Origin of the sequence: Ornithinimicrobium cryptoxanthini, assembly GCF_023923205.1 — a bacterium.
Classification (GTDB): domain Bacteria; phylum Actinomycetota; class Actinomycetes; order Actinomycetales; family Dermatophilaceae; genus Ornithinicoccus; species Ornithinicoccus cryptoxanthini.
In genome coordinates, this window is sequence record NZ_CP099490.1 from 1,314,630 (window position 1) to 1,371,803 (window position 57,174).

The 57,174-nt window shown below is 68.0% G+C and carries 46 protein-coding genes, 3 rRNA genes and 1 pseudogene (2 of these 50 running past the window's edge); 19 read left to right on the forward strand and 31 right to left on the reverse strand.

The genetic code is table 11. The features are described 5' to 3' along the window. The 4 genes from NF557_RS06140 to dnaE all read left to right on the forward strand — a co-directional run. Positions 1-989: ribosomal RNA gene (locus tag NF557_RS06140) — 16S ribosomal RNA — on the forward strand (it extends 530 nt beyond the left edge of the window). 419 nt (positions 990-1,408) lie between these two features. After that, positions 1,409-4,538, forward strand: a 23S ribosomal RNA gene (locus tag NF557_RS06145). A gap of 119 nt (positions 4,539-4,657) precedes the next feature. After that, positions 4,658-4,774 (forward strand): 5S ribosomal RNA (rrf, locus tag NF557_RS06150). The 16S, 23S and 5S rRNA genes sit together here, the layout of an rRNA operon. 196 nt (positions 4,775-4,970) lie before the next feature. Next, complete coding sequence (gene dnaE / locus NF557_RS06155) at positions 4,971-9,890, forward strand: DNA polymerase III subunit alpha (protein WP_252622667.1); 4,920 nt, start codon at positions 4,971-4,973, stop codon at positions 9,888-9,890. An 83-nt stretch (positions 9,891-9,973) separates the two neighbouring features. Here the strand turns inward: dnaE and NF557_RS06160 are convergent, their stop codons facing one another. Then, a complete protein-coding gene (locus tag NF557_RS06160) occupies positions 9,974-10,693 on the reverse strand; it encodes an alpha/beta fold hydrolase (RefSeq protein ID WP_252622669.1) in 720 nt (239 codons plus the stop codon). Between the two features lie 121 nt (positions 10,694-10,814). Between NF557_RS06160 and NF557_RS06165 the strand changes: the two genes are divergently transcribed. Together NF557_RS06165 and NF557_RS06170 are read left to right on the forward strand one after the other, a co-directional pair. Continuing rightward, the gene (locus NF557_RS06165; RefSeq protein WP_252622671.1) at positions 10,815-11,762 is read left to right on the forward strand and encodes a DUF808 domain-containing protein; all 948 of its coding nucleotides are present in this window, start codon (positions 10,815-10,817) and stop codon (positions 11,760-11,762) included. Between the two features lie 49 nt (positions 11,763-11,811). After that, the gene (locus NF557_RS06170; RefSeq protein WP_252622672.1) at positions 11,812-13,941 is read left to right on the forward strand and encodes a S9 family peptidase; all 2,130 of its coding nucleotides are present in this window, start codon (positions 11,812-11,814) and stop codon (positions 13,939-13,941) included. 241 nt (positions 13,942-14,182) lie between these two features. Here NF557_RS06170 and NF557_RS06175 read toward each other — a convergent pair whose 3' ends face one another. From NF557_RS06175 to NF557_RS06185, 3 genes are all read right to left on the reverse strand, one after another. Next, entirely contained in the window at positions 14,183-15,277 is a 1,095-nt protein-coding gene (locus tag NF557_RS06175; protein WP_252622674.1) for a bifunctional glycosyltransferase family 2/GtrA family protein, read from the reverse strand. Next, on the reverse strand, positions 15,274-17,040 hold the full coding sequence (locus NF557_RS06180; RefSeq protein WP_252622676.1) for a hypothetical protein: 1,767 nt from the start codon (positions 17,038-17,040) through the stop codon (positions 15,274-15,276). The genes NF557_RS06175 and NF557_RS06180 overlap by 4 nt, the downstream gene beginning before the upstream one ends. 137 nt (positions 17,041-17,177) lie before the next feature. After that, positions 17,178-17,510: a cupin domain-containing protein gene (locus NF557_RS06185; RefSeq protein ID WP_252622678.1), complete on the reverse strand. Its 333-nt coding sequence runs from the start codon at positions 17,508-17,510 to the stop codon at positions 17,178-17,180. Positions 17,511-17,683: 173 nt separating this feature from the next. Between NF557_RS06185 and NF557_RS06190 the strand changes: the two genes are divergently transcribed. The 3 genes from NF557_RS06190 to NF557_RS06200 all read left to right on the forward strand — a co-directional run bounded on the left by NF557_RS06190 (position 17,684) and on the right by NF557_RS06200 (position 19,828). Then, complete coding sequence (locus tag NF557_RS06190) at positions 17,684-18,823, forward strand: baeRF3 domain-containing protein (RefSeq protein ID WP_252622680.1); 1,140 nt, start codon at positions 17,684-17,686, stop codon at positions 18,821-18,823. Positions 18,824-18,828: 5 nt separating this feature from the next. After that, entirely contained in the window at positions 18,829-19,239 is a 411-nt protein-coding gene (locus NF557_RS06195; RefSeq protein ID WP_252623961.1) for an HIT family protein, read from the forward strand. Positions 19,240-19,306: 67 nt separating this feature from the next. Beyond that, positions 19,307-19,828: a YbhB/YbcL family Raf kinase inhibitor-like protein gene (locus NF557_RS06200; protein ID WP_252622682.1), complete on the forward strand. Its 522-nt coding sequence runs from the start codon at positions 19,307-19,309 to the stop codon at positions 19,826-19,828. Between the two features lie 52 nt (positions 19,829-19,880). Here NF557_RS06200 and NF557_RS06205 read toward each other — a convergent pair whose 3' ends face one another. Both NF557_RS06205 and NF557_RS06210 read right to left on the reverse strand, forming a co-directional pair. After that, positions 19,881-20,594, reverse strand: a complete 714-nt coding sequence (locus NF557_RS06205; RefSeq protein ID WP_252622683.1) for a GNAT family N-acetyltransferase — start codon at positions 20,592-20,594, stop codon at positions 19,881-19,883. A 10-nt stretch (positions 20,595-20,604) separates the two neighbouring features. Then, positions 20,605-22,041 carry a DUF1731 domain-containing protein gene (locus NF557_RS06210; RefSeq protein ID WP_252622685.1) on the reverse strand — a complete coding sequence of 479 codons (1,437 nt, stop codon included), beginning with the start codon at positions 22,039-22,041 and terminating at the stop codon, positions 20,605-20,607. 86 nt (positions 22,042-22,127) lie between these two features. Between NF557_RS06210 and NF557_RS06215 the strand changes: the two genes are divergently transcribed. Then, the gene (locus tag NF557_RS06215; protein WP_252622687.1) at positions 22,128-22,406 is read left to right on the forward strand and encodes a hypothetical protein; all 279 of its coding nucleotides are present in this window, start codon (positions 22,128-22,130) and stop codon (positions 22,404-22,406) included. Between the two features lie 47 nt (positions 22,407-22,453). Here NF557_RS06215 and NF557_RS06220 read toward each other — a convergent pair whose 3' ends face one another. The 6 genes and pseudogenes from NF557_RS06220 to glnA all read right to left on the reverse strand — a co-directional run bounded on the left by NF557_RS06220 (position 22,454) and on the right by glnA (position 27,898). Continuing rightward, positions 22,454-23,398, reverse strand: coding sequence for a methylenetetrahydrofolate reductase (locus NF557_RS06220; protein WP_252622689.1), 945 nt, complete (start codon positions 23,396-23,398; stop codon positions 22,454-22,456). Positions 23,399-23,422: 24 nt separating this feature from the next. Beyond that, a complete protein-coding gene (locus NF557_RS06225) occupies positions 23,423-24,301 on the reverse strand; it encodes a DinB family protein (protein WP_252622691.1) in 879 nt (292 codons plus the stop codon). Between the two features lie 23 nt (positions 24,302-24,324). After that, positions 24,325-24,903 carry a hypothetical protein gene (locus NF557_RS06230; RefSeq protein ID WP_252622693.1) on the reverse strand — a complete coding sequence of 193 codons (579 nt, stop codon included), beginning with the start codon at positions 24,901-24,903 and terminating at the stop codon, positions 24,325-24,327. A gap of 31 nt (positions 24,904-24,934) precedes the next feature. Then, a pseudogene (locus NF557_RS06235) lies at positions 24,935-25,158 on the reverse strand (ubiquinone-dependent pyruvate dehydrogenase); the annotation flags it as partial. A 100-nt stretch (positions 25,159-25,258) separates the two neighbouring features. Further along, the gene (locus NF557_RS06240) at positions 25,259-26,215 is read right to left on the reverse strand and encodes a phosphotransferase enzyme family protein (RefSeq protein WP_252622695.1); all 957 of its coding nucleotides are present in this window, start codon (positions 26,213-26,215) and stop codon (positions 25,259-25,261) included. Positions 26,216-26,473: 258 nt separating this feature from the next. Beyond that, positions 26,474-27,898: a type I glutamate--ammonia ligase gene (gene glnA / locus NF557_RS06245; protein ID WP_252622697.1), complete on the reverse strand. Its 1,425-nt coding sequence runs from the start codon at positions 27,896-27,898 to the stop codon at positions 26,474-26,476. 119 nt (positions 27,899-28,017) lie between these two features. Between glnA and NF557_RS06250 the strand changes: the two genes are divergently transcribed. Then, on the forward strand, positions 28,018-28,455 hold the full coding sequence (locus NF557_RS06250) for an RDD family protein (RefSeq protein ID WP_252622698.1): 438 nt from the start codon (positions 28,018-28,020) through the stop codon (positions 28,453-28,455). Positions 28,456-28,551: 96 nt separating this feature from the next. On the opposite strand, the gene NF557_RS06255 is transcribed toward NF557_RS06250, so the two are convergent. From NF557_RS06255 to lipA, 4 genes are all read right to left on the reverse strand, one after another. Then, positions 28,552-29,196, reverse strand: a complete 645-nt coding sequence (locus tag NF557_RS06255) for a hypothetical protein (protein ID WP_252622700.1) — start codon at positions 29,194-29,196, stop codon at positions 28,552-28,554. Positions 29,197-29,333: 137 nt separating this feature from the next. Further along, on the reverse strand, positions 29,334-31,550 hold the full coding sequence (locus NF557_RS06260) for a glycosyltransferase family protein (protein ID WP_252622702.1): 2,217 nt from the start codon (positions 31,548-31,550) through the stop codon (positions 29,334-29,336). Between the two features lie 52 nt (positions 31,551-31,602). Further along, positions 31,603-32,388 (reverse strand): DUF4191 domain-containing protein, encoded by a 786-nt coding sequence (locus NF557_RS06265; RefSeq protein WP_252622704.1) that lies wholly within the window; start codon positions 32,386-32,388, stop codon positions 31,603-31,605. Between the two features lie 5 nt (positions 32,389-32,393). Beyond that, positions 32,394-33,419: a lipoyl synthase gene (lipA, locus tag NF557_RS06270; protein ID WP_252622706.1), complete on the reverse strand. Its 1,026-nt coding sequence runs from the start codon at positions 33,417-33,419 to the stop codon at positions 32,394-32,396. A 228-nt stretch (positions 33,420-33,647) separates the two neighbouring features. Here lipA and NF557_RS06275 point away from each other — a divergent pair, with 228 nt between their 5' ends. From NF557_RS06275 to NF557_RS06285, 3 genes are all read left to right on the forward strand, one after another. Further along, entirely contained in the window at positions 33,648-34,046 is a 399-nt protein-coding gene (locus tag NF557_RS06275; RefSeq protein WP_252622708.1) for a GntR family transcriptional regulator, read from the forward strand. Further along, positions 34,043-35,032, forward strand: a complete 990-nt coding sequence (locus NF557_RS06280) for a DUF1648 domain-containing protein (protein WP_252622710.1) — start codon at positions 34,043-34,045, stop codon at positions 35,030-35,032. The genes NF557_RS06275 and NF557_RS06280 overlap by 4 nt, the downstream gene beginning before the upstream one ends. A gap of 101 nt (positions 35,033-35,133) precedes the next feature. Beyond that, positions 35,134-35,790, forward strand: a complete 657-nt coding sequence (locus NF557_RS06285; RefSeq protein ID WP_252622712.1) for an SDR family oxidoreductase — start codon at positions 35,134-35,136, stop codon at positions 35,788-35,790. A 100-nt stretch (positions 35,791-35,890) separates the two neighbouring features. Here the strand turns inward: NF557_RS06285 and NF557_RS06290 are convergent, their stop codons facing one another. Genes NF557_RS06290 through lipB form a run of 3 tightly spaced genes read right to left on the reverse strand, consistent with a single transcriptional unit; the run spans position 35,891 to position 38,608 of the window. After that, entirely contained in the window at positions 35,891-36,895 is a 1,005-nt protein-coding gene (locus tag NF557_RS06290; protein ID WP_252622714.1) for a type II secretion system protein M, read from the reverse strand. Beyond that, a complete protein-coding gene (locus NF557_RS06295) occupies positions 36,892-37,914 on the reverse strand; it encodes an ABC transporter ATP-binding protein (protein WP_252622716.1) in 1,023 nt (340 codons plus the stop codon). The genes NF557_RS06290 and NF557_RS06295 overlap by 4 nt, the downstream gene beginning before the upstream one ends. Positions 37,915-37,954: 40 nt before the next feature. Continuing rightward, positions 37,955-38,608 carry a lipoyl(octanoyl) transferase LipB gene (lipB, locus tag NF557_RS06300; RefSeq protein ID WP_252622718.1) on the reverse strand — a complete coding sequence of 218 codons (654 nt, stop codon included), beginning with the start codon at positions 38,606-38,608 and terminating at the stop codon, positions 37,955-37,957. Between the two features lie 100 nt (positions 38,609-38,708). Between lipB and NF557_RS06305 the strand changes: the two genes are divergently transcribed. After that, entirely contained in the window at positions 38,709-40,373 is a 1,665-nt protein-coding gene (locus NF557_RS06305) for a serine/threonine-protein kinase (RefSeq protein ID WP_252622720.1), read from the forward strand. Between the two features lie 44 nt (positions 40,374-40,417). Here the strand turns inward: NF557_RS06305 and NF557_RS06310 are convergent, their stop codons facing one another. The 4 genes from NF557_RS06310 to lpdA all read right to left on the reverse strand — a co-directional run bounded on the left by NF557_RS06310 (position 40,418) and on the right by lpdA (position 46,218). After that, the gene (locus tag NF557_RS06310; protein ID WP_252622722.1) at positions 40,418-41,434 is read right to left on the reverse strand and encodes a hypothetical protein; all 1,017 of its coding nucleotides are present in this window, start codon (positions 41,432-41,434) and stop codon (positions 40,418-40,420) included. 291 nt (positions 41,435-41,725) lie between these two features. Beyond that, positions 41,726-42,658 (reverse strand): TIGR01777 family oxidoreductase, encoded by a 933-nt coding sequence (locus tag NF557_RS06315; protein ID WP_252622724.1) that lies wholly within the window; start codon positions 42,656-42,658, stop codon positions 41,726-41,728. Positions 42,659-42,769: 111 nt separating this feature from the next. Continuing rightward, on the reverse strand, positions 42,770-44,761 hold the full coding sequence (gene sucB, locus NF557_RS06320; RefSeq protein WP_252622726.1) for a 2-oxoglutarate dehydrogenase, E2 component, dihydrolipoamide succinyltransferase: 1,992 nt from the start codon (positions 44,759-44,761) through the stop codon (positions 42,770-42,772). A 71-nt stretch (positions 44,762-44,832) separates the two neighbouring features. Then, positions 44,833-46,218, reverse strand: coding sequence for a dihydrolipoyl dehydrogenase (lpdA, locus tag NF557_RS06325; RefSeq protein ID WP_252622728.1), 1,386 nt, complete (start codon positions 46,216-46,218; stop codon positions 44,833-44,835). Between the two features lie 56 nt (positions 46,219-46,274). Here lpdA and NF557_RS06330 point away from each other — a divergent pair, with 56 nt between their 5' ends. Continuing rightward, the gene (locus tag NF557_RS06330; protein WP_252622730.1) at positions 46,275-46,625 is read left to right on the forward strand and encodes a hypothetical protein; all 351 of its coding nucleotides are present in this window, start codon (positions 46,275-46,277) and stop codon (positions 46,623-46,625) included. 87 nt (positions 46,626-46,712) lie between these two features. Then, positions 46,713-46,925: a DUF5302 domain-containing protein gene (locus tag NF557_RS06335; RefSeq protein WP_252622732.1), complete on the forward strand. Its 213-nt coding sequence runs from the start codon at positions 46,713-46,715 to the stop codon at positions 46,923-46,925. A gap of 108 nt (positions 46,926-47,033) precedes the next feature. Here the strand turns inward: NF557_RS06335 and NF557_RS06340 are convergent, their stop codons facing one another. Beyond that, on the reverse strand, positions 47,034-48,536 hold the full coding sequence (locus tag NF557_RS06340) for a leucyl aminopeptidase (RefSeq protein WP_252622735.1): 1,503 nt from the start codon (positions 48,534-48,536) through the stop codon (positions 47,034-47,036). 77 nt (positions 48,537-48,613) lie between these two features. On the opposite strand from NF557_RS06340, the gene gcvT reads away from it, so the two are divergent. Both gcvT and NF557_RS06350 read left to right on the forward strand, forming a co-directional pair. Beyond that, positions 48,614-49,717, forward strand: a complete 1,104-nt coding sequence (gene gcvT / locus NF557_RS06345) for a glycine cleavage system aminomethyltransferase GcvT (RefSeq protein WP_252622736.1) — start codon at positions 48,614-48,616, stop codon at positions 49,715-49,717. A 65-nt stretch (positions 49,718-49,782) separates the two neighbouring features. Further along, positions 49,783-51,102, forward strand: a complete 1,320-nt coding sequence (locus NF557_RS06350) for a VOC family protein (protein WP_252622738.1) — start codon at positions 49,783-49,785, stop codon at positions 51,100-51,102. A gap of 39 nt (positions 51,103-51,141) precedes the next feature. Here the strand turns inward: NF557_RS06350 and NF557_RS06355 are convergent, their stop codons facing one another. The 7 genes from NF557_RS06355 to NF557_RS06385 all read right to left on the reverse strand — a co-directional run. After that, positions 51,142-52,317, reverse strand: a complete 1,176-nt coding sequence (locus NF557_RS06355) for a glycerate kinase (RefSeq protein ID WP_252622740.1) — start codon at positions 52,315-52,317, stop codon at positions 51,142-51,144. Next, positions 52,317-53,483, reverse strand: a complete 1,167-nt coding sequence (locus tag NF557_RS06360) for a mandelate racemase/muconate lactonizing enzyme family protein (RefSeq protein WP_280923984.1) — start codon at positions 53,481-53,483, stop codon at positions 52,317-52,319. The genes NF557_RS06355 and NF557_RS06360 overlap by 1 nt, the downstream gene beginning before the upstream one ends. 2 nt (positions 53,484-53,485) lie before the next feature. Beyond that, entirely contained in the window at positions 53,486-54,373 is an 888-nt protein-coding gene (locus NF557_RS06365; RefSeq protein WP_252622742.1) for an RNA polymerase sigma-70 factor, read from the reverse strand. After that, positions 54,370-54,936, reverse strand: coding sequence for a carboxymuconolactone decarboxylase family protein (locus NF557_RS06370; protein ID WP_252622744.1), 567 nt, complete (start codon positions 54,934-54,936; stop codon positions 54,370-54,372). The genes NF557_RS06365 and NF557_RS06370 overlap by 4 nt, the downstream gene beginning before the upstream one ends. Before the next feature lie 107 nt (positions 54,937-55,043). Next, positions 55,044-55,613 carry a bifunctional adenosylcobinamide kinase/adenosylcobinamide-phosphate guanylyltransferase gene (locus NF557_RS06375; protein WP_252622746.1) on the reverse strand — a complete coding sequence of 190 codons (570 nt, stop codon included), beginning with the start codon at positions 55,611-55,613 and terminating at the stop codon, positions 55,044-55,046. Between the two features lie 83 nt (positions 55,614-55,696). Next, a complete protein-coding gene (locus NF557_RS06380; protein ID WP_252622748.1) occupies positions 55,697-56,659 on the reverse strand; it encodes an SCO2322 family protein in 963 nt (320 codons plus the stop codon). 12 nt (positions 56,660-56,671) lie between these two features. Next, positions 56,672-57,174, reverse strand: partial view of a DUF937 domain-containing protein gene (locus NF557_RS06385; RefSeq protein WP_252622750.1) — the 3' portion only. Its footprint extends 103 nt past the window's final position; 503 of the gene's 606 nt are visible here — the last part of the coding sequence; its start codon lies beyond the right edge, outside the window; the stop codon is at positions 56,672-56,674.

Genomic DNA, 57,174 nt, shown 5'->3' on the forward strand with positions numbered 1-57,174 from the left:
CCGGAATTATTGGGCGTAAAGAGCTTGTAGGCGGTTTGTCGCGTCTGCTGTGAAAACTCGGGGCTTAACTCCGAGCCTGCAGTGGGTACGGGCAGACTAGAGTATGGTAGGGGAGACTGGAATTCCTGGTGTAGCGGTGGAATGCGCAGATATCAGGAGGAACACCGATGGCGAAGGCAGGTCTCTGGGCCATAACTGACGCTGAGAAGCGAAAGCATGGGTAGCGAACAGGATTAGATACCCTGGTAGTCCATGCCGTAAACGTTGGGCGCTAGGTGTGGGACTCATTCCACGAGTTCCGTGCCGCAGCTAACGCATTAAGCGCCCCGCCTGGGGAGTACGGCCGCAAGGCTAAAACTCAAAGGAATTGACGGGGGCCCGCACAAGCGGCGGAGCATGCGGATTAATTCGATGCAACGCGAAGAACCTTACCAAGGCTTGACATATACCGGAAACATCCAGAGATGGGTGCCCCGCAAGGTCGGTATACAGGTGGTGCATGGTTGTCGTCAGCTCGTGTCGTGAGATGTTGGGTTAAGTCCCGCAACGAGCGCAACCCTCGTTCTATGTTGCCAGCACGTGATGGTGGGGACTCATAGGAGACTGCCGGGGTCAACTCGGAGGAAGGTGGGGATGACGTCAAATCATCATGCCCCTTACGTCTTGGGCTTCACGCATGCTACAATGGCCAGTACAAAGGGCTGCGATACCGTAAGGTGGAGCGAATCCCAAAAAACTGGTCTCAGTTCGGATTGGGGTCTGCAACTCGACCCCATGAAGTCGGAGTCGCTAGTAATCGCAGATCAGCAACGCTGCGGTGAATACGTTCCCGGGCCTTGTACACACCGCCCGTCAAGTCACGAAAGTCGGTAACACCCGAAGCCGGTGGCCCAACCCTTGGGAGGGAGCCGTCGAAGGTGGGACTGGTGATTGGGACTAAGTCGTAACAAGGTAGCCGTACCGGAAGGTGCGGCTGGATCACCTCCTTTCTAAGGAGCACAACCTGCCCGGCCTCGCTGGGTGGGTTTGTAGCGGTCCTTGCACGGACGAGTGTTCCGTGGGGGCTAGCTCTGGGTGGAACATCGGTTATAGGCCTGCAGTCTGGGGTCCTTGACAGTCCTAGTACGACCATGACCCTTGAGGTGGTGGTGTGGAACGGGTGGTTGAGGGGTTCTGGGTGTGGGTGTGACACGTTGTTGGGTCCTGAGAGATCGGGCCAACAACCCCTGCTTTTTGGGTGGGGGTTGGTGGTTGGGTGTCTTGGTTGTGACGGGGCCCTGGTGGTTCCCATACCGCCCACGTACGCGAACCGGCAAGAGTGGTTTGTGGTGGTGGGTTGGTGGGGACGGTGCTGGGGTGTTTCGTTTCGTATGTTGAGAACTACACAGTGGACGCGAGCATCTTTGTGGCTTAAGTTTTTAAGTGCACATGGTGGATGCCTTGGCACCAGGAACCGAAGAAGGACGTAGGAATCTGCGATAAGCCTCGGGGAGTCGATAACCAGACATTGATCCGAGGATTTCCGAATGGGGAAACCCGGCTGGCTTCATCGCCAGTCACTCCCGCCTGAATATATAGGGTGGGTAGAGGGAACGTGGGGAAGTGAAACATCTCAGTACCCACAGGAAGAGAAAACAACATGTGATTCCGTGAGTAGTGGCGAGCGAAAGCGGATGAGGCTAAACCGGGCGTGTGTGATTAGCCGGTAGGCGTTGCACGTTCGGGGTCGTGGGACCCTTGCCCCAGCTCTACCGGGTTGGGCAGGAGTAAGAAATTCTTGTTGTAGGCGAAGGGCTTGGAAGGGCCTAGCATAGAGGGTGAGACTCCCGTAGCCGAAACAGTGAGGACTCCTGATGGGTGTTTCCCAAGTAGTACGGGGCCCGAGAAATCCCGTACGAATCTGGCAGGACCACCTGCTAAGCCTAAATATTCCCTGGTGACCGATAGCGGACAAGTACCGTGAGGGAAAGGTGAAAAGTACCCCGGGAGGGGAGTGAAATAGATCCTGAAACCGTGTGCATACAATCCGTCGGAGCCCTCTTGTGGGGTGACGGCGTGCCTTTTGAAGAATGAGCCTGCGAGTTAGTGCTCAGTGGCGAGGTTAACCCGTGTGGGGAAGCCGTAGCGAAAGCGAGTCCGAATAGGGCGATTGAGTCGCTGGGTCTAGACCCGAAGCGGAGTGATCTACCCATGGCCAGGTTGAAGCGCCGGTAAGACGGCGTGGAGGACCGAACCCACTTAGGTTGAAAACTGAGGGGATGAGCTGTGGGTAGGGGTGAAAGGCCAATCAAACTCCGTGATAGCTGGTTCTCCCCGAAATGCATTTAGGTGCAGCGTCACGTGTTTCTTACCGGAGGTAGAGCTACTGGATGGCTGATGGGCCTCACCAGGTTACTGACGTCAGCCAAACTCCGAATGCCGGTAAGTGAGAGCGTGGCAGTGAGACTGCGGGGGATAAGCTTCGTAGTCGAGAGGGAAACAGCCCAGATCACCAGCTAAGGTCCCTAAGCGTGTGCTAAGTGGGAAAGGATGTGGAGTTGCTGTGACAACCAGGAGGTTGGCTTAGAAGCAGCCACCCTTTAAAGAGTGCGTAATAGCTCACTGGTCAAGTGATTCCGCGCCGACAATGTAGCGGGGCTCAAGCACACCACCGAAGCTGTGGCATTAACATTTTGCTCGGCACCATCCTTTCGGGGTTGGTGTCCAGGCGTGTTGATGGGTAGGGGAGCGTCGTGTGGCGAGTGAAGCGGCGGAGTGATCCAGTCGTGGATGCCACACGAGTGAGAATGCAGGCATGAGTAGCGAAAGAGGAGTGAGAAACTCCTCCGCCGAATAACCAAGGGTTCCAGGGTCAAGCTAATCTGCCCTGGGTAAGTCGGGACCTAAGGCGAGGCCGACAGGCGTAGTCGATGGACATCCGGTTAATATTCCGGAACCGGCGAAGAACCGACCCATACCGAATCAGTTGATGCTAACCGCCTGAAACACGTCCGTTGCGTTTCCCTTCGGGGGGACGTGGGGTGTGTGGAACGCGGGACCCGAGACTGTAGTAGGTAAGCGATGGAAGGACGCAGGAAGGTAGCCTCCGCGTGGCGATGGTTGTCCACGTCTAAGAGTGTAAGGCGGGGTGTAGGTAAGTCCGCACCCCTTGTGCCCCAGGCTTGATAGTGACCGCGTATGCGGGAAGAGGGTGATCCTATGCTGCCTAGAAAAGTTCCTAGCGAGGTTCGAGCCGCCCGTACCCCAAACCGACTCAGGTGGTTAGGTAGAGAATACTAAGGCGATCGAGTGAATCGTGGTTAAGGAACTCGGCAAAATGCCCCCGTAACTTCGGGAGAAGGGGGGCCCGACCGGTCAGACACACTAGCGGTGTCGAAGCCGGGACGGCCGCAGAGACCAGCGAGAAGCGACTGTTTACTAAAAACACAGGTCCGTGCGAAGTCGCAAGACGATGTATACGGACTGACGCCTGCCCGGTGCTGGAAGGTTAAGGGGACGGGTTAGCCGTAAGGCGAAGCTCTGAACTTAAGCCCCAGTAAACGGCGGTGGTAACTATAACCATCCTAAGGTAGCGAAATTCCTTGTCGGGTAAGTTCCGACCTGCACGAATGGCGTAACGACTTCTCGACTGTCTCAACCGCGAACTCGGCGAAATTGCATTACGAGTAAAGATGCTCGTTACGCGCAGCAGGACGGAAAGACCCCGGGACCTTTACTATAGCTTGGTATTGGTGTTCGGTACGGCTTGTGTAGGATAGGTGGGAGACTATGAAGCGGGCACGCCAGTGTTCGTGGAGTCAACGTTGAAATACCACTCTGGTCGTTCTGGATATCTAACCTCGGTCCGTGATCCGGATCAGGGACATTGCCTGGTGGGTAGTTTAACTGGGGCGGTTGCCTCCTAAAGAGTAACGGAGGCGCCCAAAGGTTCCCTCAGCCTGGTTGGCAATCAGGTTTCGAGTGTAAGTGCACAAGGGAGCTTGACTGTGAGACAGACATGTCGAGCAGAGACGAAAGTCGGGACTAGTGACCCGACGGTGGCTTGTGGAAGCGCCGTCGCTCAACGGATAAAAGGTACCCCGGGGATAACAGGCTGATCCTGCCCAAGAGCTCATATCGACGGCATGGTTTGGCACCTCGATGTCGGCTCGTCGCATCCTGGGGCTGGAGTCGGTCCCAAGGGTTGGGCTGTTCGCCCATTAAAGCGGTACGCGAGCTGGGTTTAGAACGTCGTGAGACAGTTCGGTCCCTATCCGCTGCGCGCGTTGGAAACTTGAGGAGAGCTGTCCCTAGTACGAGAGGACCGGGATGGACGAACCACTGGTGTGTCAGTTGTCCTGCCAAGGGCACCGCTGATTAGCTACGTTCGGACGTGATAACCGCTGAAAGCATCTAAGCGGGAAGCACACTCCAAGATGAGGTTTCCACAGAGGTAACTCTGGAAGGCTCCCAGCTAGACTACTGGGTTGATAGGCCGGACGTGGAAGCACAGCAATGTGCGGAGCTGACCGGTACTAATAAGCCGATAACTTAACAACAAATGATGACACGCGTCCACTGTGTGGTTCCCGAGATACGAACCACAAACCCCACCCCCGCACCACACACAAGTGGTGCCCGGGTGGGCCCAATGAATGGTTTGACATCTCCATAGAGTTACGGCGGCCATAGCGAGAGGGAAACGCCCGGACACATACCGAACCCGGAAGCTAAGCCTCTCAGCGCCGATGGTACTGCACTGGTGACGGTGTGGGAGAGTAGGACACCGCCGGACAAACACTCCAGTAGCCCCACCCCAGACCACACGGTCCACGGGGTGGGGCTACTGCCATGTCCGGACCTTGCTGAGGCTGGCCGCACACCGTAACGTCGCCCTAGCCGGACGGCGTCGAGGCGATCCGCAAGACCCGCGTGTCCAGCTGAGCTGGCCGGCTTCGGCACTGTCGGTGGGGCGACCTATGATCATCGAGATGTCGATCGCACCCAGCTCCGCAGGCAACTTCGTCCACCTCCACAACCACACCGAGTACTCCATGCTCGATGGTGCCGCGAGGATCACGGACATGTTCGAGCGCGCCGCCGAGCTGGGGATGCCCGCGATCGCGACCACCGACCACGGCTACATCTTCGGGGCGCACGAGTTCTGGAGCGCGGGCAACAAGACCGGCGTCAAGCCGATCATCGGTCTAGAGGCCTACGTCACGCCCGGGACGCACCGGAGCGACCGCACGCGGGTGAAGTATGGCGACGGTGGCCGCGACGACGTCTCCGGCTCGGGTGCCTACACCCACATGACGATGTGGGCGCGCAACAACAATGGCCTGCACAACCTCTTCCGGATGGCCTCGCTGGCCTCCCTGGAGGGCTACTACTTCAAACCGCGCATGGACCGCGAGCTGCTCGAGACCTACGGCAAGGGCATCATCGCGACCACGGGGTGCCCGTCCGGTGAGGTCCAGACCCGGCTCCGTTTTGGTCAGTATGCCGAGGCGCGCCAGGCCGCCGCCGAGATGCAGGACATCTTCGGCAAGGAGAACTACTTCCTCGAGCTGATGGACCACGGCATCGACATCGAGCGCCGCACCAGGGCGGACCTGCTCAAGCTGGCCAAGGACCTCGATCTGCCGCTGGTGGCGACCAACGACCTCCACTACACCCGCAAGGAGGACGCCCAGAGCCACAGCGCGCTCCTGTGCATCCAGACCGCGGCCACGCTGCAGGACCCGACCCGCTTCAAGTTCGACGGTGACGGCTACTACCTGAAGTCCGCGCAGGAGATGCGTGAGATCTGGCGCGAGCTGCCCGAGGCCTGCGACAACACGCTGCTGATCGCTGAGCGCTGCGAGGTCTCATTCACCGAGGGCGAGGGGCGCTTCATGCCGCGCTTCCCGGTGCCCGAGGGCGAGGACGAGACCTCGTGGTTCGTCAAGGAGGTCGAGACCGGCCTGCACCGCCGCTACCCCGAGGGCGTGCCCGACTACGCGCGTAAGCAGGCCGAGTACGAAACCGGGGTCATCCTCGGAAAGGGATACCCGGGCTACTTCCTTGTCGTCGCCGACTTCATCAACTGGGCCAAGAACCAGGGGATCCGCGTCGGGCCGGGGCGTGGCTCAGGCGCCGGCTCGATGTGCGCCTACGCCATGGGCATCACCGACCTCGACCCGATCCCGCACGGCCTGATCTTCGAGCGCTTCCTCAACCCGGAGCGCATGTCGATGCCCGACTTCGACGTCGACTTCGATGACCGGCGCCGCTCGGAGGTCATCCACTACGTCACCGAGAAGTATGGCGACGACCGGGTCGCCATGATCGCCACCTACGGCACCCTGAAGGCCAAGGCGGCGCTCAAGGACGCGGCCCGGGTGATGGGCTTCCCGTTCGCGATGGGGGAGAGGCTCACCAAGGCGATGCCTCCCTCGGTGATGGGCAAGGACATCCCGCTCTCCGGCATACATGACACCGAGCACCCTCGCTATGGCGAGGCAGGAGAGTTCCGCGAGCTCCTGGCAAACGACCCCGAGGCGGCCCAGGTCTTCGAGACCGCCACCGGCCTGGAGGGGTTGAAGCGGCAGTGGGGCGTGCACGCCGCCGGCGTCATCATGTCCAGCGAGCCGCTGATCGACGTGATCCCCATCATGCGCCGCGAGCAGGACGGCCAGATCATCACCCAGTTCGACTACCCGACGTGTGAGCGTCTGGGTCTGGTCAAGATGGACTTCCTGGGTCTGCGCAACCTGACGATCCTCGACGACGCGATCGCCAACGTGAAGCTCAACCGCGGTGAGGACCTCGACCTGGACGCACTGTCCAAGGACATGACCGACCCCAAGGCCTACGAGCTGCTCGGCCGCGGCGACACCCTCGGGGTCTTCCAGCTGGACGGCTCCGGCATGCGCCAGCTGCTGCGGCTGATGCAGCCCGACAACTTCGAGGATATCTCCGCGGCCCTCGCGCTCTATCGTCCCGGCCCGATGGGCGTCAACGCACACACCAACTTCGCCCTGCGCAAGAACAACAAGCAGGAGGTGGTCCCGCTCGACCCCCAGCTCAAGGGCAAGCTCCAGCCCGAGATGGTCGAGGCCCTCGAGCCTATCCTCGGCACCACCTATGGCCTGTGTGTTGCGGGAGACACCCTGATCGTCGATGCGGACAGCGGTGAACGGGTCCGGATTGACGGGTTGTCGGAGCGAGTCACCTCCGGGTTCTTCACGTTTGGCGTTGACCAGGAAGGCCGCGTTGTCCGCCGGCGCGTCACGCACTGGTGGGAGATGCCCGCCAAGCCGGTCCTGACCGTGCAGACGGCCTCCGGGCAGCAGCTGCGTCTGTCGACGGACCACAAGGTGCTGACTCCTCGAGGCTGGGTGCCCGCCGGAGAACTGATCGCGGGCAAGGATCGCCTGGCGCGGCCCAGAGATGCCTCTGAGTTTTCGACACCATCCCAAATGTCCGGGGATGAGGCGGCGCTGCTCGGTTATCTGCTGTCTGACGGCTACATCACGTTGTACGACAACACGTTCATTAGCGCGAGCAAGACGCTGCGCGACCACGTGGGCCAACTGGCAGAAGATCTCTTCGACGACACGTTTGCCGTCGAAGAGACTCCCGATCGACGAGCTCCACGCATCAGGTTCGCGGCGTCTCCAGCGGGAACGGGTAGGGGACGGAGCGAAGGCTACGGGACTTACGCGACCATCGGCATCAATCGGTGGCTGCGCAGGCTTGGATTCACAGGCAAGACGACTTCCGCACACAAATTTGTCCCCGAACTCGCTAAGCAGGCCAGCCTTGAGGTGCGCGTCCGGCTTCTCGCAGCGCTCTGGGACGGCGACGGTCACGTGGGGTCCAAACTCGCCTACTACAAGACGGTCAGCCGCCAACTGGCGGACGACGTGGCTGAGGTGCTCTCCGGGGCGGGCATTCCGTGCACGGTGCGGTGGGCGGGATCTTACGAGTCCGTGCGTTTCGGCCCGCAGACAGCGTGGACTGTGCACGTCTACGACGATCGCTTCTGGGAACTTGTCGTGCCAGCGATGAAGCAACGGGCCAAGGTTTTAGAGCGTGCGCGGCGGACCAGCACAGCCAAGAGCCGCGGGCTCAACAGGGAACTTATGTTGGTCCACGCCGGTGACGCCCTGCGTCGTGACTCAGGCCTGTCCACCCGAACGCGAAACATCATCGGCAATGGCCCAGCAACAGTCGCGGGCCTACACAGACATCTGCACCGTGCTGGGCTGGTTCGTGCACCCAAGATGAGCTTTCCCCGTGACGGAGGAGACGGGTGGTTCCCGCTCAACGAGACAGCTCGAGGGTACCTAGAAGCGATCGGCACAACAGAAGACCGCTTCTACGCCTCGATGGACTGGAGCCTCGTCACGGAGATCACCGTCGGTGACTCCGAGCCCGTCTATGACATCACCGTCGAGGACGTCCACAACTTCATCTCCAGCGGCCTGGTGCTCTCGAACTGCATCTACCAGGAGCAGGTGATGGAGATCGCGCAGAAGCTGGCGGGCTACACGCTCGGCAACGCCGACCTCCTGCGGCGGGCGATGGGCAAGAAGAAGAAGGAGGTGCTCGACGCCGAATACGTGCCGTTCTCCGACGGCATGAAGGCCAATGGCTACAACGAGGCCTCCGTGGCGGCGCTGTGGGGCGTGCTGGTCCCGTTCTCTGACTATGCGTTCAACAAGGCGCACACGGCGGCCTACGGCGTCATCTCCTACTGGACCGCCTTCCTGAAGGCGAACTACCCGGCCGAATACATGGCCGCGCTGCTCACCAGCGTGCGTGACGACAAGGACAAGACCGCGCTCTATCTCAACGAGTGCCGGCGCATGGGCATTGCGGTCCTGCCGCCGGACGTCAACGAGTCGATCGCCAACTTCGCCGCCGTCGGCAAGGACATCCGCTTCGGGCTGGCCGCGATCCGCAACGTCGGCACCAACGTCGTCGACGCGGTCGTGGCGACACGCGCCGACAAGGGCAACTTCACCTCGTTCGAAGACTTCCTGCGCAAGTGTCCGGCCGTGGTCTGCCAGAAGCGGACCATCGAGTCACTGATCAAGGGCGGTGCGTTCGACGACCTGGGTCACCCCCGCCAGGGCCTCGTCACCGTCCACGAGCGGTATGTCGATGCTCTCGCCGAGGAGAAGAAGCAGGAGGCCATCGGTCAGGACAGCCTCTTTGGCGGCTTCGGTGGCGAGGAGTCGGACGTGCAGATCGTCACCCTGCCGCCGGTGCCGGACATCGAGTGGGAGAAGCAGATCAAGCTTGCCTTCGAGCGGGAGTATCTCGGGCTCTATGTCTCCGACCACCCGCTCAACGGCATCGAGCACATCCTCACAGCCAACGCGACGGCCACGATCGGCGCGGTCGTCAGTGAGGACGGGCCGCAGGACGGGGAGTTCGTCACTGTTGCCGGGCTGATGACCTCGGTGCAGCTCAAGCGCACCAAGAACGGCGATCCCTATGCCCGGGTGATGCTCGAGGACCTGGTCGGCTCGATCGAGTGCGTCTTCTTCCCGAAGTCCTATATGACCGTCTCGACGATGCTGGCTCCGGACACGGTCGCCGTGATCCGCGGCCGATTCAAGCGCAGCGAGGACACCACCGAGATTCTGGCCCAGGACCTGACGATCCCGGAGATCAAGGAGGGGCCGCGCGGCCCGGTGCTCGTCACGCTCCCGCTGACCCGCGCGACCGACGGGTTGGCCCACAACCTGCGCAAGGTGCTGGCCGACCACCCCGGCTCCACCGAGGTGCACGTCAAGCTCACGCAGCCGGGTCGACAGGTGCTGCTGCGGCTCGACCCGACGCTGCGCGTGACGGCCTCACCGGCGTTCTTCGGTGACATCAAGGCACTGCTCGGGCCGGCGGCTGTCGGCAGCTGAGCCAGTCACCGGCTCTCGGCCGCTGAGCCAGTCACCCGCTCTCGGCAGCTGAGCGGGGCAGGCGGCAGTCGGCAGTGAGTCGCTCAGGCTCGGCTGACGCTGGCCGCCAGCGCCTCGCGCAGCACGTCGGCGACCTGATCGGCATGGGTGATCGGCAGGAAGTGGGTGGCGCGGGGGACGGTGACGACGTGCGGGTCGTGAGCGGCGTCGGCGAAGCGCCGCACGTGCAGGCGCATCTGGTCAAACTGGCCGTTGACCAGGAAGACCGGGCAGGCGACGTCGGTGAGCAGGTCGGCGCGACACTCGTCGAAGACCACCTGCCAGGCGGCGGGCAGGGCGGCATAGCCCTCCGGGCCCGGCAACATCTCCTCCGGAGTGCCGAAGCGGCGCATCACCGCGTTCGAGACGCGGGCCATCCGCTCTGCCCCGACCCGGGGGAGCAGGGCAGCAAAGCGTCGATAGACCCCCGAGAGGGGACCGTCCGGTTCGGCACTGGACCCGATGAGGACCAGGGCGTCGAGGTCGGCCGGGTGGCGCGCGGCATACAGCATGGCCAGATAGCCACCTAGGCTGTGCCCGGCCAGGACCACCGCCTGCCCGGGTGCGCGGGTCTCCACCGCCGCCGCGATCGAGGCGACCGCAGCGTCGGCGGTGAACTCCTCACCGAGTCGTGAGCCGTGGCCGGGGAAGTCGATCGCGACGACCTCTGCCTCGGGCAACAGGGGCGGATAGGCCGCCCACTCGCGAGCATCCATTCGGGTGCCGTGCACGAGGACGAGTCGCGGTGCGTGGAGGACCTTCACACCTTCAGCCTAGGCAGACGGGCCGCGTCTGCACCGCTCAGCGTCTAGTCTTGCTCTCTGTGACGACCTATGCAGAACGCGCGCAGACGGTGACCGCCCGAGCCCAGGGCGGGGTGCGCTGATGGCCGGAGGCCTGGTCGCCCTGCTCGACGACATCGCTGCGATCGCCCGCATCGCCGCAGCCTCGGTCGACGATGTGGCGGCTGCAGCCGGTCGCGCTGGGAGCAAGTCGCTTGGTGTCGTGATCGACGACGCCGCGGTCACGCCGCGCTATGTCACCGGAGCCCAGGCGGCCCGCGAGCTGCCGATCATCAAGAAGATCGCGATCGGCTCGATCCGCAACAAGCTCCTCTTCATCCTGCCGGCCATCATGCTGCTGAGTCAGTTCGTGCCGTGGACCCTGACACCGATCCTCATGCTGGGTGGCAGCTATCTCTGCTATGAGGGCGCCGAGAAGGTCTATGAGCTGATCAGCGGTCACACCAAGGGTGATCCAGACACCCCTGCCGTCGAACAGGGGCCGGAGGCGGAGGACAAGATGGTGCGCGGCGCCATCACCACAGACTTCATCCTGTCGGCGGAGATCATGGTCATCGCGCTCAACGAGGTCGCGGAGGAACCGTTCGTCAGCCGGGCCATCATCCTGGTCGTGGTGGCGATCGGGATCACGGCGCTGGTCTATGGCGCGGTCGCCCTGATCATCAAGATGGACGACATCGGCCTGCGGCTGGCCGAGAACGAGAGTGAGTTCTCCACCAAGCTTGGCCTCGGACTGGTCAAGGCGATGCCGATCGTGCTCAGCGTGCTGTCGTCGGTCGGGATCATCGCCATGCTCTGGGTCGGTGGCCACATCATCCTGGTCGGCATGGACGAGCTCGGCTTTCACCTCATCTATGGCTGGGTGCACAGCGCCGAGGAGGTCGTCGCCGGCCTGATCCCGGCCATCGGCGGCGTGCTGTCCTGGCTCACGAACACCCTGGCCTCGGCCGTGCTCGGACTGATCTGGGGCGGCATCCTCGTGGCTGTTCTGCACCTGCTGCCGATCGGTCGCAAAGACCCTGTCCACTGACGGTCGGCACTCGTTGGGATCCGTCACCCCCGGCAGGTAGCCTCGGCCCGTGACTGAAACCCCCACCCCTCCCGTCGCAGCCAAGATCGAGCACGTCCGCGAGCACCACGGCGAGTCCGTCAGTGACCCCTACGAGTGGCTGCGCGACAAGACCAACCCCGAGGTCATCGCGCATCTGGAGGCCGAGAACGCCTATACCGAGGCGGTCACCGCCCACCTGGGCGACCTTGAGGAGTCAGTCTTCCAGGAGATCAAGACCCGCACCCAGGAGACCGACCTGTCGGTGCCGGTGCGGCACGACGGCTGGTGGTACTACTCACGCACCGTCGCCGGGCAGCAGTATCCGATCCACGCCCGCATCGCGCTGGCCGACAGCCCGCAGCGTCCCGAGCTGTCGACAGAGGGGGCTCCGGAGCACGAGCAGATCATGCTCGACGGCAACGCCGAGGCCGAGGGGGAGTCCTTCCTGGCCTTCGGTGCGTTCGAGGTGAGCTATGACGGCAACCTGCTGGCCTACTCCGTCGACACCAGTGGCGAGGAGCGGTTCACGGTCCGGGTCAAGGACCTGACGACCGGAGAGGTCACCGAGCCGGGCATCGAGGGTGCCGGCTATGGCCTGGCCTGGTCGGCCGGCAGCAGCCACCTGTTCTACACCCGCGTCGACGACGCCTGGCGCCCGTTCCAGGTGTGGCGCCACGAGGTCAGCGCTGACGGCGCCACCGAGCAAGCCGCCGCCGACGTGCTCGTCTTCCAGGAGGACGACGAACGGTTCTGGATGGGACTGGAGACCTCCCGCGACGAGACGCACATCCTGATCGGGCTGGGCACCAAGAACACCACCGAATACCGGATCCTCCCGGTGACCGACCCGCTCGGCGACTTCCGGGTGGTCGCCCCGCGTGAGGAGGGCGTGGAGTATGCCGTGGAGGTCGCCGGCGAGGACCTCTGGATCGTGCACAACAAGAACCACCGTGACTCCGAGCTCGCCCGCGCCCCGCTCACCTCGACCTCGTCCGCGGACTGGAGCACCGTCATACCTGGTCGTGACGGGCACCGGATCTCCGGGATCGACGCCTTCGCCTCACACCTGGCCGTCTCGCTGCGCAGCGAGGGGCTGACCCAGGTGCTCGTGCTCCCGCTCGACCCGGCCAGTGAGACCGGGGTCGGTGAGGGCTACCAGGTGCCGGTGGACGAGGTCGTCTTCAGCATCGACGTCGGCGCCAACCCGCAGTTCGCCACGCCGACGCTGCGGGTCGTCATCGAGTCGCTCGTCACGCCGCGCTCGGTCTATGACCTGGAGCTGGCCACCGGTGAGCTGACTCTGCTCAAGCGCCAGCCGGTGCTCGGCGGCTACGACCCCGAGGAGTATGTGCAGCACCGGCTGTGGGCGACCGCGGCCGACGGCACGCAGGTGCCGATCTCGCTGGTGGCGCGCAAGGACGTGAGCCCGGACGGCACCGCGCCGGGGGTGCTCTATGGCTACGGCTCCTATGAGATCTCGATCGACCCCTACTTCTCCGTGGCGCGGCTGTCCTACCTCGACCGCGGCGTCGTCTATGCCATCGCGCACATCCGCGGCGGCGGCGAGATGGGGCGGGGGTGGTATGAGCAGGGCCGCATGGAGCACAAGAAGACCACCTTCACCGACTTCGTCTCCTGCGCCGACGAGCTGGTGTCATCGGGCTGGGTCGCGGCTGACCGGCTGGGTGCCGCAGGTGGCTCGGCCGGTGGCCTGCTGATGGGCGCGGTGCTCAACCTGGCCCCCGAGAAGTTCCGGGCCGTGCACGCCGCCGTGCCGTTCGTCGATGCGCTCACCACGATCCTGGACCCGTCGCTGCCGCTGACGGTCGGCGAGTGGGAGGAGTGGGGCAACCCGCTGGAGCATGTCGAGGTCTACGACTACATGCGCGGCTACACGCCCTACGAGAACATCCGCGAGGTCGACTATCCGGCGATCCTGGCCACCACCGGGCTCAACGACACCCGCGTCTTCTTCGTCGAGCCGGCCAAGTGGGTGGCGCGCCTGCGCGAGACGGTCACCTCCGACCAGGCGCAGCGGCCCATCCTGCTGAAGACCGAGATGGTCGCGGGCCACGGCGGGAAGACCGGGCGGTATGACGCGTGGCGCGAGACCGCCTTCGAGCTCGCCTTCATGCTGGACCAGCTCGGCGTCGGCTGACGCTTGACGGGTGCTGCGGTTTTGACCACCCGTTTGTCTGCCATGGCCAGCATTCGGGAGGTCAAACCCGCGGTGGCCAACACTTGGGAGGTCACACCTGTGGGGGCCGGCATTCGCGAGTTTTGACCTCCCCTTTGTCTGCCATGGCCAACATTCGGGAGGTCAAACCTGCGGCGCCCGGAGTTTGACCGTCCGTTTGTCTGCCATGGCCAGCATTCGGGAGGTCACCACCCGCGGTGGCTCAGTGCTCGACGGTGCGGCTGCGGGGGTGGGCGAAGACCCAGCGTCGTTGGAGCAGATAGCTGACGGCGAAGAGGCAGCTGTCGACCAGGATCTTGGCCCAGACGACGTGGCCCTGCAGCAGCCAGGCGACCACGGTGGTCAGTCCCGCTGAGGCTGCCAGGATGCCCACGGCCAGCGTGAAGTAGCGCACCAGCGCTTTGGAGGCCTTCTCGCGCGACTGGAAGACCAGCTTGCGGTTGAGCGCGAAGTTGACCAGGGCGGAGACGATGCGAGCGGCCACGGTGGCGGTGGCCACCGCGCCCAGGTGGGAGGCGCCGTTGAACGCCGAGTCGATGATGACGGCAAAGAGCAGCACGTCGACGACAAAGCCGAGCAGCGAGGTCAGCACAAAGCCGGCCGCCTGCGCAAACAGGTGTCCATAGATGCGCACCGAGTCCTGGACGGGCCGGAAGTGGGTCTGGCTGTTGTCCTGGTCGTGATAGATCGTCTCGATCGGGACCTCGTCGACCCGCACCTGGTGACCGAGCATCCACATCAGCGAGTTCATCTCGTATTCAAACCGCGTGCCGCGCACCTCGAGCAGCTCCGGCAGCAGCTGGCGCGAGAAGCCGCGCAGCCCGGTCTGGGTGTCGGGGATGTTGCGCCCCAGCAGCAGCTTGACCACGCCGGTCGTCAGGTGGTTGCCCAGCCGGCTCTTGGCGGGCAGGTCCGGCAGGTCGAAGTCGCGCACGCCGAGGACGCAGACCCGTTCGTCCTGTTGCATGGCCTCGTCCAGCTCCTGGGAGACGCGCAGGATGTCGGCGGTGCCGTGCTGACCGTCCGAGTCGGCCGTGACGATGCCGGTCACGTCGGGCCGGGTCAGGACATGGCGCATCGCGGTCTTGAGCGCAGCGCCCTTGCCGAGATTCTCCTCGTGGGTCAGGACGGTGCACCCCTCGCGGGCGGCGATCGCGGCAAAGACCGGGGCGTATGCCGCACCGGAACCGTCGTCGATGACCAGCACGTCGGTCAGGCCCGAGGCCTGCAGCTGCGCCACCAGCTCGGGGAACTCCGGTGACGGGTGCAGGCTGGGGATGACCAGGACGGTGCTCATCTGGAGCTGCTCACGAGATAGGGGGTCGGTCCGGGCGCGGTGATGTCCTGCTCGGCCAACCAGGCGTCGATCGCCGGGAACTCGTCGAGCACCAGGAAGTGGGCACACTCCTGCGGCGGCTCGGGCTGCTGTTCCGGGCTGATGACGACTTCCTTGACATTGGGACTCAACAGGGCATAGCGCACGATATAGCGTCGGAAGCCGGAATCCCGCTCACCGAGCACGACGCAGACCGTGTCACCCGGTGGGACCGGGTCGGCAGCGGCCAGCGCGGCGTCCACCTTGACCCGCGCTGAGCCGGAGACGTCCGGGCGTGGGAGCAGGTCGCCCGAGCCCAACGAACTCATCACGAGCAGCGTGCCAGCACCGGTCACCGCGGCCAGGGCCTGCTGGGCAGCCTTGCCCGCCTGGTCGACCACGACCAGCAGCAGCCAGAGGGTGACGATCAGCCAGGCCAGGTGGGCGGTGCTGAGATAGCGGTGGAATCCGGCCAGGCGCAGTGCCTCACTCAGTGGCATCGACAGCAGGAACATGCCGAGGATGCCCACGACATAGAGCCCGTAGGTGAGCACGCCTCCGCCGAGGAGCCACACCGCCTCCGCCCTGCGGACCAGCCCGCTCCAACGCAGCAGCACGACCGCGACCACTAGGGCGACCAGCAGCACCACGCTGGCCCGGTCCCCGAGCAGCTCGGTGGCAAACGACCTGGTGATCACCTTGACGTCGGCGACCGACTTCTCGCCGAGCACGTCGCCGAGCCGGCCGGCCGACATGGAGTGCTTTGAGTCCAGTCCCTCGGGGAAGGTGGTGGCCACGTGCCGGTTCCACCAGAGCAGGACGGCCCACGGCGCGAGGAGCGCGGGCAGCATCCACCAGGTGAACCCCCGACCGGACCGATGACTGCCCGGCGCGTCCGGGCGGGACGTGCGCGCCGGCATACTCAATCGGATCAGGACCGGGACGGCGACGGTGGCCACGACGACGGTGAACAGACCCGAGTTCTTGGTCACGGCCAGGAAGGCCAGCACGGTCGCGATCGGCAGGAGCAGACTCGGCAGCCGGTCTCGGTTGCCCCACAGCAGGATCATCAGATAGCCGCTCATCAACCCGAGCAGGGTGTCCACCAGGAGGCTGTTGACGAAGATCTCATAGGTGGTAGTCACCAGGAAGGAGACGATGATCGCCACCACGCCCACGAGACGACGCCGGGGGGTGGCGGCCAGCAGGGCCAGGACATAACTGAAGCCGAGCAGCTGCTGGGCCAGCATCAGGACCGGCTCCGCGGGGGAGATGACGCGCCCGAACAGATAGACGAAGCTCGCGCTGCCCAGCGGATAGGCCTGGAAGACGATGACCGGATCGTCGGCTGTCGGGAAGCGTCCCTCGGTGAGCATGACCTGCACCACGACGGCCCAGTGGCTGAAGTTGTCATAGCTGGTGAAGAGCAGGCCATGCAGATACCACGCCCCGACCGCGGCGGCACCGGCCAGGAGCAGGATGGCCGGTTCGGTCAACAGGCCCAGCACCAGGTCGGGAGCGCGCCACGCCTCGTGCACCAGCAGCACCAGGCCCAGGATGACTACGCCCCACGCGGCCTGCGGGAGCAGGCCCAGCAGACCGCCGGCGAAGACCACCAGACCTTGTCCGGAGAAGACCAGCGCTGGCACGAACGCGACGTCCAGGCCGGTCAACCGCCGGGTCCACGCGATCAGCCCCAGCTGGGCCAGCACGAAGGCGAGGACCTGCAACGACAGGGTGAGCATGGGGCAATCTCCTACAGGGGCCGGTCGGGGCGGCCCCCCGGTCGCGGCAACACCCCGACGCCTGCGGGAAGCGCTGAGGGGAGTTTAGTCTGTCGAGCGGCCCGGACCGTCCGCCACGCGAGCGCCCCGTCGTTCAGCTAGGCGCGGGTCGCGACGGTCAGCAAAACAGCGGCGTCGCTGAGGGCGGTGAGGTCGTGGCGTGCCGGCGGGATCACCAGGTAGTCGCCCTCGCCGCCCTCCCACGACTCGTCGCCTGCCCTGAGCCGGACCTGGCCGTGCAACACCTGGAGGGTCGCCTCATCGGGCGACTCGTGCTCGTTGAGCGAGTTGCCCTCGACCAGCGCGATGAGCGTCTGGCGCAGGTCGTGCTGGTGCCCGCCGTGCAGCGTCGAGGCGGCGCGTCCGCTGCTGCTCGCGCGTGCCTTGGCGAGGTGCTCCTCGACGGCGACGGTGAGAGAGGTTGACTCCATGGGCGCACCCTACCAACCGGTCACTTGCGGGCCTGGTGCGTTCCGTGGACGGCCCGGTGCGTTCCGTGGGCGGCCCGACGGCGTGGATGCAGGATGTGACGCGGAGCCAGCGGATGCGCGGAAGGGGCTCGACGGCGTAGCCTCAGAAGGACGCCGAGCCTCTGGAGGATTCGATGGATCTGATGACCCGTGCCGAGTTTGAGGAACTGGTGGGGGACGGTGGGGGGCCCCGGGTGTCGGCCTTTGTGCCCACGCACCGCAACAGCAACGCCCGAGACGCTGATGGTGACCGTCTCCGCTGGAAGAACCTGCTCAACGGCATCGAGAGCTCTCTCGCCGAGGACGGGCACAGCCGGAGCGAGATCGCGGAGCTGATGGCTCCGGCGTGGGACCTGCACAGTGACGGTATGGCGTGGAGCTATCTGGCCGACGGCCTGGCCATGTTCCTGCGGCCGGGTTGGCACGCGACCTATCGGGTGCCGCTCGACCTGCCTGAGCTGGGCACGATCGGGGACGGGTTCGTGCTGACCCCCGTGCTGCCCCTGCTCACGGACCGCAACTATGTCGTGCTCACCCTCAGCCAGCGCAACGTGCGCGTGCTGCGCGGCAGCCGCGACCAGATCAGCGAGCTCGACGTGCCCTCGGTCCCCAAAGCCTTCGAGGACGTCATGACCCGCGAGGACCCGCAGCAGTCCGAGACGGTGGGACGCCCCGCTGGCATCGGTCGCGGCGGGGGCGGCGAGGCGGTCTACTACGGCAACAGCTCGGTCGACAACGTGCACAAGGAGGACGTCGTCGAATACCTCCGGGAGGTGGCTCGTGGCGTCGCGGACCACCTTGCCGGACGGACGATCCCGCTGATCCTGGCCGGTCTGCCCGAGTGGGTCGCGGTCTATCGCGAGATCAACACCTACCCGCACCTGCTGGACCAGGCGATCGAGCGGAACCCGGATGACCTGGCGGCCGACGACATCCGCCTGGCTGTCTGGCCGGTGGTGGAGGAGCGGCTCAACCAGGAGAACTCAGCGCTCGTGGACCGGCTCCACGAGCAGTTCGCCCGTGGCAGCGGCGTGTTCGGCGTCGAGGAGACCCGCCGCGCTGCCCAGGACGGACGTGTCGACACCCTGCTGCTGCCGCTCGAGACCGCGTTGGCCGCACCCGACGGTGGGCAGCCGGTCGTGCGCGTGGACGAGGGCGACAGCTATGGCCTGGTCGCGTCCGCCGCGCGAGCCACGTTCCGCGCCGGCGGTGCGATCAGGGTGCTCGACCAGCTGCCGGGCGAGGTGCCGGCAGCGGCCGTGGTGCGCTACTAGAGGTGATGGTCGACGGCTGCGACTTCTGTGCGGTGGTGCGCGGGGAGGAGCCCGCGCAGATCGTGCTGAGCACCGACGACGTCGTCGCGTTCCTGGACCGGCGGCCCGTCTTCAAGGGGCACGTGTTGGTGGTGCCTCGCGAGCACGTCGAGACCCTCACCGACCTGCCTGATGACCTGCTCAAACCGGTCTTTGCCGCGGCCCGGCTGCTGGCCGGCGCCGTCCGGGACGCACTGGACGCGACCGGTTCGTTCGTGGCGATGAACAACACCGTCAGCCAGTCGGTGCCGCACCTGCACGTGCACGTCGTGCCCCGCACCAAGGGCGACGGGTTGCGCGGGTTCTTCTGGCCGCGCACGAAGTATGCCGAGGGCGAGATGCGCGACTACGCCGACCGTCTGCGGGCGGCCCTCTGACCCATTCTTGGGGCCTGCCGATGACCCCGGGCTGCGGGCATCGGTGGAGTTTGATAGACCTCGTGTCATGAGCCTGGACCGACCTGTCACGCCCAATCCCTACGATCTCCTGCCGGCCGTGCCGTCCTTCACGGTCACCAGCACCGACGTCACGGACGGCCAGCCGCTGAAAGACGACCAGGTGGCCGCGCACGGTGACACCTCGCCGCAGCTGAGCTGGTCCGATGTGCCCGAGGGCACCAAGTCCTTCGTCGTCACCTGTTTCGACCCGGACGCACCGACACCGTCGGGCTATTGGCACTGGGTGCTGGTGGACCTGCCCGCCGACGTCACCTCGCTGGACACCGGTGCCGCCGCGGGCGAGCTTCCGGGCAACGCCTTCCACGTGCGCAACGACGGTGGCACCGCCGGGTTCGCCGGTGCTGCGCCGCCCGAGGGTGACCAGGTGCATCGCTACTACTTCGTGGTGCACGCGGTGGGCCAGGAGTCCCTGGGCGTCGACGCGGACGCCTCGCCGGCGGTCGTCTCGTTCAACCTGGCCTTCAAGACTCTTGGCCGCGCCATCATCCACGGGACCTGTCAGGCCTGAGCGCCCGCGACCGGCCAGGGTCGCCCCCGGGCCACTCAGGCCGGGGTTCTCGTCAGCGCCGGTCGATGTGCACGGTCGTCTGGCTGCCCAGCGGCTGGAAACCGAGCCGTCGGGCGAGCTGCTGCGAGGCCTCGTTGTCGGCGCGGGACCGCCACTGCGGGAGCAGCCCGGCGGCGAGGGCGGCGTTGATGGCCAGCCCGGCCGCCACGGTGCCCTGGCCCTGACGGCGCTGGTCTGGTGCCGTGAGCACCCCGAGGTGGGCGAGCACGTCAGCCCAGACGACGAAACCCGCCGCAGCCGCCGGCGCCTTCTCCCTGGGCGCCTCAGGTGACGATCCGAGCACGACCCAGCGGGTCGGCATACCAGCCAGGCCCACCTCCTCGACGTCTTCTGGCGGGCACCGGCCCTCGAGGGTTGCCACCGTCGCGTCGTCGTCGGCGGTCACAGCCTCGGGCAGCCCGTCGATCGAGACGTCGGTGAAGGACAGCGTCGCGGCGCCGAGCGGGCGGCTGTCGTGATCGGCCGTCAGCTCCTGCAGGACCTGCAGCTCGGCGAGCTCATCGTCGGAGCGGTCAGCGGCCCGGTCGATCGCCCACTGCGGGCCGACGATGACGCCGTGACTCAGCAGGCGCACGAAGGTGACGGCCCTGGCCTTGGGGTCCCGGCGCGTGATCCGTCCAGGAGTCAGGTCGGCCAGGGCACCGTCCTCGAGCTTGAGGAGCTGGGTCCAGGCACGGGCGACGGTCAGTTCAGTAGCGGTGCGCACAACTTTGAGCCTAGGACGTCAGGTCACGCAGGGCACCGTCAAGGGTGGGGTGCGTGAACTCAAAGCCCGCGTCCGTCGTCAGCTCCGAGGTCGCATACCGCCCGGTCAGCCCCAGGGCAGGGTCGGTGCGCAGGGTCACGCTGCCGACCCGGACCAGGGCGCTCGGCGTCGGGGGAGCAGGTGGGCGATGCAGGTGCTGGCGCAGCAGGGTCATCAGCTCGGCGTTGCGCACAGGGTGGGGTGCGGCGGCGATCAGTATGCCGTCAGGCAGGTCGACGCCCGCCTGCAGACCGAGGGTGGCCCGCACGAGCGTGAGCCAGTCGTCGATGTGGATCCAGCTGAACCACTGCCGGCCCGACCCGACGCGGCCCCCGAGACCTGCCCGGGTCAGGCCCGCCAGCCGGTCGAAGGCGGGGGAGCCGGACTCGAGCACGATGGAGGTCCGCAGGATCGTCAGGTGGTCGCTGTGAGCTCCCTCAACGGCCGCCTCCCAGGGCGCGGCCACGCCAGTCATCTGGGGCAGGGCGGCACTGCCGGTGGGCAGCGGACTGGACTCGGTGACCTCGGTCTCGCCGGCGTCCGAATAGATCGCGGTCGTCGAGCCCTGGACCCAGCGGGCCAGCGGCGTCTCGAGGGCCTGGCTGGCCTCGACCAGCGCGCGCGTGGGCTTGACCCGGGACTCGCGCAGGTCGGTGATGTTTGCCTCGGAGGGCCGTGCGTCGACCAGTCGTCCGGCCAGGTTGACGACGGCGGTGTTGCCCGGGTCCTGGGCGAGCTCGTCGGCCCACGCGCCGATGGTGGCGCCGTCCCAAGTGCGCTGACGGTGCGGCAGATCGAGGTCGACGCTGCGGGTGAGGAGCACGACGTCGTGCCCACGCGTGGTCAGGTCGGCGGCCAGCGAGCGCCCGAGCGTGCCCGAACCACCGGCGATGACCACCTTGAGCAGGCTGCGGTCCGGCTCGGGGCGGATCATCTGATAGAGCCGGGTGACGGACGCGCGCCAGTCCGCAACGATGTCCGAGGCGACGATGGCTACGACGGCCGGGGTCATCGGGCCGGTCACCGTGACCTGCTGCTGCAGCGTCGTCCCTCCGTCAGGGTGCCCGCTCAGCTGCCAGCGGATGCGGGTTGCGCCACCCGGTGCCGGCTGCTCCAGGGCCAGGGCGCGTCCCGGCTCGACCTGCGTGATGCGCAGCGCCGGGGCGGTGCGACCGTGCAGCGCGGCGGCCCATCCGCGGGCCGGGAGGTAGTGGCCCTTTTGCCCGACCGACGCCTGGGGTGAGTGCGCGGAGCGGTGCGTGTCGGCATACGTCGAGCTGGGTGGTTCCAGGATGAAGGAGCGGATGGCGCCGCTCCAGGCCGGCCACCGGGTCGGGTCGCCGACGATCGCCCACAACGCGTCCGCAGGGAGGGCGAAATAGTGGTCGGTGGTGCGTTGCCAGGCCATGGTCCCAGCCAATCACGAGCGGACGTGGCAGGCTGGAGACACGGCCGCCAGCACGGAGGTCGTCAGTTCGAGTTCGAGGTGGACAGATGACCGAGCACGGGAGCCCACAACCGTCCGAGCCCACGCATGAGCCCGCGGCCGAGGAGATCGAGCGCCGGGCCAGGCAGGTGAGGAACAACAAGCGTCAGTCCTGGATCTACCTGGCGGTCGGCGCCGTCCTGGTCGTGCTCGGCGTCATGGGGGTGATGGCCGACGACCGCGGCATCCTGGACTGGTTGATGCTCGGGCTGGGCGTGCTCAACCTGGTGATCGGCGGCATGGGGCTGCGTCGACCCGAGCCTCCGTTGAGTGACTCGACCGGGTGACTCGACCGGGTGACTCAACCGCGAGCTGACATCGCGCGGTCCGTAGTTTAGTCCGCCAGGATCTCGCCGATATAGGCCGCGAGGCGCACCGACTCCTCGATCTCGATGCGACGGACCGAGACGCTCTCGACGTTGAAGCCGAACGGCACGTCCAGCTGTCGACAGAAGGCGGCGAGCTCGCTGGCCATCCGCGCGCACTGCTCATAGGAGTCAGCCAGGGGGTCCTGCGAGTGGACGAGCTGGTTCTGCAGCCAGCGCGGGACGTGCACTCCGAGCCACTGCAGGAACTCGAGGGTCTTCAGCGACCCGCACACCGAGAGGGTGAAGACCAGCGGCGCCGGCTCGATCCCGCGCTCGCGGCAGGCATAGGCATAGTCCGACACCAGGTCCTTGGCGGCCGTCAGGTCATAGATCACCTGGGTCACGAAGAACGAGCACCCGGACTCCTGCTTGCGCAGCATCCGCTCGTGCTCGTCGGCCCGCTGAGCGTGTCGCTCCGGGATGGTCACGCCACCCATCGGGGGAGCACCGCCGGCGTCCCGCCACAGTGACAGGGCCTCGTTCAGGGTCGTGCGGACGGGGGTGTGCCGTGAGGACGCGCCGACCAGCACCGTCGCCACCTGATCTGGGTCCTGCTCCGCGAGCCAGCTCTTGAGGGTGGCCGGTTCATATTTGCCGACCGAGCGATAGACCACGACGGGGCGGTCCCAGTCGGCAAGGTGCTCGTCGCGGAAGTGCCCCGCGTCCACCGTCGCCAGGTAGGGGAAGGGCCGGGCCTCTTGCGTGCGGTCGCACTCGTCCTGGATGTCATAGAGGATCAGCGCGTCCAGACCCAGCGGCGCCAGGCGCTCCACCGTGAGGCGGCCGACCCGGGAGAGGTCCTCGCGCGGAGTCGACTCCCGCGGGGGCGTGATGCTGTAGAACCGCAGCGGGCGGGTGCGGTCAGCGAGCCGAGCGCCGAATCCGGTTGCAGCAGTGGCCGGTTGTGTCATGGACTGACCTCCTTCGGGCTCAGGCTACGTGGCGTCGGGTGCGCCGGTCAGCCCGGTCACGCCAGGTGGGTCAGCTGCGGGTGTGCCGACGCTGCGTCCCGCCTCGATCGCATCCAGGTCCCGCAGGGCATAGCGGTAGTGCTCCCACGACTCGTCGAGGATCGTGTGCAGGCAGGACAGGACTGTCTCGGCATGGTCCGGGGCCCACGGGTTCTGACGGGTCGCCGCCAGCTCGTCGCGGGTGACCGCAGCCAGGAAGTTGCGCACCGCGGTCATCTTCGCGCCAAAGACCTCCAGGACCTCGGAGTATGCCGGCGCTCGGGTCGCGAAGACCGCCAGGTCGTGGCCGTCGGCCGCGTAGTCGTCGTTGGGCTGGCCGATCGGGTGGTAGGGCTGCTCCTGCCTCAGGATCGCGCGACCCAGCCAGGTGTCGATGGCCATCACCAGGTGCCGCAGCGTCTGCGCGAACGACCACTCGCCGGCCACGGAGACGTCGGTGGTGCCCTCTGGCATGGCGGCGACCCGATCGACGGCGCTCGCCCAGGTGGACTCGAGCGCCGCCCAGGCTGTCCGCAGGCCCTCGGGCTCGGTGGCTCCTCGCTCGGCGCGCCCCGGGAAGCGGCGGTTGAGCTCGGCGTCGACGAGCGGGATGACGTTGACGCCGTTGACCAGCAGGGGGTCGTCGCCGTCAAAGAGCCAGGGCGACTCGATCTCAGCGCCCTGCACGTCACCGCCACGCACGACGACACCGGACAGGTCCGACCCGACGAAGCTGGCTCCGCGCAGCGTGCTGTTGACGAACCTGGCCTGCTGCAGTCTGGTGGCCGAGAACCGGGCCTCGCTGAGGTCTGCTCCCTCGAACTGCGCGCCACGCAGGTCGTCGGAGCGGTCGAAGGTTGCCATGGTGATCTCCTCGCGTGGGTTGGTCAGGAAGGGAGGCGGACGACGCCAGGGGTTGGGTTGCGGCGAGCGAAGTCGACGATCTCCTCGTGCGAGGGCTCGGGCACCCGCACCGACAGGATGATGAACCGTTGCCGCGGGTCGCTCACCCGGCGGATCCGCTCCTGCTCCTCGAGCGAGGCGACCACGACCGGGTGCCTGGCCAAATTCTGCCGGATCACGGGAGTGATGGCACCGGCTGTCGGGCTGATGACCGCCAGCAGGTGGCCGCGCCGCGCCACGGGAACGCCCCAGGCCCAGGCTGGCATCGATCGAGCGGCATAGGCGTCCAGGCCGCCGGGAGTGCTGAACATCTCGCGCGTCGGTGGCACCAGGGCGCGGCGTCGCTCGCGGGCGCGCAGCACGTTGCGGGCCCGGTCGTAGGCCTCGTGCACGGCCACTTCACGCGCGGACGCACGCGCGATTGCGGCGTGGGCTGCGTCGACGACATGGGCTGCGTCGACGACATGGGCTGCGTCGACGACATGGGCTGCGTCGACGACATGGGCTGCGTCGACGACGGCAGCCTGCTCCGGCTCACGGTCGTCGGCGGAGGAACTGGGCACCCGTGCACTGTGCCAGACGGCACCGACAGTGGCCGAGCAGCCCGGTCATGGCGACGTCGAACGGGTTGCCGTGCTCGATGAACTGCTTGCCGCGCAGCGAATGCACGATGGGGGCGCCGAGCATGTCAGGGTGAGGACGTCGGCGTGGGCCCCCTCGACGCCGACGCCGGCCAGGATGGTCACCCGCTCGCTGTCGTTGAGCAACTCCGCTGCTGCCGGGAGCTCGTCGTCGGCCGGGACCACCCGCGGGCGCGTGCGGGACACGGACGGTTCATGTGAAGAATCGCTACAGGTGGATGCATCCTTCACGCCTCTCGCCCGCTAGACGCAAGTTCATCAGTATGGAGATCAGGCCTCAGGCTGGTGGCAGGGGGAAGCGGTCGACGGTGGCGCGTGCGAGATCCAACAGGTAGCCACGCTGACGCGGGTCGGCCCACGCGCGGTCGTCGTTGTCCTCCAGCACCCAGGTCCCCTCCTCCCACAGGATGTGATCCAGCACCAGCGGCCACAACTCCAGCTCCGCGGAGGTGAGCTGGACGTGCCGGCCGTAGCCGGTAAGGAAGAGGGACCACTCCTGCTGGTTCAGCAGTCGGGCCGGAGCGTCGTCGCACTCGTTGTGGAACAGCGTCGCGACGAAGGCGAGCTCGAACAGGCGCGGCTCCCGCCCGCCGTTGTCCGGGTCCACCAAGGTTGGGACCAGAGCGGTCCAGATGAGGTTGTTGGCCTTGTAGTCGCTGGACAGGCCACACCGCGGCAGGTCAGCATCTCGCGCCTCCAGCGCTTCCTTGTTCTCCCACCACCGGCCCGCGAGGTCCCGCACCGCCGCGAGGGCCTCGGGGTCGCCCTGAGCGGAAAGGACGCCCTCGAGCGTCTCCAGGTCAGCCAACACCTCCTCGTGCGGGGTGTCGGGCCACTCGTAGTCGCGCATCCCCTCGGTCGCGGAGTCGGAAGCGTGGATCATCCCCAGCAGCTCTCCGGCGGTCTCGATCTGCTCCGGTGTGCCAGCGTAGGCAGCCCCACTCAGGAAGGGATAGACCACCCACCAGTCCTCTCCCACCTGTTGGGGGTTCTGCACGGCCAGATCCAGTGCGGCTACCACAGGAACCCCACCAGCCGCCAGGTCCCGCTGCCAGCGCGCCATCGCGCTCACGCTGTCCGCGCGGCTCCCAGCAACCTTGACCACGGCGTCCACCCCGTCCGCGGTGCGGCCGCGGTGGACCCGGGCGAAGCGGGTCAGTGAGTCCGGGTGCAGCTGGGCCAGACCGAAGGCCTGGGCGAGTTCGGTCAGCGTCGGTGCGTCGTCGTTGCTCACGGACCCGACCCTAAATCGTCTCCGGTCGCGGCCCAACCGGTTAACGGCCCCGCGGCACCTGTTGCGGAGCGCATGCATCCTTCACCCTCGCGCGGCAGTTCGTTCGTGTGAAGGATCGCTACAGGTGTATGCATCCTTCACACCGATCGGCCGCTAGACGCCCTTCGTCACAGGTCGAACCCTTCGCGACCTCTTCCTCGGGCTACGGGCGGGACCGAGTTCGTCCCTCACTCGGTCCCGCCCGCTAGACGCCCTTCGTCACAGGTCGAAATACATCTCAAACTCGTGCGGGTGCGGCCGCAGCCGGATCGGGTCGATCTCGTTCTTGCGCTTGTAGTCGACCCACGCCGCGATCAGGTCCTCCGTGAAGACATCGCCCTCGGTGAGGTAGTCGTGGTCCTCCTCGAGCGCCTCCAGCACCGCGTCGAGCGAGGTCGGCAGCTGGGCGATGCCCTCGAGCTCCTCCGGCGGCAGCTCATAGAGGTCCTTGTCGACCGGGTCCGGCGGCTCGATGCGGTTGCGGATCCCGTCCAGCCCGGCCATCAGCTGCGCCGCGAAGCACAGATAGGGGTTGGCCGAGGGGTCCGGCACGCGATACTCCACGCGCTTGGCCTTGGGGGAGTCGCCCGTGATCGGGATGCGCACGCAGGCGGAGCGGTTGCGCGCCGAATAGACCAGGTTGATGGGGGCCTCGAAGCCGGGCACCAGGCGGTGGTAGGAGTTCATCGACGGGTTGGTGAAGGCCAGCAGCGAGGGGCCGTGCGAGAGGAGGCCGCCGATATACCACCGCGCGATGTCGGACAGACCGCCATAGCCGCTCTCGTCATAGAAGAGCGGCTCGCCGTCCTTCCAGAGCGACTGGTGCGTGTGCATGCCCGACCCGTTGTCGCCGAACAGCGGCTTGGGCATGAAGGTCGCGGTCTTGCCGGCTGCCCAGGCGCTGTTCTTGATGACGTACTTGAACTTCATCAGGTCGTCGCCGGAGTGCAGCAGCGTGTTGAAGCGGTAGTTGATCTCCTGCTGGCCCGCGTTGCCGACCTCGTGGTGGGAGCGCTCGACCACCAGCCCGACCTGGGCCATCTCCAGGCACATCCGGTCGCGCATGTCGGCGAAGTGGTCAACCGGCGGCACGGGGAAGTAGCCACCCTTGACGCGGGTCTTGTAACCGCGGTTGCCACCCTCCTCCGCACGGCCGGTGTTCCACGCCGCCTCGATGGAGTCGATGTGGTAATAACCGCCGGACGGGCCGGTGGAGAAGCGCACGTCGTCGAAGACATAGAACTCGGCCTCGGCACCGAAGAAGGCGGTGTCCGCGATGCCGGTGGAGCGGAGGTACTCCTCGGCCTTGGCCGCGATCTGACGCGGGTCGCGCTCATAGGGCTCGTCGGTGAACGGGTCGACGATCGCGAAGTTCATGATCAGCGTCTTCTCGGTCCGGAAGGGGTCGAGATAGGCGGTGCGCGGGTCAGGGATCAGCTTCATGTCCGACTCGTGGATCGACTTGAAGCCGCGGATTGATGATCCGTCAAACATCTGACCGGCCGCGAAGGCGTCCTCGTCAAAGGTGTCGGCGGGCACGTTGAAGTGCTGCATCACACCTGGCAGGTCACAGAACCGGATGTCAACGAACTTTACGTCCTCGTCCTTGATGAAGGCGAGGACCTCCTCTGCAGTGGTGAACATCAATCCTCCTGGTCGACGCGCGGGTCACGTCCCCGCTTCCAGGAGCGAGCCTAGGACAGACCTGTTTCCGGCGGTGACCGAAGATGTTTCGCTCGTGTTTCGCGGGTTACCCTGCTGGGGTGACCACCGACACAGCCTATCCGGGAGCGGGCCTCGGACTCCCCGAGCACGGGCGCGGGTCGGTGGGAACCTTCCCCCGCCGCCTGGTCGCGATCTTCGTCGACTGGATGGCCTGCAGCGCGATCGCGCACATGATCCTGGGCGTGCCGTGGGGCCAGCTGCACGGGGTGAACTCATTGCTCCCGCTCGCCCTCTTCGCGATCGAGAACGTCCTGCTCGTGGGGCTGCTGGGCACCACGCTGGGTCATCGGTTGCTCGGTCTGCAGGTGCACCGGGTGGAGTGGCTGCGGGCGGGCGAGCCGAGTATGCCGGGACTCGGGGCGGCCCTGATCCGCACCGTCCTGCTGTGCCTGGTGATCCCGGCCCTGATCCCCGACCGGCACGGGCGGGGCCTGCACGACCGCGCTGCGGGCACGGTCATCCTGCGCTCGCGCTGAGGTTGTCGCAAATCCCGTCCCCGCATGGCCGTGGTCGGGGGACGTGACATTGGTGCGCGGGAACACACCAGTGTCACGTCCGCTGTGGGTGGGGTTTCAGTGGCCGCTGTTCTTGTTGGCGACGACGCTGGCGATGCACTGGCCCTGGTTCTTGTAGCCGTAGCCTTCCCAGCCACCTTTCTTGCAGATGTCTTTCGAGGTGGCGGTGATCTCGGCACCGATGGACAGCATTCGTGGTCGTCCGGTGGTGTAGTAGTCCAGCCGTTCGCCCACTGTGGGCAGGCCTGAGTAGGCGTTTTCGAACATAGCGTTGACGGTGCCGGAGCCAGTGGCCAGGATCGAGGCACCGTCTGCATAAACACCCAGATTCGACCCGGCGGTGACACCTACCGGTTCGAGAAGTTGCAAAGTGACCGCGCCGGGCCCGGTGGTGGTGATCGGGTCACTGATCCAGGTGACCGTGTCAGACGCATCAACGACGACGACGTTGAGCGAGCCGGCAGCCATCACATAGAGGTCCACACGGGTGAAGTAGCCGTCGAACGGCGCCGGGTGGTGACGGTCGATGATGGTGGCGCTGGGCCAATTCTCGGTGCTGCGACGATCAGAGGCGTCGTTGCCCATCATCCCTGTCACGGCCAGCGCAGGAGCGGCGAGGCTGACAACCGCAAAGAGCGCGATGAGGGCAGCCCACCGGCTTCGACGAAGCCCGGACCGAACTGAGGTGGGTGTCTGTTGCATGAGGATTCCTTCCACACGGGATCTGGTGCTGGAGCCCCCGGCGGGGACGCCTGGTTCAGATCAACGTAGGAGCGGACGGGGGCCTCGCACATCGGGCAAATGCCCTATAAGGCACCACCGGCCCTGACTCAGCGACGTCAGGACTGCGGGTGGAAGGGGCCGAGGATGACCTCTCGATAGCGTTGCGCCGCACTCTGCGGGTCGAACCGCTGCCGCGCTTCCTCCTGCGCCCGCCGGCGGGTGGCCTCCCACACGCTGGGTTCGGTGACGGCACGCACCCGTGCCTCTGCCTGGTCGAGGTCGGACACCACCCACTCGTCCGGGAAGAGGGCGCGGGCACCGCCGACGGGGACGAGCTCCGGCCAGTCCCGCACGACGGGCACCGCGCCGGAGGCGGCACCCTCCACCAGGCCCAGGTGCCAGGACTCGCGCCGGCTCGTGCTGAGGATGACCCCGACCCGGCGGAGCGGCTCGGCGACGTCGTCGGACCACCCGATGATCTCGACGCACTCGGCGACGTCGGGATCCTGCAGCCTCGCCCGCACCTGCTCGTTGTAGGCGCTCCCGGCCTCCGACAGCGCTGGCACCAGGTCCGGTCCGATGAGGATGAGCCGCCACGACGGCTCGCGGGCCAGGAGGTCAAGGGCCCACAGCGGGTCCTTGACCCGGCGACCCCACCCGATCATCCCCAGGGTCGTGCGGGCACCGGGTTCCTTGGGCCGGTCGAGGTCACCGAGCGGGACCAGGTTGGGCAGCACGGTGACGGGGGTCGCGGCTCCGGCGAGGGTCAGCATCCGCTCCACGAGCAGGCGCAACGGGTCGCTGACCACGATGACCTCGTCGACCACCGACCAGTCGACCAGCTGGAACCACGGGTCGAAGGCGTCGAGGCTGTGGATGCGGACGACGAGGCGGACCTCCTCCGGGAGCAGGCGCGAGACCCAGACCGTGCTCCGGTCGGCCCAGTCGATGAAGACGACGCGGGCTCCGTGCAGACGGGAGCGCAGCGACGAGACCAGGACCTGGCTCATCGACGCTGTCCCGTCGGGGTCGGGCTCCCCGTGGCCCGGGCCCCAGCCGCCCAGGACGGCGAGGGCATCGAGCGCGACCGGCTCGGCCCAGCGTCCGAGCAGGAAGGGTGAGACCTCCTCAGGGCTGTGGAACTGCACGTCCACCACCTCGGCGAGGGCCGCCACCACCAGCTCGTGGAACTCCCCATAGACCCCGCCAATGACCACCACGTCAGGCCGGCCCTCGGCCTGCGCCACCTGGGCTTGGGGCCTCCCGCCGGGAGAGAGGATGCCCTGGTTGGCGTCGCGGATCTCCTGCGAGAGCTGCGCACGCTCCACGTGGGTGACCAGCTTCTGGAAGGTCAGGTTCTCCCACAGCGGCCCGAGGAGGTCAGCGGGCTGGGGGAGCAGCGGGGTGCTCATCGCCTCGGCGTGCCGTTCGCGGTGGAAGAGCACGCCCATGGCGTCTGCCAGTCGGGCCCGCGCTCGCGAGTCGTGTCCGAGCCCCAGCGCCTGGTCGGCGCCGTGCAGTGCCTCCCGGGCGGCGCTCGCGAGCTCCTCGTCGGACGGCATCTCCTCAGTGGGACACATCCACAGCCGGGCCGTCGCCAGCTGGGCGAGCAGACCGCTGGGTCCCGCGCCGGGGGTGCTGGGGTCGCTGATCTGGCCCAGGACGTTGAGGGTGAGGTCCGCGGCCTCCCGGATGCCCAGTGCTCCCGGCAGCTGACGGCCGATGGCCGCCAGCTCATCCACCGGCACGAAGACCCCGGGAAGGTCGCCTGCGACCACCCGGTCGGCGATCGCGTCCACGTCGGCACGCTCGTGAGTCTCACACGGGGCGGTCTGGCCCTGCCGCGCCGCTGCCAGCTCACGGAGCCGGTCGAGCAGCTCGACCTGGGCGGCCAGCCCGTCGAGCAGGGTGACGTGCTCGGCATACGGCATGATTCGGTGCTCGTCGATCAGGCCGGGCACGAGGGCCAGCACACCGTCGGTGGCCCCGTCCAGGCTGACCACGAGGTCGGCCTGCCGCAGCCTCCTGCGCAGCCAGCGGTCGCGTTTGACCGCCCACAGCCAGGCGGCGGGCACACCTGCAGCGTGAGCGGTCCACCGGCTCCTGGCCCGGGCCGCCGCCACGCGCAGCGCCTGGTTGGGACGGGCCGCGTCGGGACGGACCTGACGCACCCGCCAGGGGAAGGAGCCCTTGGGTGCCTCTTCGTTGCAGGCGGCGTAGACCGTGACGCCGGTCCGCGTGCCGGGCAGCATCGGGTCGGTGCGCAGCGAAGCAGCCCGCTCGGCGAGGATCAGGACCTGGGCGGGTGCCTCGACAGCACCGTGGCGGCGCATGCCTCAGTCTGGCACCTTCGTCGCGGCACGGCTGCTGCGTGGGACTCCCGGCTCAGCGGCCGCGCAGGGAGCGCCGGTCCATCCGCGCCTTGCGCGGGTCGACACCAGCGGGCAGCGGAGGCTTGACGGAGGCGCTGATGGCCTTGAGCCGCTTGTGCACGACGATCGCCTCCTCCTTCGTGATCTTCTTGTCCAGCTTCTTCATCGTCTTGGCGATGCGGGACAGCCGGACCTCGTCCTCGTCGCTGCCGATACGCAGCACGTGCACCGGCACCTCGTCGCCCACGATGCGGCCGACCTTGCGGCGCTCGGACTCGCTCAGGCGCTTGGCGGCGGCCTTTGGTCCCTCGGCGAGCAGGACGACGCCGGGCCGACCCACGGCGCGGAAGATCATCGCGGCGTTGTGCAGATCCCGCATGCCACGGACCTTGCCTCCGGCCTCGGCCGCAACCGGCTCCTGGTCATAGAACCAGCCGCGCTTCAACGTGCCCAGCACCGCAGAGCTCGCCCCGGGCTGGCCCTCGATCTGACTGAAGGCCGCCTGTTCTGCCCGGCGCGCCAGCACGAAGGTGGCGGCCAGCAGTGCCAGGGGCAGCCCGATGATCAGCACATAGATGACCATGTTGAGCCACAGCCCCACGAGCAGGGCGAGCAGCAGCACGACGAGTGCCGCCAGGATCATCCACCACATGGCGGCGGGGTCGTGCTTGCGGGTCATCCGCCAGACCTGCTTGAGCTGCGCCATCCGCCCCGGGTTGTTGGGGTCCTTGGGCGGCTTGTTCTTGCGGCCGAACCGGCGCTTGCGCTTCGGCTCGGTCGAGTCGTTGGTGGTGGCCATGCCTGTCAGGATACTTTGGCTGCGGTCCGGGCAAGAAGCGAGGAAGCTTCCTGCCGAGCGGGGTCGTCCGCCGCCTCGCCCAGGTGTGTCAGGTGCTCGGGGATCGGGCGCCCCCACTTGCGCATCGCCTGGGCATAGAGACGACCGGCGCGATAGGACGAGCGGACTAGCGGGCCAGCCATGACGCCCTTGAAGCCGATCTCCTCGGCCAGGTCGGACCAGTGCACGAACTCTTCCGGCTTGACCCACCGGTCGATCGGGTGGTGCAGCTTGGAGGGGCGCAGATACTGCGTGATCGTCAGGATGTCGCACCCCGCGTCGTGCAGGTCGTGCAGCGCCGCCTCGATCTCGTGGTCCTCCTCGCCCATGCCCAGGATCAGGTTGGACTTGGTGACCAGGTCGGCCTCGCGCGCCATCGTCAGCACGTGCAGCGACTTGTCATAGGTGAACGCCGGGCGGATCCGCTTGAAGATGCGCGGCACCGTCTCCAGGTTGTGCGCGAAGACCTCCGGGCGGGCGTCGAAGACCTGACCGACCAGCTCCGGGACGGCACCGAAGTCTGGAGGGAGGATCTCGACACCGGTGTTGGGGTTGAGCGCGTGGATCTGACGGATCGTCTCGGCATACAGGCTCGCGGCACCGTCGGGCTGGTCGTCGCGGGCGACGCCGGTGACGGTGGAGTAGCGCAGACCCATCTGCTGCACCGACTCGGCGACGCGGCGCGGCTCGTCCAGGTCGAGGGCACGCGGGCGCCCGGTGGCGATGTCGCAGAAGTCGCAGCGGCGGGTGCAAATGTCACCGCCGATGAGGAAGGTGGCCTCGCGGTCCTCCCAGCACTCGAAGATGTTGGGGCAGCCGGCCTCCTGACAGACGGTGTGCAGGCCTCCCGACTTCACCATGCTGTGGAGCTCTTGGTATTCCGGGCCCATCTTGGCCGTGGTGCGGATCCACTCCGGCTTGCGCTCGATCGGCGTCTCCGCGTTGCGGGCCTCGACACGCAGCATGCGGCGGCCCTCGGGTGCGACTGTCACTCGTTCCACTCCTTGCTGGTGTGCCCCGGCGGCGCTGGGCGGGTGCTGCCCGCGTCGTCGCCAAGGCTCGTGCAGCCCACCCTACGCCCGAGGTCGCTGGCTCGGGCCAGTCGGTGGGTGGCAGCGATGAGCCCCGGTGGTCAGGGCCACCGGGGCTCATCAGTCGCCGAACTCTGTCAGATCACCTTGAGACTTGTTATAGAGCAACTATAACTATATGCTGTGCTGGTGCTGATCCGCATCGACCCCCGGGCGAGCGAACCGATCTATGTCCAGATCGAGCGCGAGCTCCGGCGTGCCATCACCTCCGGTGACGTCGTCGAGGGGGAGCGCCTGCCGGCCGCCCGCGACCTGGCCAAGTCCCTCGACGTCAACATGCACACGGTGCTGCGGGCCTACACCGAGCTGCGGGACGCCGGCGTGATCGACGTGCGCCGCGGCCGCGGCGCGGTCGTCCTGCCTCAGGCAGCCGTCGCCCCAGAGGTCGACGAGGCCGTGGAGCAGCTGCTCAAGATGGCCCGCAGGCACAGCATCCCGCTGTCCCAGCTGCACCAAGCCCTGGATGACCAAGCCCTCGATGACCAAGCCCTCGATGACCAGGCCCTGGATAAAGGAGCCCACCGATGACCACAACAACTGGTGCAGAGCAGCAGATCCGCAGCTCCCACCTGATCGTGACCACCGCAGTCACCGCAGCCAGTGGGCTGGCCCTGGTGATCGTCATACTGCTGTCCCTGGGTGACCTGCCGGACCGGTTGGCCACCCACTTCGACCTGTCTGGGGCGGCCGACGACACGATGTCGCGCGCCCTGGGGCTGACGATGTTCCTGCTGGTCGGGCTCGGCCTGCCAGCGCTGTTGCTCGTGGTGTTCGCCAGGATGCAGTGGTGGCGCGGGGACGAGGCGCGTCGGTTCGCGGGCTTCCTCGGCGCCCTGCCGGTAGGGCTGTCCGCCGTGTTCATCGCGACCGTCCTGGCCAACCGCGGCGCCGCCTCGCCCGACCAGGTGACCCTGAGCCCCTGGGTCTTTGCTATCGCGCTCACCGCCGCAGTCGTGGCGGGACTAGCCGTCGGGCTCATGGTGCCCCGCGGCGTGCCCCGCGAGAGCAGCGAGTCGGTGACGCCGGTGGCCCTCAGCCCGCACGAGCGTGCGTCCTGGTTTGGTCGCGTGCAGGCCGGGCCGCTGGTGTTGCTGGCCTTTGGCGCCGGCATCGTGGCTCTGGTCATCGCCGCCGTCACCGTCGGGATCTGGTGGCTGTGGCTCGTCGTCGTGGGCGTTGCGCTGGCCTGCGCGGCCACGACGAGCTTCGCCGTCCGGGTGGACTCCTCTGGCGTGACCTGGCGCTCGGCGCTTGGCCTTCCGCGCGGTCACGTCCCGATGTCCAAGATCACGGATGCCGCAGTCATTGACGTGTCACCGGCCGACTTCGGTGGGTTCGGCATCCGGCTGACCCCGGGCGTCCTGGGCCTGGTCATGCGCCAGGGGAGCGCGCTGGAGGTCACGCACGGCAAGCGCCGGTTCGTGGCCACTGTCGACGACGCCACCACCGGCGCTGGGCTGCTGCTGGGCTATCTGCAGGCGGGCTCTCGCCCCGATGGCACAACACGCCGCTGACCTGCACAGAAGGCGGGTGGGGGAACAACGATGCCCCTGATCCCGGTTGGTCTGGTGAGAGCGGAGGCATCCGCACCCCATCGACGCAACGGAGGTCAAGCATGCGCAGCATCGTGATCATCGGAGGACACGGCAAGGTCGCGCTCCACCTGGCGCGCCAGCTCACCGAACGCGGGGACCGGGTGACCTCACTCATCCGCAACCCCGACCACCAGTCGGACGTCGCGGACACGGGCGCCACGCCTGTCGTGCTCGACGTGGAGCAGACCGACGCCGAGTCGTTGGCTACTGTGCTGGGCGGGCACGACGCGGTCGTCTGGTCGGCGGGAGCAGGTGGCGGCGCCCCGGAGCGGACCAAGGCTGTCGACCGGGACGCGGCGATGGCCTCGATGGACGCAGCGGCTCGGGCCGGCGTGTTCCGCTATGTGATGGTCTCCTATCGCGGTGCGGGCAGGGACGAGGTGCCGGCCGACAACCCGTTCCACACCTATGCCGAGGCCAAGGCCACCGCCGATGCCCACCTGCGCTCCTCTGGGCTGCAGTGGACGATCGTCGCTCCGGGGGCGCTGAGCCTCGACCCCGGCCGCGGGTCGATCACCCGCGACCGCGACAACGACCGCGCACTTGACGAGATCTCGGTGGGGCGCGAGGACGTCGCCTCGGTCATCGCTGCGGTGCTTGAGGACGAGACGACGGTCGGCAACACCTATGAGTTCGTCGGGGGCAACACCCCGATCGCCGAGGCCCTGCGAGGCTGACGGGTCCACCGCAGGGGGTGCGTTCGAGGGAGACGTGACATTGGTGCGCCTACGCCCACCAATGTCACGTCTCCGACGAGCGCGGGTCCTGGCCCCCTGCTCAGTTCACGTCGCGCCGCCGGAAGACCAGCCAGGACGCCAGGATCACGACCAGGCCGACGATGCCGACCACGAGCGCGCCCTGCTCGAGCGAGATGCGGGTGACCACCTCGCGGCACTCGCCGGTGAAGCTGTCCTCACAGACCCAGTTGCGCATCTCGTGCCCGTCGTTGACCCAGGCCATGAGGTTGGGGCTGAGCAGATACTTCGACCAGTCGGGGAAGAGTGAGCGGACCAGGTTCTCCACGACGAGCAGATAGCCGACCACGATGCCCAGGAGCGCCCCGGTGTGCTTCATCAGCAACCCGGCCGCTGCTCCGACCATCCCCAGGAAGACCGCCAGCACCACGATCCGGGCGCCCATCCACGCCAGGTCGGCCCACTGCGTCGCGGTGACCGACCCCTCGACACCCCTGATCTGATAGATCAGCGGGATCCCGACGAGGAGTAGCGCCAGGAAGACCGCTGTGATGGGGATGGCCACCACGCCGGAGGCGAGCACCTTGCTGGCAAAGACCCGGTCACGTCGAGGCTCGAAGGTCAGCCAGGTGCCGAGTGTGCGGTGCGCGAGCTCCGCAGCGGTGGCCGTCGAGCCGCCCAGCAGGACCAGGATGAAGACCAGCGTGGCACCCTCGCGCAGATTCATTGAGTAGAGCTCGGACATCTGCGGTGGGGCATAGCCGCCGATGACGCTCTCCAGGGTCGGCTCCTCCCAGACACACCCGAAGTCGAGCGTCTCGTCACCCGTCCTCTGCCGCTCGGCCTCCTGCTCGTCCAGGCACTGCGTGATGAACTCCTCGTCCTGGAACTCCTGCTGCGACTCCCAGTCGGCATGCATCTGCTCGAACTGCTGACGAGCCTGGTCCTCATAGGCCGACAACGGCATGACCGTTTGCCACAGCCCCCAGAACACCAGGACGGAGACGGCCAGGATCGCCAGCACCGACAGGTGCACGATCTTGCGCGAGAAGATGCGGCGCAGCTCGACGCGGGTCAGGCGCGTCATCGGCCGACCTCCCCATCCTGGTCGGGCGTATGCCGTGAATCCGGTGGAGGTGGGACGTCGCCTCCACCGGAGGCGGGGGAGGTCGTGCCGAGCTGGTCGTCCTGGGTCAGCTGGAGGAAGACCGACTCGAGGTCCTGACGCACGGGCACCAGGCGGCTCACATACAGGCCCTGGGCCGCCAGCGTCCGGGTGACGTCGGCTGGCTGGTCGACCCCGCTCACCCGCAACCCGTCCGCCGCGAGCTCTGCAGTCATCCCGGCCTGACGCAGCACGGCGACCGCAGCCTCGGGGTTGTTGATGCCGACATCCACGCTGCCGGCGCCTGCCTGGTTGATCAGCCCAGCCACCGAGCCCTGCGCCACCACCCGGCCGCGGCCGATGATGGAGACGGTGTCGGCGATGTGCTCGATCTCGGACAGGATGTGGCTGCTCACCAGGACGGTGCGGCCCTGGGTGCCGAGGTTGCGCATGGTCTCGCGGATCTCTCGGATCCCCGCGGGGTCCAGGCCGTTGGTCGGCTCGTCAAAGATCAGCAGGTCGGGAGATTTCAGCAGGGTCGCGGCGATGGCCAGGCGCTGCTTCATGCCCAGGGAGTAGCCACTGAACCGGTCGTTGCCACGGTCCCCGAGCCCGACCTCCTCCAGCACCTCGCCAACTCGGCGCTGATCCGTGCCGATCGCGTCGGCCAGCAGGCTCAGGCTGCGCCGTCCGGTGAAGCTCGGATAGAACTTCGGGCTCTCCACGATGGCGCCCACCCGGGCGATCACCTGCGGTAGCCGTTGCGGCACAGGCTGTCCAAAGATGTGCATCGTCCCGCCATCGGCGCGCAGCAGGCCGAGCAGCATCCGGATGGTGGTGGTCTTGCCTGACCCGTTCGGTCCCAGGAAGCCGTGCACGCCACCGGCGGGCACGTCCAGGTCCAGACCGTGGATCGCGACGCGACGCCCGCGGATCCCCTGGAACGACTTCGTCAGACCCCTCGTCGCGACGGCGAGGCCGTCGTCGGCCACCAGCTCCACGGCATACTCCCTCGTCGCGCGGCCGCAGGAGAGGGCCGACTCAGCCGATTATGGCCACCGGAGCCGGCGTGGAGATCCGCGACACGCGCGCTTCGACCAACGGGAGCACGTCCTGCACGGTGACGGGGCGGCCCAGCTCGATCGAGAGCGAGGTGACACCGGCATCGACGATCCCGCACGGGATGATCGCGTCGGCCCAGGCGAGGTCGCAGTCGGCGTTGAACGAGAAGCCGTGCATCGTGACGTCGTGGCTGACCCGGATGCCGATGGCGCCGATCTTGCGGTCCGGCCCCCGGTGGTCCGCGAGCACCCAGACGCCGCTGCGGCCCTCGACCCGGGTGGTGTGCACCCCCATCTCGGCGCAGACCTCGATCAGCAGGTCCTCAAGCCGGCGCACGTGCGCGACGACGTCGACGGGGGAGGGCAGGTGCACGATCGGATAGCCCACCAGCTGGCCCGGCCCGTGCCAGGTGATCTTGCCGCCACGGTCGACGTCGATGACCGGGGTGCCGTCCGTGGGGCGCTCCTCGTCCTCGGTGCGCTTGCCGGCCGTGTAGACCGCCGCGTGCTCCAGCAGCAGGATCGTGTCAGGCAGCTCGCCGCTGACGACCTTGGCATGCACCTCACGCTGGTGGTCCCACCCCTGCTGGTAGTCGACGTAGTCAGGGTCGAAGCCGACGTGCTCGATGCGCATGCCAGTCACCCTACGCCCGCCGACCGACAGCCTGCCGTGGCTCCCGCGGGCTGTGGACAACTTCTGCGGCGGGTGCCCGGTTTCGGGCAGGGTGCGGGCCATGGACGTTTTGCGGATCCCGGGTTACGACCTGCTGGGGCGGATCGGGGCAGGTGCCAGTGCGCAGGTGTGGCGGGCGCGCCGCATTGCCGACGACCTCGACGTGGCGCTCAAGGTCGTGCCGACCGGTGCCGGGGAGGTCTCCGACGCGTTGCGCGAGGCCGGCATCCTCGCGCGGATGCGGCACCAGCATGTGATCCACCTGTTTGACGTGCTGCCCGTCCCCGGAGAGGGTGGCCGTCCGGCGGCGGTTGCGCTGGCGATGGAGCTGGCGGACGGTGGCTCGCTGGGCGACGTGCTCGCGGCGCGGGAGCACCTGACCCCCGGCGAACTGGTGACCGTCTGCTCGCCGGTAGCCAGTGCACTGGCGGAGCTGCACCGGGCAGGCGTGGTGCACGGCGATGTGTCCACGGGCAACGTCCTGTTCCGCTCGGACGGCATGCCCTTGCTGTCCGACCTCGGGGCCTCGCGCATTGCGGGGGACCGGCGCGGCCAGGTGAGTGGCACGGACGGCATGGTCGCCCCGGAGGTGCTGGAAGGGTTCACACCGTCGGCGGAGTCGGACATCTATGCCGTGGGGGCGCTGGCCTGGCGGTGCCTGGTGGGGGAGGTCCCGGGTTGGGTCGGGACCCGCGGCGACCTGGCCGAGCTGCGCCCAGAGCTCCCGCTGGCCCTGGTGGAGCTGGTCACCAACTGCCTCGCCGCGGACCCGTCGGATCGGCCCGAGGCGGAGGAGCTCGCCGTCGCGCTCTTTGCCGTGGCCAGGCCGGAGCCGATCGAGCTGGCTCCCGGGGCCGACCCTGCAGCCGGACTGACCCAGCGCATCCGGGCTGACGTGCGGGCCGATCCAGATGCTGACCCCGACGACGAGTCGCAGATCTCTGGCGCAGCCGGTGACGCGCGCCGGGCCACCCACCCGCGCGCTCTGCACCGCGAGGCGGCGTCGGGACGACGTGGCGGCAGTGGGAGGTCACGTCGGTCGCCGCGAGAGGTCCTTCGCAACGTGCGCGATCTCGATCGTCGCGGCACGGGGCAAGCCCTTCGCCGCAACGCCGGGGTCATCGTGTCCGGCGTGGTTGCGGTGGCGGTCGTCGCGTTCCTGGTGGTGCCGTGGATCCGCTCGGTCGTGACACCGGATGACTCGGTCGCCGCCAGTGCGGGTGCTCAGCAGCTGGCCGTCACACCCTCGTCCCCTGAACCTGATCCCGACCCCAGTGCGACGGTGCCCGAGCCTGGCTCGTCTGCACGTGACACCGACTCCTCGGACTCTCAGGAGAGCGCAGTTCGGCCGTTGGACCCCGAGGCCCAGCCGGAGACCGCCGTCCAACAGCTGCTCGATGTCCGGGCCGCGGCCTGGCGTTCTGGTGATCCCGCCGATCTGGCGGAGGTCCACGCGGCCGGCTCCCCGGCCTACGAGCAGGAGGTGGAGGCGCTGGCCCGGGCGAGCGACCTCCAGGTGAGCTATCAAGGACTTCGCTTCACGGTGGAGGAGGCGACCGTCGTGGACGCCACTGAGGACCGGCTGGTGCTCGAGGCGGGGGTGGAGCGCTCGACCTATGAAGCAGTCACGCCGTCGGGACGGACCTCACACCCGGGCCGCACCGATGTCGTGCAGATCGAGCTGCGTCGCAGCGACGGCGCCTGGCGCATCTGGGGGTGGTCCTGAGCAACGACTCACCAGGGTCTTCCCACGAGGACGACGCGGCCCGGTCAGCCAGCCTTTGTCTCCGGCTCACCGAGGGCTGCGGGCAGCGCGGCCACCAGGGCAAACGTGCGCTCCCACCCGGCGACGTCCAGCGGGTCGGTGTCGGTTAAGTCATAGGCCAGGAACCACTCCTCGACAACCTCGGCGTCCCGCGGCTGCGCGGGGTCGGACAGGAGGCTGACCACCCGGTCGGTGAAGATCGTCTGGGCCAGAGCCTGAGAGTCCGGGACCAGGACGAGCCGCGGGTCGAGGTCGTGTTCCTGTTCGCTCGGTGGTTCCCCGGACTGCGTGCCGGGGTTGCCCGGGTCGTCACCCGCACGGTGTGCGTCCGTCTGCTCATCGCCCAGGCGGGGCCCGTCCGTCTGCTCGTCATCCGACTGATCCTCATCAGGGATGCCCCACGCAAAGAACGTCATCTGCGGCAGGTCGTAGGAGCCGATGTGGACCGCGAGATAGCGGCAGCTGCCTGCGTCGTCGGGCTCGTCGCCGTCTGCCGGGTTGCCCGAGTGCCACGACTCGGTCGCGACCTGACAGCGCCGACCGCTCTGGTTCCACGCCACGACATCGTGACGGACGCGGTTGCCGTCCAGCCCGCGCCCGAATATCCGACCGGGAAGCTCCGCAGGACCCGCGACCGGGACCGCGTGGAAGCCGTTGTCTGCTGCGAAGGCCATCAGCCGATAGGCCCCGCTCCAGCCCTCCGCCAGCTGGCGCACCTTCCACTGGAAATAGACCCAGAGACCCCCAAAGACGAATGCCGCGACTACAGCTGCCGCGAGGAGGCCGAAGGTGTCGCGCTCGGTCAGCAGGATCATCAGGCCGGTGATCAGGGAGATGACCGCACCCGCGATCGCGAGGCTGGCCACGACGATGACCCAGGACGAGGCGTGCGGTCTCGGTCCGTGCGAGGCAGGACCGTGCAGGCCGGCCTGCTCGTCGTGGGCTCGCACCGACTCGCGCCAGGCGGCGACCTTGCGCGGCGACGGCTTCATCCGCAACGCGGTGTAGTCGATGTGGGCCATGGCTCAGCTCTGGCGTGCGGAGGACGCTGCGAGTGAGGAGCCGCGGTCCGTCCACGGCGGGACTCGACGATTCGGGGAGGGGGCTGAACCGGTGTCCACGGGCATGCCTCTCACACTAGCCAGCAGCTGGGTCCAGATGGGCGAAGCGCGGCCACAGTCGTGTCCACGAGGTGGTCGTGTCCACGATTCGGTCAGGTCGGTGAGTCGGTCATGCCCAGGAGACCGCGTGCCGACGAGTCGGTCAGGTCGGTGAGTCGGTCATGCCCAGGAGACCGCGTGTCGACGAGACGGTCAGCGAGCTGCTCCGGTGACCCAGGCGGCCGCACTGGTCAGGTCTGGGTGCCGGAACTCAAAACCACTCTCGGCCAGGACCGTCGGCAGGACCCGCTGACTGCCCAGGATCTCTCCGGCCATCTCACCCAGGGCCAGACGCAGCGCGATCGAGGGCGCGGGGACGAACGAGGGTCGGTTCAGCTGCTCGGCCAGAGCCTTGACGACGTCAGCCTGCGGCGCGGGCTGGGGTGCCGTGAGATTGACAGGGCCGGTGATCGCGGGATGGTCGATGACCCACAGCATGGCCGCGACGTGGTCCGGCAGCGAGATCCAGGACCAGAACTGCTGCCCAGACCCCATCTTGCCCGCGAGCCCGAACTTGACCAGGGGCAGCAGCCGGGCCAGCCCACCGCCGGACGGGCTCAGGACGATGCCGGAGCGGATGTGGGCCACGCTCAGGCCACTCTGCTCGGCCGCCCAGGTGGCGTGCTCCCAGTCGCGCGCCAGGTCGGCCACGAAGCCGGTCCCGAGCTCGCTGGTCTCGGTCAGGACGGTGTCGCCGCGGCTGCCATAGACCCCGACAGCGGAGCCGGACACCAACCGTGGCTGGTGGTCGAGTCCGGCCAGCACCCGACTCAGCGTGGCCGTGTTGGTGACCCGGGACTCGACCAGCTTGTCCTTGTAGCGCGTCGTCCACCGTCGATCACCCAGACCCGCCCCGGCTAGGTTGACTACGGCCGTGACCCCCTCGAGCGCCGCGGGGTCAGCCAGGCCGCGCGCGGGATCCCAGCGCGCCTCGGTGACACCGCCGGTGCCGGGACCCGGGTCGCGGCGCACCAGGCGCAGCACCTGGTCACCGCGCGCTGTCAGCGCCTCGGTCAGCGCGGAGCCGAGCAACCCGCTCGAACCCAGGATCGCGACCTGGTGGGCCGCCCGGTCTGACTCGCTCATGCTGGGTCTCTCTTCCTGTCTGGAATGCGCAGATCCGCCACCTGCCGAGCCTTCCGTCTGTATGGCGGTGCACCGGCAGGTGGCGGATCTTGCGTCACTGCTGTGGTCGGGTCAGACCTCGAAGGAGCCTTCCTCGAGGCGTTCCTTCATGGTGCCCAGGAAGCGGGCCGCGTCGGCGCCGTCCACGATCCGGTGGTCATAGGTCAGCGCCAGGTAGACCATGGAGCGGATCGCGATGGTCTCGCCGCCGTCCTCGTCCACCACGACGACCGGACGCTTGACGACCGACCCGGTGCCGAGGATGGCCACCTGCGGCTGGTTGATGATCGGCGTGTCGAACAGCGCACCACGGCTGCCGGTGTTGGTGATGGTGAAGGTGCCACCACCCAGCTCGTCCGGCAGCACCTTGTTGGTGCGCGTCCGCTCGGCCAGGTCAGCGACCTTGCGGCTGATGCCGGCGATGTTGAGGTCGCCGGCGTCCTTGATGACCGGGACAATCAGGCCCTTCTCCGTGTCGACCGCGATGCCGACGTTCTCGGTCGGGTGATAGATGACCGACTCGTCCTCCACGCTGGCGTTGACGTTGGGGTGGACCTTGAGCGCCTCGACAGCGGCCAGGACGAAGAACGGCATGAACGAGAGCTTGACGCCCTCGCGGGCGAGGAAGTCTTCCTTGCTCTTGTTGCGGAGCCGGGCCACCTTGGTCAGGTCGACCTCGATCACCGTCGTCAGCTGGGCACTGGTCTGCAGTGACTCGACCATCCGCTTGGCGATGAGCTTGCGCAGACGCGTCATCTTTTCGGTGGTGCCCCGCTTCGGGGACGCCTCCGTTGCGCGGGCCGGAGTGCCGGAGGACGCGGCCGGAGCCTGCGTGGCCGGGGCCGACGCGGCCGGAGCCTGTTCGGCAGCCGGAGCGGGGGCGGAGGCGGCGGTCTTGGCCGACTCCTCCGCCTGGCGTGCGGCGTCGAGGACGTCCTGCTTGCGGATCCGCCCGCCGACCCCGGTGCCGGACAGCGTGTTGAGGTCGACCTTGTGCTGGGCCGCGAGCTTGCGCACCAACGGGGTCACATAGGCGCTGACGTCACCACCGCTCTGTGACGGCGTGCCGACACCGGTGGCCACGTTGGGAGCATCGCCGGACGGCGGCGCAGCCTTGGCGTCACCGGAGTCCTTGGCCGCAGACTCCTCGGCCGCCTTGTCGTGCAGCTCGGCGTCCTCGGCCAGGTCCGGGGTGTCCTCGGTCGCGCCCTGCTGCTCCTCCTCGGCTGCCTTCTCGTCCTTGGCGGGCTCCTCCTTGGCGGGTTCGTCCTTCGCAGGCTCCTCGGCTGGCTCTTCCTTGGCGGGCTCCTCGGCAGCCGGGGCGGACTCGCTGGAGCCACCGCCCGAGCCGCCGACGACCGCCAGGTCGCCACCGACCTCGACGGTCTCGTCCTCCTGGGCCAGGATCTTGGTCAGCACCCCGGCCACGGGGGAGGGGATCTCGGTGTCGACCTTGTCGGTCGAGACCTCCAGCAGGGGCTCGTCGACCTCGACGCTGTCGCCCTCGGCCTTGAGCCAACGGGTCACGGTGCCCTCGGTGACGGACTCGCCGAGCGCGGGCATCGTCACGGTCTCGCCCTCGCCACCGGAGTCGCCGCCACCGCTGTCACTGCTGCCAGAGTCACTGCTGCCAGAGTCACTGCTCTGGGCAGGCTCCTCGGCGGGCTCGTCTGTAGTCTCTTCCTTGGCAGGCTCCTCGGCAGCCGGCTCCTCTGCGGGCTCTTCCTTGGCCGGCTCTTCCGCGGACTCTTCCTTAGCAGGCTCCTCGGCTGGCTCCTCAGAAGCCTCCTCAGAAGCGCCGCCGTCGTCGGAGCCGCCGCTGTCGGAGCCGTCACCGATCACGGCAAGGTCCCCACCGACCTCGACGGTGTCGTCCTCCTCGGCAAGGATCTCCTGCAGCACGCCGGCGACCGGCGAGGGGATCTCCGTGTCGACCTTGTCGGTCGACACCTCCAGCAGGGGCTCGTCGACCTCGACGGTGTCACCCACGTTCTTGAGCCAACGGGTCACGGTGCCCTCGGTGACGGACTCACCCAGGGCTGGCATGGTCACGCGTTCAGACATTCGACGTCTCCTCGTCCGGGGCTTTGCAGTCTACGGATCTTCCCACCATCTGGCAGGACGTGTGTGGGAACTCAGGCATGAGCGTGCAACGGCTTGCCCGCCAGAGCGAGGTGAGCCTCGCCCAGCGCCTCGTTCTGGGTGGGGTGTGCGTGGATCAACTGCGCCACATCATCCGGCAGTGCCTCCCAGTTGTAGATCAGTTGGGCCTCGCCCACCTGCTCACCCATCCTGGCACCCACCATATGGACGCCGACCACCGCACCGCCGTCGGCCCTGACCAGCTTCACGAAGCCGGCGGTCCCCAGGATCTGGGACTTGCCGTTGCCGCCCAGGTTGTATTCATAGGTGGTCACCTCGGAGAACTTCTCGCGGGCCTGCGCCTCGGTGAGGCCGACCGAGGCGATCTCGGGGTCGCAGTAGGTCACGCGCGGGATGCCGGCCTCATCGATCGGGGTGGGCTCCAGCCCGGCGATCTGCTCGGCGACGAAGATGCCCTGGGCAAACCCGCGGTGCGCGAGCTGGAGGCCGGGGACGATGTCTCCCACGGCATACAGACCATCCACGCCGGTCCGGCACCGCTCGTCGGTCGTGACGAAGCCGCGGTCCAGCGTGACACCGGCCTCCTCATAGCCCAGGCCGTCGGTGACGGGGCCACGGCCGACAGCCACGAGGAGCAGGTCGGCCTCGATCGGGTCGCCGGACTCGAGGGAGACCTGCACGCCGTTGTCGTCCTGGGTCGCGCCGGTGAACTTCACGCCGGTCTTGACGGTGATCTTGCGCTTCTTGAAGCCGCGCTCCAGCGTCTTGGAGACCGCCTCGTCCTCGGCGGCGACCAGCCGGGGCAGCGCCTCCACGACGGTGACGGCGGCGCCGAACGAGGCGAATATCGAGGCGAACTCCACCCCGATCACGCCCCCGCCCAGGACCACGACGCGCTCGGGGAGCTCGGCCAGGGTCATCGCCTGGTCGCTGGTCATGATGCGGCCGCCGATCTCCAGACCGGGGATGGAGCGGGCATAGGAGCCGGTCGCCAGGACAACATTCTTGCCGGTGAGGATGCGCTCCCCGACCGTCACCTGACCGGGGGCGGACAGCGTCCCGTGCCCCTCGACATACTCGATGGTGGCCGAGCTGACCAGGCCCTGCAGACCCTTGTGGAGCCGGCCGATGACCCCGTCCTTGTAGGCTTGGACCTTGGCGATGTCGATCGAGTCGAGGGTGGCGTTGACGCCGAACTTCGCGCTGGCTCGGGTGGAGTCGGCGACCTCGGCGGCGTGCAGCAGTGCCTTGGTCGGGATGCAGCCGCGGTGCAGGCAGGTGCCGCCGAGCTTGTCCTTCTCGACGAGGGCGACGCTCAGGCCCAGCTGGGCCGCTCGCAGCGCACAGGAGTAGCCACCGCTGCCACCCCCGAGGATCACGACGTCGAAGGTGTCTGCGGCAGGTGCGGTGTCAGCCATATGAGCATCTTGTCAAAGACTTGGAGTGTCGACCACCGAGGGTAAGGTTCCTTCCCATGGCGTGGTGGAGACGGCGCGGGAGCCAGGTGAGCAAGTCCAGCGACCGCGGGGAGCGAGGGCGGACCGACGGTCCGGCAATGGCGATCGACCACAAGGCGGTCCGGACCCATTTTGAGGGCTGGATCGCGAGCCACAAGGGGGTCGAGGCCTATGTCGAGCCGGCGACCAATGTGAGCACCACGACGCTGATCCTGATCGCGACCGACGGTGAGTGGACCCGTCGTGCGGTGGGCACCCCCAAGGCCGGCTTCCAGCTGGGTCGGTTGCTGCAGATCCCGGTGTATGACGTGAACCAGACCGGCTATCCCTCCCGGATGAGGGAGTGGAACCGGCGTCACAAGAAGTAGGTGGGTCGTGACCCGGCGCTAAACGTGTCGTGGTGCGGGCGCCGGGCATGGGAGGCTGGCCGCACAGACCGATCACGGGAGGTGGCCATGACGCAGGACAAGCAGTCGAAGGACCAGGAGGGCGCCAACGCGCACGTCGAGGACGACGTGAAGCGGAAGTTCCGTGAGGCCCTGGACAAGAAGCACTCCCACACCGGCAAGGACGTCTCGGACAACACCGAGCACGGCAAGGTTGCCGGGGCCCGGGGCGCCAAGACCTCGGGCGCGCAGCAGATGTTCCGCCGCAAGAGCGGCGGCTGAGGCGGCCCCCGGCCAGCTCAGCGCACGACGATGCCCCGGACCTGCCTGGTCCGGGGCATTGTTATGTCTCTGGGGGAGGCTCCCTCAGCGGCATGCCGCAGGTCTTGCTCAGGCGTAGGACTGAGCGAGCGCGATCAGCGCCCGCACTCCCGAGCCGGTGCCACCGGTCGGGGTGTAGCCCCAGGCCGACTTCTCGTTGAAGGCCGGGCCGGCGATGTCGATGTGCGACCACTTGTTCGCCGCGCCGGACTCGTCCTTGCCGACGAACTCCTCCAGGAACTTGGCGGCGACCATCATGCCGCCAGCACGCTCGCCGGTGTGCTTGAGGTCGGCGACGGGGGAGTCCATGGTGGCGCGGATCTCCTCGGGCAGCGGCATGGCCCAGGCCGCCTCACCCGCGCCGACGGCGGCGTTAGTGACCCGCTCGCGCAGCTCCTCGTCGTTGCCCATGACGGCCATGGTCCGGTCGCCCAGGGCGATGACGGCGGCGCCGGTCAGCGTCGCGATGTCCACGATCGCGTCCGGGTTCTGCTCGGCGGCCAGCGCGATGCCGTCGGCCATCACCAGGCGTCCCTCGGCGTCGGTGTTGATGATCTCTACGGTCCGGCCCCCGCGCATGGTGACGATGTCACCGGGGCGCTGAGCCAGGTCACCGGTCATGTTCTCGGCCAGGCAGAGATAGCCGGTGACCGCCACCGGCACCTTCAGCTCGGCCAGGGCCAGCACCGAGGCGGCGACCGCGGCGGCGCCGGCCATGTCGCACTTCATGGTGATCATGGACCCGCCCGGCTTGATGCACAGACCACCGGAGTCAAAGGTGATGCCCTTGCCGACGAACGCCAGGTGCGCCTTGGCGCGGGCCGGGCGATAGGTCATCACGACCATGCGCGGCGGACGCCCCGAACCCTGGCCGACACCGAGGATGCCACCGCAGCCCTCCGCCGCGAGCTTGTCGGCGTCCCACACCTCGAGGCTGACCTTGCTGCCGCCCGCGCGCTTGCTGACCGAGTGGGCGAAGCTCTCCGGGAAGAGCACGTTCGGCGGGGTGTTGACGAGGTCGCGCGCATAGCGGACGGCGTCGGCGACGACGGTCGCGCGCCCGACGATGTCCTCCTTGTGCCGGCCCTTGAGGTGCAGCTGGGCCTTGGCCAGCGGAGCCTTCGCCTTGGCCGACTTGCCCTCGCCGAGGAAGGTCTGGAAGGCATAGCTGCCCAGCAGGATGCCCTCGGCGATCGCGGAGGCGTGCTCCGCGCCGGCGCTGCCCAGCGCGAAGACCGCGCTGTCCTTGCCCTCGAGCGCACGCACGCCGGCGCCCGCGGCGCGGCGATAACGCTCGCCGGCGTCCGGCACGGTCGCCGACGGCTTGCCGGTCCCGACGACCACAACCACCTTGGCGCCGACTCCCGGGACGGCGGCGAACTTGGCCACCTCGTTGGCCTTGCCGGTGGCCCCGGTGGCGGTCAGGCTCTCGGTCAGGTGGGCGAGCGTGCCCTTGGGCAGGTCGGTGCCCTCGGCCAGCACGGCACCGTCCTCGCCCGCGGTGGAGGCCAGCACGAGCGCGTCGACCTTGGCGCTCGCAATCTTGCTGTCGGTCAGGGTCAGAGTGGTCATCGTCGTCCATTCGGGTCGGTGGTCAGTGCTATGGGGCCGCATTGAGCCTAACTGCCAGGAGGGCTAGCGTGTCGCTCATGCCCGCAGACGAAGAGAAGACCTCCCCCGTCCACGACCGCCACATCGCCCTCGGGGCCAAGATGGCGGACTTCAGCGGATGGCAGATGCCCATCGAGTATGCCGGGGTGAAGGCTGAGCACGCGGCCGTCCGGGAACGAGTGGGCATCTTTGACGTCAGTCACCTGGGCAAGGCGCTGGTGAAGGGGGTTGGCGCGAAGGAGTTCGTCAACCGCTGCTTCACCAACGACCTCAACCGGATCGAGCCGGGCAAAGCGCAATACACCATGTGCTGCAACGAGCGCGGCGGCGTGGTCGACGACCTGATCGCCTATCTGAAGTCGGACGAGGAGATCTTCCTGATCCCCAACGCGGCCAACAACGCCGAGGTGGTGGCGATGCTCACCGAGGCCGCGCCCGAGGGGATCGAGGTCATCAACCAGCACACGGCATACGGCGTCATCGCTGTCCAGGGGACCAAGAGCGACGAGGTGCTCACCGCGCTGGGTCTGCCGGTCGGTCACGACTATATGACGTTCGTGGAGGCGACCTGGGAGGGCCAGCCGGTGATCGTCTGCCGCACGGGCTACACGGGGGAGCGCGGCTATGAGCTGCTGCCGCAGTGGGACCAGACCGGTGCCCTGTGGGACGCCCTGATTGTTGCCGTGGAGGAGCAGGGCGGGCTGCCGGCCGGTCTGGGCGCTCGCGACACCCTGCGCACCGAGATGGGCTATGCCCTGCACGGCAACGAGCTCTCGGCCGACCTGACGCCGATCATGGCGCGCGCCGGTTGGGCGGTGGGGTGGAAGAAGGAGTCCTTCTGGGGCAAGGAGGCGCTCGAGGCCGAGAAGGAGGCCAAGAACACCCGCATCTCCTGGGGGCTGGATGTCACCGGCCGCGGCATCCCGCGCGCGCAGTGCGACGTGAAGGACGCCTCCGGCACCGTGATCGGCACGGTCACCTCGGGCACGTTCTCGCCGACGCTGAGCAAGGGCATCGCGCTGGCGCTGCTGGACCGCGGCGCCGCCGAGGGCGACGAGGTCGTCATCGACGTGCGCGGTCGCGACGTCGCCGCTGTGGTCAAGAAGCCGCCGTTCGTCGAGGTCGGCGTCCGCGAGTCCTGAGCCGCCGCTCACGACCCCGCGGGCGCCCTCTAGCAATGGGCCTGGCACAGTGCCACGCTGGGACGATGACTGACCCACCGTCTGCGCTGACTGCCCAGGAGTTCCAGCTGTCCGGTGGCGTCGACGACTGGCGGGTGCTGGGCGGCGGCGCCGTCGCGTGGTTCGATGCCCCGTCGCACCGGGCGGGGGCCGACCTGATGGGCGCGATCACTGAGCTGGCTGGGGGTCGGGACGCCCTCGCGCCGCACCTGGATCTGCGTGCACGCGGCCTGAGAGTCCGGATCCCGGCGTCGCCCGATGGCCTTGACACGGCCGATGTGGTGCTGGCCAGGTCGATCTCCGAGGCAGCGCGTGAGCGCGGGCTGAGTGCCGACCCGGCCCACCTCCAGGACGTGCACCTGACCATCGATGCACTGCACGCTGAGGAGGTGCTGCCCTTCTGGCAGGCGGCGCTCGGATATGAGAGACGCGCACCGGACGACCTCGTCGACCCGCTGCGTCGTCAGCCGCCGATCTGGTTCCAGCAGCAGGACGCGCCGCGGCCCCTGCGCAACCGGATCCACGTCGACGCGGTCAGCACCCAGCCGACGGCATTCGCAGCGCTCGCCGCAGTCCAGAGCCAGGGAGCCAGCTCCGTCGCGGAGCACGGCTACTACGCGACCGTCGCGGACGCCGAGGGCAACGAGGTGGATCTGCTGCCGCTGCCGGAGGAGGCCGACCGGTGGGGTGGTGCGGAGACCGAGGACTGGCGCCTCGTGTTTGCGGGGCTCGCCTGCTATCCCACGTCCGCCCCGCGACAAGGCGCGGAGCTGGCCGCAGTCGTGGCGGCCCTGGCCGACGACGCAGGGTTGCCCCTCGGCATCGATCTGCGCCCCGGCCTCGTGACGATCGCCACCGGCAAGGACGACTGGGAGGTGGAAGAGGGTTATCAGCCGCTGGCGGCCCGGGTGCAGGAGGCTGCCCATGCGATGGGCCTCGCGGCCGACGTCCGGCTGCCGCGCTTCCTCCAGGTCGTCATCGACGCCGTCGACATCCGCGCGGTCCGTGAGTTCTGGCGGGTGGTCCTGGGTTACGAGGAGGATCCGCGCGCCGACGTCACCGACATCGTCGACCCCCGGCAGCTGAGCATGCCCTTCGTCTTCCAGAACCTGGACAGCACGGACGAGGCCCGGCGGGCGCAACGGAACCGCATCCACATCGACCTGTTCGTGCCCGACGACCAGGCTCGGGCGCGCATCGACGCGGGTCTCGCGGCGGGGGGCCGGATCGTGTATGACGACGAGGCTCCTGAGTGGTGGACCCTCGCCGATCCGGAGGGCAACGAGGTGGACATCGCAGTCTCCGTCGGACGCGAGGAGATCTGGCGTGCGGCCGACTCCACCTGAGGTCAGGTCTCGCGGGGCGAGTGACCAACCCGGGGATGGCTACGAGGTGTCCTCCAGCCACGCCCAGACGGCGCGGGCGGTGACGTCGGTCAGGGTCTGGGCCGGGCGGCTCAGGGCGGCCTTGGCACCCACGGACCCCACGAGCGACCATGCGCTGGTGAAGCCGAGCTCATCAGCACCAACTGACTCGACGAGCCCGGCGACCGCGATCACCGGCACCTGGTGACGGGCGGCCAGTGTGGCGAGGGCGACCGGCCCCTTGCCAAAGCGGCTCTGCTCGTCGAGCTTGCCCTCTCCGGTGATGACCAGATCAGCACCGGCCACTGCGGCCTCCATGCCGATCAGGTCCATGATGAGGTCGCCGCCGGGCTCGATCGTGGCACCCAGGAAGGTCACCAGGCCCCAGCCGAGACCACCCGCGGCTCCGGCGCCAGGCTGGTCGGCCGCAGCACCTCCGACGAGTCCCGACACGGTGGCCAGGCCACGCTCCAACGTGCGGACCTCGGCGGGACCGGCGCCCTTCTGCGGCGCATAGACCGCGGCCGCCCCGGCCGGCCCCAGCAGCGGGTTCGTCACGTCCGTGGCGGCCACAAACGTGGTCTGCGCGATCCGCGGGTCCAGTCCGTCCAAGTGCACCGATGCGACGTCGCGCAGTCCGCCTCCGCCGGCGCGCACGGGCGAGCCCGACGCGTCCAGGAACTGCGCCCCGAGGGCGGTGGCCAGCCCGGTCCCGCCGTCGGTGCACGCGACGCCGCCCAGCCCGACGACGATGCGGATCGCCCCAGCCGCCCAGGCTGCGCGGACGAGATCGCCGACCCCGCCGCTGCTGGCGGACAGTGCCGTCGCAGGCGTCGGGTCGAGCAGCTGCAGGCCGCAGATTTGGGCCGCCTCCAGCACGGCTGTCGCGTCTCTCTTGGCACCACCCCCCGCGTGCCCGGCGTGCCCAGCGTGCCCGGCGTGCCCGTCGAGCACCGCGAACTCCGCCTCGACGGGGTCGCCCAACGGACCCGCCCCGGTGCAGGTATGGCGGGTGCCGCCGGCCGCGAGCACAGCCTGAACCGTGCCCTCGCCCCCGTCGGCCAGCGGCACCTGCTCGATGACCGCGTCAGGGACGACCTGGCGCACCCCGGCCGCCATCGCCGCGGCCGCCTCGGGCCCGGCCAGCGTGCCCTTGAACTTGTCCGGCGCGACGACGACCCGGAGCGCGCGAGTCATCAGTCGAGCAGCTCGCGACAGACCTTCGCCAGGTCTGACTTGCCCTCGAACCCGATGCCCGGCAGCTCTGGCATCGTGATGTGTCCGTCCTCGACCACGCATCCGTCGGGGAAGCCGCCGAACGGCTGGAACAGGTCGGGATAGGACTCGTTGCCGCCCAGCCCCAGACCGGCTGCGATGTTGAGCGACATCTGGTGCCCGCCGTGCGGGATGAACCGGCTCGGGGACCAGCCGAGCTCGCCGAGCGCCTCGAGGGTGCGCAGATACTCCACCAGGCCATAACTGAGCGCACAGTCGAACTGGAGGTAGTCGCGCTCCGGGTCCATCCCGCCATACAGCCCCAAATTGCGGGCGTCCCAGTGGGAGAAGAGGTTTTCTCCGGTGGCGATCGGCAGGCCGCCGGCACGCCCGGTGACCGCACGGGTGCCGGCGTAGTCGAGCGGGTCGACGGGCTCCTCATACCAGAACAGGTCGTAGTCCTGCAGGGCGCTGAGATAGTCCAGCGCCTCCGCGGCACCGAAGCGACCGTTGGCGTCCACCATCAGGTGCTGGCCCTCGCCCAAGACGCTGAGCGCCCCCTCGATGCGGGTCAGGTCCTCCGCCAGGCTCGCGCCGCCGATCTTCATCTTCACCACGGTGTAGCCGCGGTCCAGATAGCTGGTCAGCTCGTCCTGGAGCCCTTGCGTGCCCTTGCCCGGGTGGTAGTAGCCGCCCGCCGCATAGACGAAGACCCGGGGGTCGGGGGTGCCGGACCCGAAGCGGTGCGCGAGCAGGTCGAACAGCGGCCTCTCCTCGAGCTTGGCGCGCAGGTCCCACAGCGCCATGTCGAGCACGCCGACGGCGACCGAGCGCTCACCGTGCCCACCGGGCTTCTCGTTGGTCATCATCGTGTCCCACGCGCGGTGCGGGTCGATCAGGCCGCTGTCGTCGTGCAGCGTCTCCGGGTCGGCCTCCATCAGGCGCGGCACGAACCGCTCCCGCATCAGCGACCCCTGGCCATAGCGGCCGTTGGAGTTGAAGCCGAACCCGACGACGGGGCGGCCGTCCCGCTCCTGATCGGTGATGACCGCGACCAGGCTCAGCGTCATCTTGGAGAAGTCGATGAACGAGTTGCGGATATTGCTGGCGATCGGGAGTGTGCGCTCGCGGATGTCGACGATCTTCATGGTCAGCGACCCCGGTCGAGCCGGGTCGGTGTCCCGGCCGCTCTGGTGAGCTTGTCCGGGTTGCGCACCAGATAGAGCGCCGTGACCAGGCCGGCCTCGATGCGCACGCTGGCCACCGTGTCGAGCACGCCGTCGCCAAAGAGTCGCAGTCCCGGTTGGCCGTTGACGGTGATCAGATCGAGGGTCGGCTGTCCGGGGTAGTTGCCGAAGACCGCGTCCAGGAAGCGCAGCACCTTGTCCGCGCCGTGGATCGGCCGCAGCGCCGCCTGCCGCAGCCCGCCACCGTCGGTGAAGAGCACGACGTCGGGCGCCAGCAGCTCCAGCAGCGGCTTCAGGTCGCCGCCGCCGGCCGCGGCGAGGAAGCGGCGCAGGACCTCCTCGGTCTGCTCCGTGGGCACCGGTGCGGGTCGCTGGCGGCGAACCGCCCGCCCCGCGCGACTGGCCACCTGACGCACGGCCGCCGGTGACTTGTCGGTCGCCGCCGCGATCTCGGCATACTCAAACCCAAAGACCTCACGCAGGATGAAGACGGCCCGTTCGGTCGGGCTCAGACTCTCCAGCACCATGAGCATCGCGGTGGACACGGAGTCGGCGAGCTCGACGTCCTCGGCGACGTCGGGGGCGGTCAGCAGCGGCTCGGGCAGCCACGGACCGACATAGCTCTCCCGGCGGCGCTGCATCGTGCGGATCCGGTTGAGTGCCTGGCGGGTGGCGATGCGCACCAGATAGGACCGCGGGTCGCGCACGGTGGCCAGGTCGACCTGCGACCAGCGCAACCACACCTCCTGCACCACGTCCTCGGCGTCGGCGGCGGAGGAGAGCATCTGGTAGGCGACCGTGAACAGCAGGTGGCGCTGCTCCTGGAAGGCCTCCAGCGACGCGTCGGTCATGAGCCCAACGGTGCCAGGTCGCAGGACTCGGCGAAACCCTGCGAGGTCAGCCCCAGCGCCGCGTTCGTGCGCGAGCGCAGGTTCTCCAGCGAGATCATCTCGGTCAGCTCCATCAGCGCCGCCGACCCGAGCTGCTCGTGCAGGCTGGTGACCATCTCGTCGGTGACCTCCAACGGAGTGACGCTCATCGCCTCGGCATAGGCCATCACCTCGCGCTCCAGCGGCGTGAAGACGGTGCTGTCGCGCCACACCGGGACCTGGCGGACCTTGGCCGTGTCGAGCCCCTCGGTGTGCGCCGTGAAATAGCCGAAGTCCAGGCACCAGGAGCAGCCGATCGTCGCGGACGAGGCCATCGTGGCATAGGCCTTCAGGTGCGGGTCGCACGCGGAGAGCGCCGCCATCCTGCGCTCGAACGCGAGCACCGCGCGTGTCATCCGGCGGTGGTGCAGGAAGACGTGGGCGATGTCCGGGACCTGGCCATAGGTCCGCCTCGCATAGAGCGTCAGCGCGCGGCCGAAGAGTCCGTCGAGCGGTGCCTTCGGGATCCTGAGGTTGCTGGGCATGTCGTCACTCCCTGCTGTCGGGCGGGTCCGGTCAACCCGCTCTCACCATGAGGACACCGGCCGGGCCAGATCTGTGACACGGCTCCGGCGAACCGGCTGAGGCCGACTCAGTCGTGGGCATAGAAGCTGTGGACCGCGGGGGAGTCGCTGAGGTCCAGGACCCGACCGCCGACCAGCAGGTGGACCCGCTGGCTCACCGCGCTGAAGCGGTCGTTGACGTGGCGCAGCGCGTCACGATAGGTCGACTCCGGCCCCGAGGTCGCCTCGCCGCCCCAGCCGACCTCGTCGGAGATGGCCACGATGTCGTGGGGGAGCGACTGATAGATGACGAGGAGGTCCTCGAGCTCCTCGTCGAGGCGGGCGATCGCTCCCTTGGTGGAGCGCCACAGGTCGTGCCGGTCCAGCAGCTGCCAGACCCAGTGCGAGAGCGTGTCGATGATGACGGGGTTGCGGGAAAAGATCATCGCCTGGGACAGCCCGGTCGTCACGACGGTCTGCCACGCCTCAGGGCGGGCTGCCTGCTGCTCCTCGACGCGGTCGGCCCAGGTCTGGTCAGGGGCCTCCTCCCGCTTGGGGCCGGTCGCCAGATAGGTCACGGTCTCGTGGTCGGCCATCAGGGCTGCCGCATAGTCGGATTTGCCATTGCGGGCTGCGCCCAGCACGAGAGTCGTTGCCATCAGCCATACCTTCACGGGGGAGAGATGCCTGCCAGACTAGTGGACTCGCGGCGAGCGGCGCAGGCCCCTCCCACCGCGGGTGGTCAGCGCCGGTCGAAGTCGTCCGGGCCGTGGCCCGAGAAGCCGTCCCGCGGGTCGTCCCGGAACTCGTCTAGGTAGTGGTCATGGGCCGCGTCGAGGCGGCGGTTGCGCGCCGCGGAGGCAGCCCAGGCGAGTATGCCGAGGAGCAGGACCACGCCGACCGCCCAGGCCCAGGGTGGGATGCCTGAGTCGGAGTCCTGGGTGGTGTCGGCCTCCCCGGGAGTGGGCTCGGCGTCCGTCGCGGTCGCCTCCGCATTCGTCTCGTCCTCGGTGCTCTCCTGCGACGTCGCGTCGTCCGTGCTCTCGTCCTCGGTGGTCGCGTCGGTGGTCTCCGCGGTGGCCTCCTCGGAGGTGGGCTCCGCGCTGGTCTCCGTGGCGCTCGGCTCCTCGGTGGCGTCGCCGTCCACGATCGGGATCTCGATCGGCTCGTCCGCGGCGAGCTGCTCGGGGGTCGGCTCGCTGACCTCGTCGCCGCAGCCCTGCTCCGGGAAGCCGGCGATCCCGCAGATCAGGCCGCTGTCGTCGGTGCGGATGTCCTGCACCGCCTGGACCAGGATCTCCTGTGACGTGGCGTCCTCGTCGGCGACGACGCACCGGGCGCTCGGCTCAGGCGGGGTCTCGCCCTCCGGAGCGTCGACGTCACGACCGGTGTCGAGCACCAGGCCGACCCGCTTCATCCCATCGGCGGCAGCGGTGCCCGCACAGAGGTCGTCAAAGCCCGGTGCGTCGCGAGGCACCCGCTCGTCGTCGTCGCCGGCGGAGAACGCGAAGCGATAACCGTCGACCGCGCCGTCCTCCGGCACCGCGGCGTTGGCGCCCTCGGTGGCAAAGTCCCACTCGCCGTCGTTGGTGAGCTGATAGAAGCCCCAGAACTGGTAGGCGACCGCATGCGCCGCCATCGGCGCCACCACTGCCACGGCCAGTGCGAGGACGCTCGCGCAGATCAGTCGGTAGAGGCGGGTCACCAACTGCTCAGCTCAGCGCTTGCCGCCGAGCAGTCCGCCGAGGATGTCGTCCAGGCCGAAGCCCCCGCCACCCTGAGGTGCCTTGCCGCCACCCACGGCGCTGCCGAGCAGGTCGCCCAGCAGGTCACCGACGTCACCCTGACCGGCTGGTCCGGTGGGTGCGGCCGGCTTCTGGGTGGGCGCCTGTGCGCCGCCGAGGATGTCGCCCATCGCCCCGCCGAGGCCGCCGCCACCGCTGAGCTTCTTGGCCAGGAAGGAGAGCACGATCGGGGCCAGAATCGGCAGCAGCTTCTTGACCAGACCGCCGCCACCGCCGCCAAGGCCACCGAGCTGGTTGACGACGGTCTCGCTCTGGTTGCCAAAGATGTGCTGGACGATCTTGGCGCCGTCGTCGGTGTCGATGCTGGACAGATCACCGGGGTTGCGGTCGACGTGCTCGCTCAGGGCGTTGGTCAGTGCGGCCTTGCCCTCGGGCTGGCGCGCGTTGGCACCCAGTCCGCCCATCAGGGCCGGCA

Excerpts from the sequence above, each read along its gene's own strand:
- dnaE (WP_252622667.1), top strand. The coding sequence starts at position 4,971 with ATGTCGATCGCACCCAGCTCCGCAGGCAACTTCGTCCACCTCCACAAC.
- NF557_RS06165 (WP_252622671.1), top strand. The coding sequence starts at position 10,815 with ATGGCCGGAGGCCTGGTCGCCCTGCTCGACGACATCGCTGCGATCGCC.
- NF557_RS06175 (WP_252622674.1), bottom strand. The coding sequence starts at position 15,277 with ATGAGCACCGTCCTGGTCATCCCCAGCCTGCACCCGTCACCGGAGTTC.
- NF557_RS06180 (WP_252622676.1), bottom strand. The coding sequence starts at position 17,040 with ATGCTCACCCTGTCGTTGCAGGTCCTCGCCTTCGTGCTGGCCCAGCTG.
- NF557_RS06185 (WP_252622678.1), bottom strand. The coding sequence starts at position 17,510 with ATGGAGTCAACCTCTCTCACCGTCGCCGTCGAGGAGCACCTCGCCAAG.
- NF557_RS06190 (WP_252622680.1), top strand. The coding sequence starts at position 17,684 with ATGGATCTGATGACCCGTGCCGAGTTTGAGGAACTGGTGGGGGACGGT.
- NF557_RS06195 (WP_252623961.1), top strand. The coding sequence starts at position 18,829 with ATGGTCGACGGCTGCGACTTCTGTGCGGTGGTGCGCGGGGAGGAGCCC.
- NF557_RS06200 (WP_252622682.1), top strand. The coding sequence starts at position 19,307 with ATGAGCCTGGACCGACCTGTCACGCCCAATCCCTACGATCTCCTGCCG.
- NF557_RS06210 (WP_252622685.1), bottom strand. The coding sequence starts at position 22,041 with ATGGCCTGGCAACGCACCACCGACCACTATTTCGCCCTCCCTGCGGAC.
- NF557_RS06215 (WP_252622687.1), top strand. The coding sequence starts at position 22,128 with ATGACCGAGCACGGGAGCCCACAACCGTCCGAGCCCACGCATGAGCCC.
- NF557_RS06220 (WP_252622689.1), bottom strand. The coding sequence starts at position 23,398 with ATGACACAACCGGCCACTGCTGCAACCGGATTCGGCGCTCGGCTCGCT.
- NF557_RS06225 (WP_252622691.1), bottom strand. The coding sequence starts at position 24,301 with ATGGCAACCTTCGACCGCTCCGACGACCTGCGTGGCGCGCAGTTCGAG.
- glnA (WP_252622697.1), bottom strand. The coding sequence starts at position 27,898 with ATGTTCACCACTGCAGAGGAGGTCCTCGCCTTCATCAAGGACGAGGAC.
- NF557_RS06255 (WP_252622700.1), bottom strand. The coding sequence starts at position 29,196 with ATGCAACAGACACCCACCTCAGTTCGGTCCGGGCTTCGTCGAAGCCGG.
- NF557_RS06260 (WP_252622702.1), bottom strand. The coding sequence starts at position 31,550 with ATGCGCCGCCACGGTGCTGTCGAGGCACCCGCCCAGGTCCTGATCCTC.
- NF557_RS06265 (WP_252622704.1), bottom strand. The coding sequence starts at position 32,388 with ATGGCCACCACCAACGACTCGACCGAGCCGAAGCGCAAGCGCCGGTTC.
- NF557_RS06280 (WP_252622710.1), top strand. The coding sequence starts at position 34,043 with ATGACCACAACAACTGGTGCAGAGCAGCAGATCCGCAGCTCCCACCTG.
- NF557_RS06285 (WP_252622712.1), top strand. The coding sequence starts at position 35,134 with ATGCGCAGCATCGTGATCATCGGAGGACACGGCAAGGTCGCGCTCCAC.
- NF557_RS06290 (WP_252622714.1), bottom strand. The coding sequence starts at position 36,895 with ATGACGCGCCTGACCCGCGTCGAGCTGCGCCGCATCTTCTCGCGCAAG.
- lipB (WP_252622718.1), bottom strand. The coding sequence starts at position 38,608 with ATGCGCATCGAGCACGTCGGCTTCGACCCTGACTACGTCGACTACCAG.
- NF557_RS06305 (WP_252622720.1), top strand. The coding sequence starts at position 38,709 with ATGGACGTTTTGCGGATCCCGGGTTACGACCTGCTGGGGCGGATCGGG.
- NF557_RS06310 (WP_252622722.1), bottom strand. The coding sequence starts at position 41,434 with ATGGCCCACATCGACTACACCGCGTTGCGGATGAAGCCGTCGCCGCGC.
- NF557_RS06315 (WP_252622724.1), bottom strand. The coding sequence starts at position 42,658 with ATGAGCGAGTCAGACCGGGCGGCCCACCAGGTCGCGATCCTGGGTTCG.
- sucB (WP_252622726.1), bottom strand. The coding sequence starts at position 44,761 with ATGTCTGAACGCGTGACCATGCCAGCCCTGGGTGAGTCCGTCACCGAG.
- lpdA (WP_252622728.1), bottom strand. The coding sequence starts at position 46,218 with ATGGCTGACACCGCACCTGCCGCAGACACCTTCGACGTCGTGATCCTC.
- NF557_RS06330 (WP_252622730.1), top strand. The coding sequence starts at position 46,275 with ATGGCGTGGTGGAGACGGCGCGGGAGCCAGGTGAGCAAGTCCAGCGAC.
- NF557_RS06335 (WP_252622732.1), top strand. The coding sequence starts at position 46,713 with ATGACGCAGGACAAGCAGTCGAAGGACCAGGAGGGCGCCAACGCGCAC.
- NF557_RS06340 (WP_252622735.1), bottom strand. The coding sequence starts at position 48,536 with ATGACCACTCTGACCCTGACCGACAGCAAGATTGCGAGCGCCAAGGTC.
- gcvT (WP_252622736.1), top strand. The coding sequence starts at position 48,614 with ATGCCCGCAGACGAAGAGAAGACCTCCCCCGTCCACGACCGCCACATC.
- NF557_RS06350 (WP_252622738.1), top strand. The coding sequence starts at position 49,783 with ATGACTGACCCACCGTCTGCGCTGACTGCCCAGGAGTTCCAGCTGTCC.
- NF557_RS06355 (WP_252622740.1), bottom strand. The coding sequence starts at position 52,317 with ATGACTCGCGCGCTCCGGGTCGTCGTCGCGCCGGACAAGTTCAAGGGC.
- NF557_RS06360 (WP_280923984.1), bottom strand. The coding sequence starts at position 53,483 with ATGAAGATCGTCGACATCCGCGAGCGCACACTCCCGATCGCCAGCAAT.
- NF557_RS06365 (WP_252622742.1), bottom strand. The coding sequence starts at position 54,373 with ATGACCGACGCGTCGCTGGAGGCCTTCCAGGAGCAGCGCCACCTGCTG.
- NF557_RS06370 (WP_252622744.1), bottom strand. The coding sequence starts at position 54,936 with ATGCCCAGCAACCTCAGGATCCCGAAGGCACCGCTCGACGGACTCTTC.
- NF557_RS06375 (WP_252622746.1), bottom strand. The coding sequence starts at position 55,613 with ATGGCAACGACTCTCGTGCTGGGCGCAGCCCGCAATGGCAAATCCGAC.